This window comes from Kribbella sp. NPDC000426 (assembly GCF_040300265.1).
Classification (GTDB): Bacteria; Actinomycetota; Actinomycetes; order Propionibacteriales; family Kribbellaceae; genus Kribbella.
This window is the reverse complement of the sequence record NZ_JBEPDK010000004.1, coordinates 330,120-386,834: the sequence shown is the minus strand read 5'-3', so window position 1 is coordinate 386,834 and position 56,715 is coordinate 330,120. Positions and strand designations below refer to the sequence as shown.

Below are 56,715 nucleotides of genomic sequence, written 5' to 3'. Positions count from 1 at the left end.
CCACCCGGCGCGGCATCACCTTCAACAGCGCCCGCGTCAGGACGTACCCGACCAGGACCGTGATCAGCCCCATCAGCGTGATGTTCGTGCCCAGCGCGGTCAGACCGCCGTCGGCGAACAGCAACCCCTGCACGAGCAGCACCGTCGCCATCACCAGGACAGCGGTCCACGGCCCGACCAGCGCGGCGGCGAGCGCACCGCCCAGCAGGTGACCGCTCGTGCCGGCGCCGACCGGGAAGTTCACCATCTGCACCGCGAACACGAACGCCGCGGTCAGACCGGCCAGCGCCGGACCGGTCTCACGAAGCTCCCGGTTCGCCCGCTGCAGGCTGAAACCGACCGCCCCGGCCGCGATCAGGCCGGTGGCGACGGACGTGGGCGCGTTGAAGAAGCCATCAGGAACATGCACACGCACATTCTTGATCCAGTTGCGACTGATTCGCAACAAGCAGGGTCCTACAAAGCTTTGAGTGCTTCCCCGATCGCACGGTGGAAGGTCGGGTACGCGAAGATCATCTGTCGCAGCGAGCGAACGGGTACGGCGGCGTGTACGGCGACCGCGAGCGCGCTGAGCACCTCACCGCCGGTCGGCCCCGCGCTGGTCGCGCCGACCAGGACCCCGCGGTCGGCGTCCATCACGACCTTGATGAACCCTTCGTTGCCGGCCTTGTGGATCCAGCCGCGCGTCGACGCCGGGATCGGGGTCGATCCGGTCCGCACGTCGAGCCCCGCGTCCCGGGCCTGCTGCTCGGTCATCCCGACCGCGCCGATCTCCGGGTCGGTGAACGTCACCCGCGGCATCGCGTGGTAGCTCGCGGTCGGCGCGTCCGGCTCCTGCAGGATGTCGCGAACCGCGATGTCGGCCTGGTACATGGCGTTGTGGGTGAACACGCCGACGCCGGTGACGTCGCCGATCGCCCACACCTTGTCACCGGCCCGGACGTGCTCGTCGACCTCGATCCGGCGGGCCTTCGGGTCGAGACCGACTGTCTCCAGCCCGAGGCCGGCCGTCGCGATCCGGCGGCCTGTTGCCACCAGCAACTTCTCGCCGGTGGCCGACGCCCCGTTCTCGAGCGTGACTGTGAACGCGTCCCCGGCGTACGCGACCTGCTTGGCGTGCGCGCCGAGCGTGAACGTCACGCCGTCGCGCTGCAGCGCCTCGCGCGCCAGCACCCCGGACTCCGGCTCCTCCATCGCCAGCACCTCGTCGGCGCCCTCGATCACGGTCACGTTCACCCCGAAGCGGGCGAACACCTGGGCCAGTTCCATCCCGATCGCGCCGCCGCCGAGGACCAGCAGCGACGCCGGCAGTTCCTCGACCTCGATCGCCTCGCGGTTCGTCCAGTACGGCGTACCGGCGAGGCCGTCGATCGGCGGGACCGACGGGATCGTGCCGGTCGCGATCACGATGCCGCGGGTCGCCTCGAACTCGCGGTCGCCGGCCCGGACCGTGGCCGGTCCGGTGATCGTCGCGCGGTCCTTGATCACGGTGGCGCCCTTGTTCACCAGCCGGTCGACCGCGACCTGGTCGTTCCAGGTGTCGGTGGCCTCCTCGCGGATGCGCTTGGCCACCGGGGTCCAGTCCGGTTGCACGGTCGCCGTACCGGCCATGCCGTCGACGCGCCGGGTCTCGGCGACCAGGTTCGCCGCGCGGATCATCATCTTGCTCGGGATGCACCCGTAGTACGGGCACTCGCCGCCCACCAGCCGCGACTCGATACCGACCACCCGCAGGCCGGCCTGCGCCAATCGCCCGGCCGTCTCCTCGCCGCCGACCCCGAGCCCCACCACGACGACATCAACCTGTTCACCCATGCGGACAATCTTGCAGAGCGACCGGACCCGGCCAAGTCTTCCCCCGGCGCGTCATCACCGCGTAAGCGGCAGTTCACCGCCGGGCACTAGCGTCCTGTCCTCGTCGAAGTGAGGACAAGGTTGTTCGATTTCTCTGGTTTCGGCAGCATCAACATCGAGACCGTCATCGCCCTCGTCACGCTGATCGGTACCGCGATCGTGTGGCTGCTCGACCGGTACGTGTGGCGCCGTAAGCGGCTGGTCTACCGGGTCCAGGTGGACGCGCAGATCGGCGTACACCCCCGGCAGAACCGCGCCAAGGAAATGGTCGACATCGAGGTCGTCCACCAGGGCAAGACGGTCCACGACCCGAGCATCGTGCTGCTGCGGGTGGACAACACCGGCACCGACATCGAGGCCAAGGACATGCAGGGCGCGGTGAAGTTCACATTCCCCGGCCGCAAGATCGTCCGGATGAAGGTCGTCGAGTCACATCCGCCGGACATCGGCGAGCTGCTCGAGGCCGGGATGAAACCGTCCGAGTACGTCGACACCGACGCGGTCACGGTCCCGAAGCTGGCGATCAACCGCGGCGACCACTTCAAGTTCCTGCTCGTGCTGTCGGGCAAGGGCAAGGACGTCACGCACTCCGGGTACCTGGCCGGCGGGGCCAACGGCGGCGTCTACCACGAGCCCCGCCCGCGCGGCCCGGGCAGGCGGACGTTGATCTTCGGCGCGACGACGCTGGTGCTGGTCGGCGCCCTGGTCGCGTTCTTCCTCGTCGACGTACTGCAGCCGCCGCGGAACTGCGCGTCGGGCGAGCTGCGGGTGATCGGGTCCACGGCGGTCGAGCCGACCATGACCGAGCTGCGCAGCGCGTACGTCGCGGAGTGCTCCAACGCGGACATCACAATCGCCGCCAACGGCAGTCGCAGCGGTGTCAGCGACCTGAGCGCGCTCGGTGCCAAGGACGGGAGCGCGGCGAGCAAGGTGATCGCGATGTCCGACGGGCCGGCGGTGGACGCGCCCGGCCTGAGCGGCGAGGCGGTCGCGGTCGTCGTGTTCGCGGTCGTCGTCAACCGGGCCGCGGACGTGAGCGGCCTGACCACGGCCCAGTTGCGCGACATCTACAACGGCAAGGTCACCAACTGGTCGCAGGTCGGCGGCCGCAACCTGCCGATCCGGATGGTCAGCCGCGTCGGGCCGGCGTCCGGCTCCCGGCTGGTGTTCCGCGAGAAGGTGCTCGGCGGCGACCAGGAGCTCGGCATCACATCGGACGACTGCCGGCGCGACGACGACGCCGCGACCACGACGTACCACCGGTGCGAGGTCGGTACGACGGAGGAGCTGCTGACCCGGGTGAACGAGATCGACGGCGCGATCGGGTACGCCGAACTCGGTAGCGCCCGCAAGTACCCGCAGCTCACGCCGGTGACGATCGACGGCGTCGTACCGGACACCTCCAAGGTGGCCGACCGCTCGTACAAGTTCTGGGAGGTCGAGCACGCCTACACCTACAAGGCGCCGGCCGCGAAGTCGCTGACGGCCGCGTTCCTCGACTACCTGCGCTCGACGCAGGCGCGTCCGGTGCTCGATCGAGGCGACCTGGTCCCGTGCAGCGACCTCCCTGCGGGGTTCTGTGGATAATGCCAGCGGGCCCGGGCGATTCGGCAGATAATTTCAGCCATGTACGTTATCGCGCACCTCAGTGACCCCCATCTCGACGGCTCCGAAGCGGCGCGGTCGCGACTGCAGAAGCTGACGTCGTACCTGCGCGAGTTCCGACGGCCGGTCGACGTCGTGCTGGTCAGCGGTGACCTCGCTGATCACGGGCTCGAGTCGGAGTACGCCGAGCTGGCCGCGGAGCTGAAGCTGGACGTGCCCGTTCTGATGCTGCCGGGCAACCACGACGTCAGCGCGCCTTTGCGGGTCGGCCTTGCGGACTTCGTCGAGTCTGCCGGCGACGGGCATCCCGTGCACCAGCTGCGCGACGTCGGCGGCGCGCGGTTCGTCCTGCTCGACACGTCGGTGCCGGGTGAGGACCACGGGCTGCTATCGGCGGAGTCGCTCGCCTGGCTCGACGGCGTACTGGCCGAGCCCGTCGACGGGCCGTTGTTCGTCGCCTTCCACCACCCGCCGTTCCCGCTGAACCACCCGGTCCTCGACCAGTGGCTGCTCCGCTCGGGTCCCGAGCTCGAGGCGGTCCTCCGGGGCAAGCCGATCACCGCGATCCTTGCCGGGCACGTGCACAACGGTCTCGCGACTACGTTCGCCGGGCTGCCGTTCCTGGTCGCGCCGGGCGTCCGCTCCACGCCGCCGCTCCCCTTCGAGCCGCCGGCGCCTGGCGGCGGTCTCGTCGACAACACGACGGCGCACCCCGGTCTGGCGCTCCACATCTACAACCCGGGTGCCCCGCTCCAGACCCTCTTCCGCCACCCGGCCTGACCAGTACTGTGCTGACATGTACGTGATCGCGCACCTCAGTGACCCGCATCTCGACGGCTCGGACGAGGCGCGATCACGGCTGCGGCTGGTCGCGTCGTACGTCCGTGCGTCGTCGGTCGACGTCGTGCTGGTCAGCGGGGATCTGGCCGATCACGGACTCGAGGCGGAGTACGCCGACCTGGCCCGCGAGCTGGCTTTCGACGTACCGGTGCTGGTCCTTCCGGGCAACCACGATGTCAGCGCGCCGCTCCGGGCCGGGCTCGCATCGCTGGTCGACTCACCCGGGGAGGGGCACCCGATCCATCAGGTGCGCGAGGTCGGGGGTGTCCGCTTCGTGCTGGTCGACAGCACGGTTCCGGGTGCGGGCCACGGTCTGTTGTCGAAGGACTCGCTGGTCTGGCTGGACGGCGTACTGCGGGAGCCGTTCGACGGACCCGTGTTCGTCGCGATGCATCATCCGCCGCTCGCGCTGCATCACCCGGTCATGGACCAATGGATGCTCGAAGAGCAGGACGCGCTGGCCGAGGTCCTGACCGGCAAGCCGATCACAGCGATCCTGACCGGCCACGTGCACAACGCGATCGTCACGTCGTTCGCCGGCCACACTGTCCGCGGCGCGCCCGGCATCCGCTCCACCGTGCCCCTGCCCTTCGAGCCGTCCACCGGCCAGGCCACCGTCGTCGACCCCACCGCCCACCCCGGGCTGGCCTTCCACGCACACACACCGGGTGAGCCGCTCCAGACGATCTACAGGTACCCGCGATGACCCCCAACGAACCAGCGGGTGAGCCCGCTGCCGCATCGGGCGCTGCGGCCGGATTCGCGGTCTATCCGATTGCCCGCGTCGAGTCGAGCCTGCGGGATCGATCCGACGCTCCACGTCAGGGCGACGAGGGCGCGCCGGAAGCGTGGATCGTCTTCGACGCGTCGGTCCGGGACGCGCTCGCTGATGTGAAGGCCGGCGACGAGGTCATCCTCATCACCTGGTTCGACCGCGCCGACCGCGCCGTACAGAAGGTCCACCCGCGCAGCGACACCACCCGCCCGCCGACCGGTGTCTTCAGCACCCGCTCCCCCGACCGCCCCAACCCCCTCGGCCTCCACCGCGTGACCGTCCTTGCCGTCGACGACCTCCGCCTCCACGTCAACAACCTCGAAGCCCTCAACGGCACCCCGATCGTCGACGTCAAACCCGTGCTGGGCGGAATCGACGAACGCTGAGAGTTACCGAGCCGTCCTGGTCCCGGGATCCGCAACAGGGCTGAGTGGGTAGGCGACGCCGGTCTCCCGCTCGGACAGCTCCCAGAGACGTGCTTGGGCGTCCGTGTCGTAGGACCGCTCGCTGGATCGGACCTGAATCGGATGCCCTGTCCACTCGTTGCGCCCCTCGGGTCCGAAGTACTCACCACCGATCGCGGCCGGATCCACGGCGGCACGGAGCGTGGCCAGGGCGGCCGTCGACGAATCCTGCAACAGCCACGAGGTGAGCAGCCGCAGCCGGGGCTTTGTCACGATCCGGATGTGGAGCTGGTCGCCGCCGAATGCGGTACGAGCGTTGCCGGGATGGGCGGCTACGGCGATCGTCGAGGCTCCGTCTGCCGTAAGACGCCGCTGGAGTTCATACGTGAAGAGCAGATTGGCCAGTTTGGACTGGAAGTACGCCTGGTGCGAGCGGTACCCGTTGGCGAAATGGGGGTCGTCGAAGTTCATCACGCCACTCCTGTGACCGACGCTGCTGACCGTCACCACTCGCGACCCGGGGGTCTCCAGCAGTCGTTCCAGCATCAGGCCGGTGAATGCGAACGCGCCGAGGTGGTTGGTCGCCAAGGTCCTCTCGAACCCGTCCTCGGTGAGTTCGTAGCGGCGAATCAACGCCCCGGCGTTGTTGATCAGCAGGTCCAAACGGCGATGGTCCCGCTTGAGCTGATCGGCGGCCCGGCGGACCGAGGCCTGCGAGGACAGATCCAGCTCCAATGTGTGCAGCGACACCGCCGGAGTTTCCGCAAGGATCCGCTCCCCGGTCTCGCCGGCCTTCCGGAGGTCGCGGCAGGCCAGCACGACCTCCGCGTTGCGGCGGGCGAAGACCCGTGCCGTTTCGAACCCGAGTCCCGAGTTCGCGCCGGTGACGACAACGGTACGACCGCTCTGGTCGGGGACTTCCTGCTCGGTCCAGCGGGTCGCCATCGCGTCCTCCAGGTTCTGCGGGATAATCGGGACGACTGTCCCGGATACGACTAAACGGGATGCCAGTCCCGCTTGTCAAGAGAGGTGCCGCCGTGACCCGACCCCAGCGACCGATGCGGGCCGACGCCCAGCGCAATCGTGCGCACGTACTCCGCACCGCGGCCGACGCGTTTGCCGTCGAGGGACTCTCCGTGCCGGTGCACGAGATCGCGAAGCGCGCGGGAGTCGGCACCGGCACGGTCAGTCGGCATTTCCCGACCAAGGAGGCCCTGTACGCCGCGGTCCTCCTCGACCGGATGGGCGAGCTCAGCGGCTACGCGGACACTCTCGCCGCCGAGCACGATCCCGGTACGGCATTCTTCGCCCTCTTCACACGCCTGATCCAGGAAGGCGCCACACATCGGGGTCTGGCCGAGGCGTTGGCGGGCAGCGGATTCGACATCGAGGCCGCGGCATCGGCGGCCGGCTGCAATGTCTCCGACCGGCTGCGCAGGCTCCTGACCGAGGCGCAGGCCGCAGGCGCGGTCGATCCAGCTGTCACTTTCGCCGACCTCAAGGCCCTCACGGCCGGGTGCCTTGCATACGACGGCCCCGACCCCGATCGGGTCATCGAAGTCATCTGCCGCGGCCTCCGCCCGGTATCCGGTTGATCGATCGCGCTACCACCAAATGCCGGTTGACTGGTAGCTGCCGATCTCTTACATTCTCTTCTCATAGGGGATGTTCACGACGATGACGCTGTAGAGCTACCGCCATCGCCCAAGACGACGGTGAATCCGATCGAGGGGGCAGCGTGCGAGAACAGTTCGGAAGCAAGTCGGCGATCATCACGCTCATCGCCCTCACCCTGGCGGTCTTCAGCTATGTGACGACCGAGTCACTGCCGATCGGCCTGCTCCCCCTGGTCGCAGCTGACCTCGGGACCACCGAGTCGGCGGTCGGGCTCCTCGTCACCGGGTACGGCCTGATCATCGTGGCGGTGTCTCTGCCACTCACCAGGCTGACGCGCAGACTGCCTCGCCGGCGGTTGCTGTGCATCCTGCTCGCCGTTTTCGTCGTCGCGACCTGCCTGTCGGCGGCGGCCTGGAACTACTGGCTGCTCATGGGCGCCAGGATGGTGACGGCGCTGAGCCAGGCGCTGTTCTGGTGTGTTGTCACGCCGGCCGCCGCCGGTTTGTTCCGGGCCGAGGTGCGTGGCCGGGCCGTGTCGATCCTGTACGCCGGGGTCTCCGTTGCCGCGCTGGCCGGCATCCCGGGCGGCACGTGGCTCGGGCAGCAGACCAACTGGCGGATGGCGTTCGTCCTACTCACCGGGCCAGGCGTACTCGCACTGATTGCGGTCGCGGCCCTGCTGCCCAACACACCCGCCGGGCAAAGTGCAGCGGACCGAGGCGTCGCGCCCGACCGCAGCCGATACCTGTCCATCGTGGCCACCACAGCCATCGCGGTCACCGGCGGCTTCACCGCCTTCACCTACATCAGCCCGTTCCTGACCGGCTTCAGCGGCTTCGCCGCGTCGTCGCTCGGTCCACTCCTACTGGTACGCGGCATCGCGGGCCTGGCCGCCGTAGTCGTAGTCGGCTTCCTGGTAGACCGCTATGGCTGGCTCACGATGACGGCGCTCATCGGCCTGCAGGTCGTTGCGCTCGCCGGACAGTACGCGCTCGGCGCCTCGCAGGTCGCGGCCGTCATCACGATCGCCCTGTCCGGCTTCACGCTGGCCGGCCTGCCCGCCGTCCTCGGATCACGGGTGCTCCGGCACGCTCCGGGCGCGTCGGACATGGCGAGCGCCGGCACCTCCACCGCGTTCAACACCGGCATCACTGCTGGGGCGTTGTTCGGCAGCCTGCTGCTGGCCGGTCCGGGCGTACGGAGCACAGCACTCGCCGGGGCGCTGCTCAGCCTGCTCGCGTTGGCCGTGGTGCTGGCCGAACCGTTCGTCTCCAGCCAGCGGCAGGTCGCGGCGAGCGTCCGGCAACCAGCCCACTGCAACCTCCGTCAGCCAGTTAGGTGGTAGCTTGAGTCGCATGCAGCCCGATCTGTCCGAGCTGCCGCTTGTCGGTGGACACCCGGCGCTCGATCTGGTCAACACGCTCGAACGCGGAGTACCGCTCGGCGGCGAGCCGCCGTACGACTACCTGACCGACACGTCGGCGCTGCTGCGCTGGACTGTCAGGGTGGGGCTGATCAGCGACGCGGAGGCCACGCGAGTCGGCCGGGCTTGGCGTGCGGACACCGCCACCGCACAGGCCGGGCTGGCCGCCGTACGGGACATTCGGGAGGAACTGCACCCCGCGCTGCTCGCGACGATCCCGCCGGAGCGGGGCAACGCGAACAGCCCCGGCCGGGCCGAATCGATCGCTGCCGGCGCCGCCCTGGTCGAACTCCATGGACGATGGTCGGCGGCGACCGCCCGAGCGGCGCTCGTACTCGACAAAGGCGAACCGCCGAAGGTGCGGCTCGCCTACGGCACGGTGCCGGCGATGCTGATACCCGACCGGATGGCCGAGGCGACAGTCGACGTACTTCTGACAGCCGACCTGACCCGGGTACGGCGATGTCCTGTGGACGAAGGCGGTTGCGGTTGGCTGTTCCTCGACCAGAGCCGCAACGGTTCCCGCCGCTGGTGCCGCATGGCCGATTGCGGTTCCACGGCCAAGGCCCGGCGACTCACCGAGCGCCGCCGCGCTGACCGCCGTAAGGGACCAGCAGCGGGGTCGGGTGGACAATCGCCTCAGCGGGGACAGTCCTAGCGGAAGGACGGCGAGATGAGTACTGAAGAGGTGGCGCCGGAGAGTCAGGGCGTCTCGGTGCAGGACCTGGCCACGGTTGAGCTGGGGCCGGAGCTTCCCGGGATGGAGGGACGCCGCCTCCGGATGCGCATGGTCACGATCGCCCCAGGAGGCGTCTTCGGCCCGCTCCACGACCACGTGGGCCGACCGGGAACCGTCTACGTCCTCGAGGGCACCATCACCGACCACCGCAACGGAACCACGACCGACTACGGCCCAGGCCTCGGCTGGCCCGAGGACCGCAACACCCTCCACTGGCTCGAGAACAGAGGCACCGTCCCCGCGGTGGAGATCTCCGTCGACATAGTCAGCGAATAGAAACAGGCGTCGGCGGGAGCACCCGCCGACGCCCGATCTGCTTGATCAGAAGTTGATCATGTGGCCTTCGAGGCCGTGGAAGACCTCTTGGAGGGCCTCGCTGAGGGTTGGGTGGGCGTGGACGTTGCGGGCCAGTTCCTTGGTGGTGAGGTCCCACTTCTGGGCCAGGGTCAGCTCGGGCAGGAGCTCGGTGACCTCGGGGCCGATCAGGTGGGCGCCGAGCAGTTCGCCGTACTTCGCGTCGCTGATCACCTTGACGAAACCGGTCGGGTCGCCGAGGCCGTGGGCCTTGCCGTTCGCGGTGAACGGGAACTTGGCGACCTTGACGTCGAAGCCCTCCAGCCGGGCTTCTTCCTCGGTCCACCCGAAGCTGGCGATCTGCGGCTGGCAGAACGTCGCCCGCGGGATCATCTTGTAGTCGAGCTCCATCGTCTCGTGCCCGGCGATGGTCTCGGCCGCGATCACGCCCATCGCCTCGGCCGCGTGGGCCAGCATCAGCTTCGCGGTCACGTCGCCGATCGCGAAGATGTTCGGCACGTTGGTCCGGCAGAAGCCGTCGATGCCGATCGCGCCGCGCTCGGTCAGCTGGACGCCGATCTTGTCCAGGCCGTAGCCGTCGACCCGCGGCTGGAACCCGATCGCCTGCAGGACCTTGTCGGCCTCGAGCGTCTGCTGCGCGCCGTCCTTACCGGTGACGGTGACCTTGACCTTGTCCCCGGAGTCGTCGATCGAGTCGACCCGGGTGCCGGTCAGGATGTCGACGCCGAGCTTCTTGTACGCCTTGGCCAGCTCCTTGGACACCTCGATGTCCTCGAGCGGGACGACCCGGTCGAGGAACTCGACGATCGTCACCTTCACGCCGTAGTTCGCCAGCACGTAGGCGAACTCGACGCCGATCGCGCCGGCGCCGGCGATCACGATCGAGCCCGGCAGCTCCTCGGTGAGGATCTGCTCCTCGTACGTCACCACGCGCTCGCTCAGCTGGGTGCCCGGCAGCAGCTTGGTGGTCGCACCGGTGGCCAGGATGCAGTTGTCGAACGTGACCGTCTCCGACGAGCCGTCGTTCAGCGTCACGTCGAGGGTGTTGGCGTCGGTGAACGAGCCCCAGCCGTCGAACTCGGTGATGTTGTTCTTCTTCATCAGGAAGTGGACGCCCTTGACCCGGCCGTCCGCGACCTTGCGGCTGCGCTGCACCGCGGTCGGGAAGTCGAAGGTGACCTCGCCGCTGATACCGAAGGTCTTCGCCTCCGTCCGGAAGATGTGCGAGAGCTCGGCGTTCCGCAGCAGCGCCTTGGACGGGATACAGCCGACGTTCAGGCAGACACCGCCCCAGTACTTCTTCTCGATGATGGCGGTCTTGAGGCCGAGCTGGGCTGCGCGGATCGCCGCAACGTACCCACCCGGACCAGCGCCGAGGACAACAACGTCAAAGTGCGAGGCCATGGAGTGAACTTTAATAGGTCACCCCAGCACGGTCCGTGTCCCGGGTACTCTAGGGGTGCGCGTGAGGCTGCACGGGGAACATTCGTCATGGGGGACCGATGGATCTGGGGAGACGTCGGGGGCTGCGATTCGCGGCTTTCGGGACACTGCTGGCGGTGGTCGCACTGCCGGCGTACGCCGATGACCCGACACCTCCGCCGCCCGCCTCCGTGACCGATGTCAACCGGTCCCTGGAGCAGCTCCAGGCCGAGGCCGCCGCCGTCCAGGCCGACTTCGCCAAGGCGACGATCGCCTATACGAAGGCCCTCAAGGACGCCCAGACCGCCGAGGCGGCCGCGAAGAAGGCGGAAGCCAGCGCCACTGTTTCCAAGGGCAAGGCGGACGAGGAGCGCCGCCAGCTCGGCCTGCTGACCGCCCAGGCGTACCAGTTGGGCATCCCGACCGTGATGGGCACGGAGTCGATGCTCTGGTCGCTCGCGCCGGTCGCGGAGAACCTCCAGGAGATCGCCGATCGGCAGACCGCGATCACCCAGCTCGGCAGCACCCAGGTCGCGCAGTACCGGACGGCCATGGAAGCCGAGTCCGAGTCGAACCGGCTGAAGGCGGAAGCAACCACCAAACGGCAGGCCGCGAACGACGCTGCCGCCAAAGCTCAGGACCTCAGCAAGCAGGTGCAGCAGAAGGCAGCAGACGCCTCAGCCGCTATGGCTGACCAGACTGCCGACCTCGATGTGGCCTCCGCGCTCTCCAAGCAGCTGCAGCTGGTCCGTAACGCGCAGGCGCTCGCGCGCTGGCAGACGTACCTGACCGAGCTGACGTCCGCCAAGATCACTCCCCCGGCAGCCGCCGCACTCAAGAACCCCGCCAAGCTCCCCGCGGGCCTCGCGCCGCTGACCCGCCGTGGCACTCCGGTCCCGGGTGTCGCCTCCGCGGCGGTCGCCGGGCGCACCGTACGGGTGATGTCCGCCGAGACCATCCGCGCGGTCAACCAGGCCTTCAGCCTCGTCGGCAAGCCGTACGGCGTGGCCGCGACCGGCCCGGACAAGTACGGATGTCTCGGCGCGGCCCGGGCCGCCTGGCAGCCGTACACCACCCTCCCGAACCTGGTCGGCAAGGTGTACCCCGACTACCAGGCCGTGCCCAACGCCCAGATCCAGCCGGGCGACCTGCTCGTGATGGGCAGCAAGTCCCTCGGGCTCGTCCACATCGGCGTCGCGCTCGACAACGGCGAGATGATCGCCGCCGACGAGGCCAAGGGCGCGGTCGTCGTCACCACCGTCCCCGACAATCTGTACGCCGCTCTCCGTCCGACCCTCGGTGCGCCGGCCAAGCCTCAGGTCGCCCCGGTCGGCGGGTCCGACGCCTACGCGTTCCGCTGCGGCAACACCGCCACGTCGTACAACGTCGGCTCCGGCGCCTGGACCTGGCCGCTGCCGGACGGCACCTACGAGATCGGTACGCCGTTCGGCCAGTCCGGGTCGATGTGGTCCACCGGACTCCACACCGGCCAGGACTTCCCCGCCCCGATCGGTACGACGGTCCGCGCCGTCACCTCCGGTGTGGTCCGGGTCGAGCACCCCGCCTGGGCCGGCAACCTGGTCCGCATCGACCACGGCAACGGGCTCGAGACGCTGTATGCGCACCTGAGCCGGATCGACGTGTCCGACGGGCAGCAGGTGACGGCAGGACAGCAGATCGGCGCCGTCGGCGACGAAGGGAACGCCACCGGCCCGCACCTGCACTTCGAGGTCCGGCTCGGCGGCGATCCGGTCAACCCGATGCCGTTCCTGGCAACCGGTTCGGCCAGCACCGGCTGGGGTGGCTACAGCAACGGCATGATCCCGGCCAGCAAGCTGTGCGGGATCGGCGGCGGGCACATGCTCCGCTGCGACGCCGCCGCGGCGTACCTGCAACTGTCCGGTGCCTACCGCGCGCAGTTCGGCAAGTCACTGTGCATCACCGACTCCTACCGCTCGTACGCCTCCCAGGTGGACCTGTACGCGCGCAAGCCGTCGCTGGCCGCCCTCCCCGGCACCTCCAACCACGGCTGGGGTGTGGCCGTCGACCTCTGCGGCGGGATCGACAAGTACAGCACCGCCCAGTACCAATGGATGAAGGCGCACGCCCCGACGTACGGCTGGATCCACCCGGCCTGGGCCGAGCAGGGCGGCAACCGCGAGGAACCGTGGCACTGGGAGTTCGGCAACCCGGCCAGTTCGTAGCTGCCCGGTAGGCTGAGGTTGTGGCCGAGCATGAGAGTCCCGACCGCACCGATCACAACATCACGTTGGATGCTGCGGACGACCGATGGGAGTGGCGGCGGAGGATTCGCGAGAATCCGCGCAAGCTGCTGTTCTACCGGATCGGCGTAGGCGTCCTCGGCGGCCTGCTGATCATCGCCGCACCGCTGACCGGCTGGCTGCCGGGGCCGGGCGGGATTCCGCTCTTCATCGCCGGTCTCGCCGTACTGGCCAGCGAGTTCGAGTGGGCCCAGCGGCTGCTGTACCGGGTCAAGGACTGGGTGAAGGCACTCACCGCCTGGACCGGCAAGCAGCCCGCCTGGCTGAAGGCGCTCGGGACGCTCGCGCTGTTCGTCTGCGTGCTCGTTGCGATCTGGCTCTACATGGCCGTGCTCGGTGTCCCGGGCTGGCTGCCCGACTCGTGGGAGTCATTCCTGTACAAGCTTCCCCTGCTTCCCTGAGTAATCAGGTAGCTCGATCAGCTCGCTCATCTTCTGGGCCATCTTGATCATCTGGTTGTTGAAGAACGGGATGTCGAGGATCCGGTTCCGCGCGGTCAGCCCGAACCGGGTGGCCGGCGCCATGAACGACCCCGCGCGGCTGCCGTCCTGGGTGGTCGAGACGGACTTCCGCAGCCGCGCCTCGTAGCGGCCGAACGCAGCACGGAAGTCGTCGCCGGCCTCGGCCAGCTCCCCCGCCAGCACGTAGGCGCCGACGACCGCCGTCCCCGTCCCGAGGGCTCCGAAGGTCGCGCCGTACCCCGCGTCGCCGAGCAGCACGATCCGGTCGGTGGACCAGCGATCCACGCTCACCCGGCTGATCGAGTCGAAGTACAACTCCGTTGCCGCCGGCAACCCCTTCAGCAGCTCCGGCACGTGCCAGCCCAGACCGGTGTACCCCGCGCGCAGGATCGCCTTCTGCTGGTCGAGATCGCGCCGGTCGTAGGTCAGCTCCTTCGACTTGAACACGAACAGCGTCTGCGCCAGCCCCGGATCGCGACGATCCGCGCCGACGCTCGCCAGCTTTCCCGGCACGTTGTACATCAACGTGTCCCCGCTGATCCCCAGCGTGTTCGGCACCTCCCAGCCGCCGACGTAGTAGTTCAGGTGCCGCTCGACCACCCGCTCCTTCGGCCACGCCAGCCGCCGTACGACGGAGTGCATGCCGTCCGCCCCGATCACCAGGTCGTACGTGTCCTCGATGCCGCTCTCGAAGCGCACATCCACACCGGCCGCGTGCTCCTGCAGACTCGCGATCGAATCCCCGAAGCGGTACGTCGCCTGCGCCCGGCTGTGCTCGTACAGCACCCGCGACAGGTCTGCCCGCAGTACCTCCAGCTCCCCGCCGGCGAACTCGGCCGGCAGCCGCATGAGCTGACGGCCGGATGCGTCCACGAACCGCATCGCGTTGCCACCGGTCTGCAGCGAGCGCAGATCCGACAGCACGCCCATCCGCTCCAAGACCGTTGTGAATACCTCGCCGCGGAAGTCCACGGCGTACCCGCCCTGCCGCAGCGCCGGGGCGATCTCGACCACCGTCACGTCGTGCCCCGCCCGCCCGAGCCAGAGCGCCACCGACGGCCCCGCCACGCTCGCACCCGATACCAGAACCTTCATCGTGAACCTCCTGAACTGAAATTGTGTCTGCCGGACACAGTAAAGTGTATGGTAGACACAGTTCAAGTCGGTTTCAGTTCGAGAGGGATCGAAGGATGTCTGAGCTGCTCTGGAGCAAGCCCTCGCCGCCGAGCCGCGGCCCGAAGCCGGCGGTGACGCTGGCCGGGATCGCCGAGGCGGGCATCCGGATCGCCGACGCGGAGGGCCTCGACGCGGTCTCGATGCAGCGGATCGCCGGCGAGCTGCCGGTGACGAAGATGGCGCTCTACCGGTACGTCCCCGGCAAGACCGAGCTGATCGCGGTAATGAGCGACCTGGCCATGGGTCCCCCGCCGGACCGCCCCGACCTACCGTGGCGCGAGGCGCTCTACACCTGGACCATGGACCTGTACGACGGCTTCATGCGGCACCCGTGGCTGTTGCTGTCGACCGTCGGCCGCCGCCTGCTCGGCCCGAACGAGCTCACCTGGATGGAGCGCGGCATCGGGGCGCTGACCGGTACTGGCCTGACCGGGGGCGAGCAGATGGACTCGATCCTGGTGATCACCAGCCACGTCCGCAACATCGCCCAGCAGTCGACGACGTTCCCCGGTCACACCACCGGTCTCACCGAGGAAGACATGCAGGAGACGCTGACTCAGATCCTCACCACCGAGGCCGAGCGCTTCCCGCACCTGACCATGGCCATGCGTACGGCGGCCGGCAGCGAGAACCAGGGGCTGGAGTTCGGTCTGCAGCGGATCCTGGACGGTCTCGAGCTCCTGATCAGCGGTAGGAAAGTGCCGACTTCACCGCATTGAAACGTTGCCGATAGGCCGACGCGGACAACCCGTAGTGCGACTTGAAGCGACGGGCGAAGTAGTTCTGGTCCGGCCAGCCGACCGATTCCCCGATCCGGCTGATCGGCAGGTCGGTGTGCAGCAGCCGGTCGGCCGCGAGCTCGACGCGGTGACGCGACAGGTACGCCATCGGCGGCAGGCCGGTCACCGACTTGAACAATCGGACCAGATACCCCGGCGCGAGGTGCAGCTCGCCGGCCAGATCCGTCAACGTCCAGTGCCTCGCCGGATCTGCCTCCATCAACCGCATCGCATCCAGTACGGCGGGGTGGGTGTGCTCGCTCCGGTCGTCACGGTCCGTCACAGTCCGGGCGACGCAGCTCAAGTACAACGACAGCCAGCCGATGATCTGGCCGCGGTTGCGACTGAGCGGCTGGTCCCGCAGCCGGCGCAGTCCGTCGAGGTGCCCGACGGCCTCTTGCACGGTCTCCGGATCGAGGTGTGTGGAGAGCATTCCGCGGCGCTGCGCGGAGAACGGCCCGGTCCACAACAGGTAACCCAGTAAGGGATCCTCGCGCGCCCAGGCCAGTTCGCGGCGGACCAGATCGGCCGAGAAACAACAGTTGTAGACCTCGAGCGCGTCGCAGTCGACGTACTCGTGCCAGACGCCCGGGCGGAGCAGGATCGCGTCGCCGGGCCGGAGTTGCTGCCGGCCGGCGAGGCTGTGGTGGACGCCCTCACCGCCCGTGACGAGCAGCAGTTCGAAGAAGCTGTGCGTGTGCAGCGGATGGGACTTTTCGTGCACGTGCGGACCGGCGTGCACCACCGTCCCTTCGACGAAGTGCAGCACCGTTCCACGGGTCCTCACGGGCTCGTCGGTCATGGTTCACGATACGAGCCAAGGTGCAGATCGTGCTAGACCGAGTGCACTTCGGGCTACTCGCGGACGACTGCCGGGCACAGGATCGGGGAACAGGCGAAACGTCCCGCCGACAATCAACCGAAGAAGCACCCCGCTCTGTCAGCGCACCCAATGAATCGTTTCACTCGCGACTTGGAGCCTCATGTCGAACCTCGCCGCACCCACCGCCCTTCGCTTCGAGCATCGACCCGCTTCCCCGGGATCCGGCACCGCCGTCGGGATCGGTACCGCGACGCCCCGGATCTCCTGGCAGGTCCCGGCCGCGGACGCCGGCTACGCGCAGACGGCGTACGAGCTCGAGATCAGCACCGGTACGACCCAAGCGTTCACGGTGCAGTCGCCCGACCAGGTCCTGGTTCCGTGGCCGGCTGAACCACTCGGCTCGCGCGAGTCCGCGCAGGTCCGGGTCCGCGTCCGCGGTAACGACGACTGGAGTGAGTGGAGTGAGCCGGCGACCGTCGAGGCCGGTCTGCTCTCCGCCGACGACTGGACCGCGCGGTTCGTCAGCCCGCGGGAGAACCCGCACGGCTCCCCCGCTCCCCTGATCGCGGGTGCCACGAACCTTCCGGAAGGCATCGTCAAGGCCCGCCTGTACGCGACGGCGTACGGGATCTACATCCCCGAGCTCAACGGGCAGCGTGTCGGCACCGAGGAGCTCGCGCCCGGCTGGACGGCGTACCAGTACCGCCTGCGCTACCAGACGTACGACGTGACCGAGCTTGTCCGACCTGGTGAGAACAAGCTCGAGTTCCTCGTCGGCAACGCGTGGTACCGCGGCCGGATCGGCTTCATGCACCAGAAGCAGCTGTACGGCGAGCGGCTCGCCGTCCTCGCGCAGCTCGAGGTGACCACCGAGGACGGCCAGGTCCACACCTTCGCCAGCGACGGCTCCTGGACCTCCCGCGAGAGCAACGTGCTCGCCGACGACCTGTACGACGGCCAGACCACCGACCTCCGCAAGCAGCCCGGCGAGCCGACGCCGGTCGACGTACTTGACGCGGACCTGAACCTGCTCGTCGCTCCCGACGGCCCGCCGGTGCGGATCACCGACGTCCTGCCCGCGCTCGAGATCACTACCTCGCCGTCCGGCAAGACGCTCGTCGACTTCGGGCAGAACCTGGTGGGTCGCATCCGGCTCAAGGTCCGCGGCGGCGCCGAGGGCGACGAGATCGTCGTACGCCACGCAGAGGTCCTCGAGAACGGCGAGCTCGGCGTCCGGCCGCTCCGCACCGCCAAGGCCACCGACGTCTACTACCTGGCCGGACCCGACGAGGTCGTGCTCGACTCCCCGCTCACCTTCCACGGCTTCCGGTACGCCGAAGTCACGGGCGTGGACGCGCTCGCGAAGGAGGACCTCGAGGCGATCGTCGTCGGCACCGACCTGCAGCGGACCGGCTGGTTCGACTCGTCCAACGAGTTGCTCAACCAGTTCCACCAGAACGTCGTCTGGGGCATGCGCGGCAACTTCGTCGACGTACCCACCGACTGCCCGCAGCGCGACGAGCGCCTCGGGTGGACCGGCGACATCCAGGTCTTCTCCCCCAGCGCAAGCTTCCTGTTCGACACCGCCGGCTTCCTGACGAACTGGCTCGCCGACCTGGCGGCCGAACAGCAGAAGGACGGCTCGGTGCCGTACGTCGTGCCGGACGTGCTGCGGCACGAAGGTCCGGCCACGGCCGCATGGGGTGACGCGGCAACGATCGTGCCCTGGGTGATCTACGAGCGCAGCGGCGACGCCGGACTCCTCGCTCGGCAGCTGCCCAGCATGCGGGCGTGGGTCGACAAGATGGCCGACCTGGCCGGCAGCGACCTGCTCTGGTCCGGCGGGTTCCAGTTCGGTGACTGGCTGGACCCGACCGCTCCGCCGGAGAACGCGTTCGCCGCGAAGGCGGACCCGGACGTCGTCGCGACCGCGCACCTGGCCCGCTCGGCAGAGGTGGTCGGGAAGACGGCGGAGATCCTCGGCCACGCCGACCTGGCCCAGGAATACACCGACCTGGCCGCCCGCGTACGGCACGCGTTCGCGACCGAGTACGCGACCGACGGCGGCCGGGTATTGAGCGACGCGGCAACTACTTACGCGCTGGCACTGCAGTGGGCGTTGCTGCCGACCGAGACCCAGCGGCAGCGCGCCGGCGAGCGCCTCGCCGACCTGGTGCGGACGGCGGGCTTCCGGATCAGTACCGGATTCGTCGGTACGCCGCTGATGGCCGACGCACTGGCCGATTCCGGACATCCTGACCTCGCCTACCGCCTTCTGCTACAGACAGGCTGCCCCTCTTGGCTGTACGCAGTGACGATGGGAGCCACGACGGTCTGGGAGCGCTGGGACAGCATGCTGCCCGACGGCAGCATCAACCCCGGTGAGATGACGTCGTTCAACCACTACGCCCTCGGTGCGGTCGCCGACTGGATGCACCGGCGGGTCGCGGGCCTGGCGGCGGCCGAGCCCGGGTACCGCACGATCGACGTACGGCCGCTCTTCACCGAGCAGCTCACGAACGCATCCGCCAAGCACCTCACGCCGTACGGCGAGGCGTCGGTCGCGTGGACCCGCGCCGACGGGCAGGTCACGCTGTCGGTGACCGTTCCGGTCGGGTCCCACGCCAAGGTCGACGTACCGGGGCAGGGTCTCGTCGAGGTCGGACACGGTACGCACGAGTGGACCGCCGCCGACCCGTACGCCGAACTGCCCGCGCTCGCCGCGGATGCGACGATCCGGCAACTGATGGACCACGAGCCGACCTGGTCCGCACTCGCGACCGCGGCCGCCGAGACCGGGATCGTCACCGACGACGCCCAACTCGCCGCCCGCCTCGGGCGGTACCTCGACCAGCCGGCCGCCGGCCTGGTCGAGGCGATCAGCCCACGTGGCTTCACCCCGAGCGCCGAGGCCCTCCAGGCCAAACTCGACGCCCTGCTCAACAACTGATCCCAGTCACCCGACCGCCCCGCTGCTTTGAACAACATCCTTTTGGAGGTCACGATGAAGTTCCGCCCAGGAACTAGTGGACTGGCGCTTCTCGCCGTCGGTTCGCTGGTGCTCACCGCGTGCAGCGCGGGCAGTCTCGGATCCAGTAGTGACTCGGGCAGCAAGGGCTCGGTCGAGATCACGTACCTGATCGGCAACCAGGACCAGGACGTCAAAGAGGCGAACCAGCTGATCAAGGACTTCACCGCGAAGAACCCTGGTATCACGATCAAGACCGAGACCCGCCCGGCCGGCACCGAGGGCGACAACATCGTCAAGACCCGGCTGTCCACCGGCGACATGCCCGACGTCTTCGGCTACAACACCGGGTCGCTGTTCCAGGCGATCGCGCCGCAGAAGAACCTGGTCTCGATCAGCGACCAGCCGTACATCGGCAACCTCGACGACAACTTCAAGAAGACCGTGACCGCCGACGGCCAGGTGTACGGCGTACCCGTCGGCGGGTTCATGGGCGGCGCCGTGCTCTACAGCATCCCGGTCTACCAGAAGCTCGGCCTGAAGGTGCCGAAGACCTGGGCCGAGTTCATGGCCAACAACGCCAAGATCAAGGCCCAGGACCCCGGTGTCGCCCCGGTGATCCAGACGTACGGCGAGACCTGGACGTCGCAGCTGTTCGTCCTCGGCGACTTCCACAACGTCTCCGCCGTCGACCCGTCGTTCGCCGACGACTACACCGCGAACAAGGCGAAGTACGCGACCAACCCGGCCGCGCTGAAGGGCTTCGAGCACACCGAGGCCGTCCACGACGCCGGGTACGAGAACAAGGACTTCGCCTCGGCCAAGTTGCCGGACGGGTTGAAGATGCTTGCCACCGGCAAGGGTGCGCACTACCCGAACCTGTCCGGCGTGGTCGCGAACATGGTCGCCACCTATCCGGACGCGGCCAAGACCGTCGGCCTGTTCGCGTTGCCTGGTGACGACGCGAGCAAGAACGGCCTGACACTGTGGACGCCGGGCGGGCTGTACATCCCGAAGACCACGACCGGCGACAAACTGGACGCGGCGAAGAAGTTCCTCGCCTTCGTCGCCAGCCCGGACGGCTGCGCCTCGCAGACCGCTGCCGGCGCGCCGACCGGGCCGTACGCCGTCAAGGGCTGCACGCTCGGCGACGACGTACCGCAGGCGATCAAGGACATGCAGCCGTACCTCGACAAGCCGGGGTCGTCCAGCCTGGCGCTGGAGTTCCTCTCGCCGGTCAAGGGCCCGTCGCTCGAGCAGATCACCGTCGAGGTGGGCTCGGGGATCCGCAAGGCGAAGGACGGCGCCGCGCGGTACGACGAGGACGTGAAGAAGCAGGCGCAACAACTCGGTCTGGCAGGTTGGTGAGGTCCGTGACTGTGTCGATCACACAGGAGCGCACCAAGACCGCCCCGGTCACCTCGACGACCGGGGCCAAGGTCTACCGTCCGTACTCGAACTGGTTCTACCTGCCGACCGCCGTCATCTACGGCGTGCTGTTCCTGGTCCCGACGTTCGCCTCGCTCTACTTCAGCCTGACCCGGTGGAGCCTGTTCGAGTCGAAGTTCATCGGGCTGGACAACTTCAAGCTGTTCTTCCAGGAGCCGGCGCTGGTCAAGGGCTTCACCAACACGCTCATCTACGCCGTCATCACGTCCGGGTCGAAGGTGGTGCTCGGGCTGCTGCTCGCGGTGCTGCTGACGTCGCAGATCGTTGCCCGCGGCTACCTCCGGTCGGTGGTGTTCTTCCCGGTGCTGGTCTCCACGATCGGCGTCGGGCTGACCTTCACCGTGCTGATGAACCCGGAGAAAGGCCTGATCAACGAGTCGCTCGGGCTGCTCGGGATCAACGGTCCCGGCTGGCTGACCGATCCGAAGTGGGCGCTGCTCTCGGTGGCCGCCGTCGATGTGTGGAAGGGCGTCGGTCTCGCGACGCTCATCTACATCGCGGGGATCGTCTCGATCCCGCGTGAGTACATCGAGGCCGCCCGGGTCGACGGCGCGACGTCGTGGCAGCAGTTCTGGCGGATCGTCCTGCCGCTGTCCCGGCCGGCCACCGTGACCGTCATCATCTTGTCGCTGATCGGCGGGCTGCGGTCCTTCGACCTGATCTGGGCGATGACCCGCGGCGGCCCGGGGTTCACCTCGGACGTCATCGCATCGGTGATCTACAAGCAGTACCAGGCCGGGTTCTACGGCCTGTCAACCGCGGGCAACGTGGTGCTGTTCATCACCGTCACCGCGATCATCCTGCCGTTGTCGTGGTTCCTGAACCGCAAGGAGGTGGACCTGTGAGCACGGCCGAACTCGTCAACCACCGCCCGGCGCGGAAGTGGATCCTCAGCACGGTTGCCATCGTGGTCTCGCTCGTGGTGTTCGTCATCCCGTTCGCGTTCATCGTGCTGACCGCGGTGAAGGACCGGACCCAGTCGGCCGACCTCAGCTTCTCCTGGCCGCACCAGTTCCGGTTCGTGCAGAACTTCATCGAGGTGGTCGAGGCCCGCGACTACATGCTGGTGATCGCGTTCATCAACAGCACGATCCTGACCGTGGCCAGCGTCACCGGGATGGTGGTGCTCGCGGCCATGGCCGGGTTCGTGCTGCAGCGGCGGAAGAGCCGCTGGAACGGGTTCATCAACTTCCTGGTGCTGGCCGGCCTGATCATCCCGCCGGCCGTCGTACCGACGATCTGGGTGCTGCAGAAGATCGGGCTGTTCAAGACGATGCCGGGGCTGATCCTGATCGAGATCGCCTACGGGTTGTCGTTCTGCATCCTGTTGTTCCGCGCGTTCGTCGCGACGATCCCGCGGGAGCTGGACGAGGCGGCGATCATCGACGGCGCCGGCCCGTTGCGGCTGTTCTTCCAGGTCGTGTTCCCGCTGCTGAGATCGGTGATCGTGACCGTCGTGGTGGTGCAGTCGGTCAACGTGTTCAACGACTTCGTGAACCCGTTGTACTTCCTGCCCGGTGACCAGAACGCGACGGTGCAGCTGACCTTGTACAACTTCTCCAGTCAGTTCACCACGCAGTACAACCTGCTGTTCATGGACATCCTGCTGATCACGATCCCGCCGCTGATCATGTTCTTGTTCTTCAACCGCCAGATCGTGGCCGGCCTGACCTCCGGGGCGATCAAGGGGTAACCGGTTTGCGGACGATGTGCGCCGCCTGCGCCTTGTCCTTCTCGCCGGGCATCGCCGCGCGCGTCAGGGTCGCCACCTCGGCGAACCCGGCGCCGGCGAGCAGCCCGGCGACGTCCGCGGTGTCGTAGCTGTAGACCTCGAGGTCGAGGTCGTGACCGTAGGCATTGCTCAGATGCCGTCTGCCGCCACCCACCTTGAAGCCGTGCACCAGGTGGCCGCCGGGCCGCAGCACGCGGTACAGCTCGGCGAACACCGCCGGCAGGTCCTCGCGTGGAGTGTGAACAAGCGAGTACCACGCGAGTGCCCCGGCGAGCTCGCCGTCCTTCAGATCGAGGTCGAACAGCGAGCCGACCTCGAACCGCAGATCCGGATACTCGCGGCGGGCGACCTCGATCATTCCCGGCGTCAGATCGATCCCGAACACGTCCAGCCCACGCCCGGCGAGGTACGTCGTGATCCGCCCGGTCCCGCATCCGAGATCACCGACCGGCCCGCCGTCGACCAACCGGGCGAAGTAGTCGAGCGCACCCTGCTCGAACGGATCGGCGTGGTGGTAGTCCCGCAGGATCGCGTGGTAGTCGGCGGCGGCAGTGTTGTATGACCGCTGGATGTCGTTCACGCGAGGACTCTAGGGAGCCCCTCCGACAGTTTCTGGTAGTCCGCGAGCGAGTTGTAGGCATGCGCCGACAACCGGATGAACTTGCGGTCCTCGAAGCCGGTGAACGTGATCTCGGCCTTCAGTTCGCGCGAGATCCGCATCTTCAGCGCGTCGCCGCCGGACAGGTCGACCGACGACGGCAGCTCGACCAGGCGCATCGTCGTCGGCGGGTGCACGACCTCCGCGATCCCCGTGCCGAGCGACTTCGCCAGGATCCGCGCGCCCTCCTCGACCAGCGTGGTCAGCTGCGGACGCCGGGTCGGCCAGTCCAGGTCGGCCAGCACCCGCAGCGACTCAGGCGCCGCGATCCACGGCACGTAGTCGTAGGTGCCCTGCATGTCGAAGCGCTCCGGCATCCGCTCGTCGTACTCCGACCAGGACACGATCAGCGGCATCGTTGCCGTGCGCCACCGTTCCGCGACCACCAGCCCGGCGGTCGCCCGCGGCGCTGCCGGCCACTTGTGGAAGTTGCCGGTCCAGAAGTCGGCGCCCGCGGCCGCCGGGGCGTCGATCAGCGCCGGGGCGTGCGCGCCGTCCACCACGATCGGTACGCCGTGCGCGTGGGCCGCCTGGACCAAGGCGTCGACCGGGAGCACCTTCGCCGTACCGGAGGTGATCTGGTCGACGATCAGCACGGAGGCGTTGTCGAGATGCTCGGCGATCAGCGAGACCACGGTCGCGTCGTCGGCCTCGAGCGGGATGTGGACGATGACGATCTCGGCCTGATGAGCCTTGGCCGCGCGCTCGGCGGCGTACCGGACGGCGCCGTACGTGTGGTCGGTCAGGACGATCCGGCTACCGGCCGGGATCGGCAGCGTGGCGAGCGCGACGGTGACGCCGGCGCTCGCGTTCGGGACCAGGGCGAACCCGGCGGGATCGGTTTCCAGGAACGCGGCCAGCGCGAGGCGGCTCGCGGTCAGCCGGTCGGCGACCGTCCGGAACCAGACCATCGGGTTCGCGTCCATCTCGGTACGCAACGCGGCCATCAGGTCCTGGGTCCGGCGCGGGACAGCGCCGTACGAGCCGTGGTTGAGGTGGAGGACGCCTGGGTCGAGGGTCCACAGGTCGGGGCGGGGGGTGAATACCGTCACCACCCAAACGGTACATACTTCCAGTCGTGTACCCCTACCTCGACCACGACGGCCCGATCGCGATGGCTCATCGAGGCGGCGCGAAACACCCCGACAACATCGGCTACGAGAACTCGCTGCACGCGTTCCAGAACGCCGTCGATCTCGGGTACACCTACCTCGAGACCGACCTGCACGCGACCAGCGACGGCGTCGTGATCGCGTTCCACGACGACAAGCTCGACCGGGTCACCGACCGGACCGGCGTGATCGCGGAGCTGCCCTGGTCCGAGGTCAGCAAGGCGAAGATCAACGGTCACGAACCGATCCCCCGGCTGGACGAGCTGCTCGAGCACTTCCCGGACATCCGGTTCAACCTCGACATCAAGGCGGAGGGCGGGCTCGAGCCGGCCGCGGCGGTGCTGCAGGCCGCGAACGCGGTCGAGCGGGTCTGCGTCTCGTCGTTCTCCCAGTCCCGGGTACGCCGGATCCGCAAGCTGCTCGGTCCGCGGCTGTGCACCGGGTACGGCGAGTTCGAGATCGTGCTGATCCGGTTCCTGCCGTTCGCGCTGCCGTCGGCCGGCGCCTGCCTGCAGATCCCGCAGTCGTACGGGCCGCTGCGGGTTCTCACGCCGGGGTTGATCAAACGAGCGCATGCCAGGGGCAAGCAAGTGCACGTCTGGACCGTCGATGATCCCGCCGAGATGCGGCGGATGCTCGACGCCGGAGTCGACGGCCTGATCACCGACCGGACCGATCTGCTCAAGGAGGTCCTGGTCGAACGGGGCCAATGGCACTGAGTGTTATCCGGAGTGTTATCCGCAGTGTTATCCGAGGGTGGCCCGGATCGTCCCGCGAACCTGACACACTTCCGCGCATGGGACTTCTCTCCGCCCCGGCCGCGGTGGACAAGCGTGAGTACTGGGGGTTCAGCCTCTACGACTGGGCGAACTCCGGCTATGTCACCACGGTCGGCACCGTCCTGTTCGCGCCGTACCTGACCTCGGTCGCCGAGCAGGCGGCCTGCGGGTACTCCGGGACGACGGACCACCCGTGCCGCACGAACCTCGACGTACTCGGTCTCGGCATCTCCCCCGGATCGCTGGCGTTCTACGTCGTGACCGTGGCGACGCTGGTGTCGGCGCTGTTCCTGCCGGTGGTGGGCGCGATCGCGGACCGGATGGCCCGCAAGAAGCTGCTGATGTGCGCGTTCGCCTGGGCCGGGGCGCTGGCGGCCTGCTGCATGGTGTTCGTCGGCGGCGGCCGCTGGGCGCTCGGTGCGTTGCTGCTGTTCATCGGCAACCTGTGCCTGGGCTCGTCGCTGGTCGTGTACGACTCGATCCTGATCGACATCGCCCCGCCGGACCAGCGTGACGCGGTCTCGTCCCGCGCCTGGGCCTTCGGGTACGCCGGCGGGTTCATCCTGCTGCTGGTCAACCTGGCTGTCGTCACAGCGCACGACGCGCTCGGGATGAGCCAGGGCACCGCCGTACGACTCAGTCTGCTCAGCGCGGGCCTGTGGTGGGGGTTGTTCACGTTCTTCCCGTTCCTGCGGCTACGGGACCGTCCGCCGGCGAGCGTCGTACCGGTCCGCAGCGGGAACCTGGTGCGGCAGAGCTTCGGCCAGCTGGCGGCGACGCTGAAGCACCTGCGCAGCTACCCGATGACGATGCTGTTCCTGATCGCGTACCTGTTCTTCAACGACGGCATCCAGACGGTCATCTCGGTGTCCTCGACGTACGGCGAGAAGCAGCTCGGGTTCGAGACGCAGGTGCTGATCGCGACGATCCTGATGGTGCAGTTCGTGGCGTTCTTCGGCGCGATCGTGTTCGGGCGGGTCGCCGCCCGGTACGGCGCTCATCGCACGATCACCGGCGGGCTGGTGATCTGGATGCTGATCGTGATCGCCGGGTTCCTGTTGCCGGCGCACCAGATCGTGCCGTTCCTGGCGATGGGTGCGGCGATCGGCATCGTGCTGGGCGGGACGCAGGCGCTGTCCCGGTCCGCGTTCAGCCAGCTGATCCCGAAGGGCCGCGAGGCGGAGTACTTCTCGCTCTACCAGGCCGGCGAGCGCGGTACGTCGTGGCTGGGCACGCTGGTGTTCGGCCTGGTCCACCAGATCACCGGGTCCTACCGCCCGGCGATCGTGGCGCTCGGGCTGTTCTTCGTGATCGGGCTGGTGCTGCTGGTCCGCGTCGACATGCGCCGCGGCATCACCGAGGCGGGCAACGCCCAGCCAAGCATCGTCTGACGGCGGATCCGCACCACTCACCAACCTCGCCAGTTCCCGGCCGCACCGGCTCGGCTGCCCGTCGGGGCCGGCCGCGGCGAGGGCTTACTGAGTGCTGCAGGTCCGCACCTACCCAGGGACCACTGAGGCGACCAAGGCTCGCACTTGGTGTGTGGTCGGCCGGACGCCGGTGCGGTCGGCGAACAGCAGGTGGGCGGAGCCGATCAAGGTGAGGCCGAGGGAGCCCAGGTCCGCGTCGGCGGGGATCCGGCCGAGGGTCTGCTCCGCGCCCAGGTAGTCGAGGATGATGTGCCCGGCGTCGGTCAGGATCGGTACGCCGGTCGGCACGGCCTCCCGCAGCCGGGCCCGCAGGCCGTCCCGCGAGATCGTCAGACTGACGATCGCCACCGCGACCGAGCCGAACAGGTCGGTCAGCATCGTCGTCAGGTTATCGACGACGGTCCCCTGTCCGACGGCGTTCCGCAGTACCACGGCCTGGTCGTCGAGGCGGCGGATCCGGTCCAGGACGAGCTCGGCGAGGAAGCCGTCGAAGTCGGTGAAGTGCTTGTGCAGCACCCCCTTCGCACACCCCGCCTCAGCCGTCACCGCACGGCTGGTCAGCGCCTCGGGCCCCTCCCGCAACAACACCCGCTCCGCCGCGTCGAACAACTGCTCCCGCGCATCCCGCATCGCGACACCGGTCGGCACAAATCACTCCCTTGACACAAATGGGCACCCGCCCACTACCGTGGGCACATGCCCACTCTACCGCCAGAACCATCCCAGGAGCAGTCGCAGAAGCCGTCGCAGAAGCAGCCTCAGAAGCAGCCGCTGGCGCAGCCGCAGGCGCAGAAGCTGGCGCAGCCGCAGGAGCAGCCGCAGGCGCAGGAGCTGGCGCAGGAGCTGGCGCAGCCGCAGGAGCAGGAGCAGCCGCAGCCGCAGGAGCAGGAGCTGGCGCAGAACCAGCCGCAGGAGCAGCCGCTGGCCCAGGAGCTGGCGCAGGCGCAGGACCAGCCGCGGGAGCAGGACCAGGCGCGGGAGCAGGCGCAGAACCAGGCGCGGGCGGCTGACGCCGCTGCCGTGAGCGGGAGGCTCGGCGGGCCCGATGCGCACGGTGGGAGTGACCGGCCCGGGGCGTCTGGGGGCGGCGACCCGCATCGGCGGCGGGAGATGGCTGAGTCATTTGGCGCTGATCCCGGGCTGTACGACCGAGCTCGGCCCCGGTACCCGGACTCCTTGATTGACGCGGTTGTTGCGTCGGCGCCTGGGGTTGCGGTGCTGGATGTCGGGTGTGGGACCGGGATCGCCGCGCGGCAGTTTCAGGCGGCCGGTTGTCGGGTGCTCGGTGTCGAGGTGGACGAGCGGATGGCCGCGTTCGCCCGCAGCACCGGCGTCGAGGTCGAGGTGTCCGCGTTCGAGACCTGGGATCCGGCCGGCCGGACCTTCGACGCGCTCGTTGCCGGCATGACCTGGCACTGGATCGACCCGGCCGCCGGCGCCGCGAAGGCAGCTGCGGTGCTCAAGCCGGGCGGCCGGTTCGCGGTCTTCTGGTACGTGCTGCAGCCGCCGCCCGACCTGGGCGCCGCGTTCGCCGCCGTACACCGCGAGGTTCTCCCCGACAGCCCGGTCGACTCACGGGTCGCCGCCTCGCCGCTCGGGGCGTACGAGCACTTCCTCGACCGTGCCGCCGACAGCCTCACCACGACGGGCGCCTTCACCGACCTCGAGCGTCCGACGTACCCGTGGAGCCGCTCATACACCCGCGACGAGTGGCTAGACCAACTCCGTACGAGCGGCATCGCCAAACCCCTCGCCGACCTAGGCAAGCTCGACGAGATGCTCGAGCGAACCGGAGCCGCCATCGACGCCGCCGGGGGCAGCTTCACCCTCGACTCCACCGCCGTAGCCCTCACCGCCACCCGCGCATAAACGTGCGCCCGGCCGGGGTGCTGGCCGGGCGCACGGCTTGCGGGGGATCCTCAGCGCGAGGAAGGCGTCGAGCTCGGGTTGCGGAAGCCGCCGCCGAAGCCGCCGAGGGAGCCTTGGCGGACCGAGTTCGCGGTGATGGTGCCGTTCGCGGACTGGCCGGTGACGACGACCTGCTCGCCGGCCTTCAGGTCGGCGGCGGTGCCCTTCGAGGTGATCTCGTACGTCGTGTCGCCGTTGAGCTTCACGGTGACGTTGCCGGTCTGCGTCTTCACGACCAGCTCCGAGCTGTTGGCCGAGACGACCGTACCGATCGTGCCGCCGCCGCCCGGGAACTGCCGCTGGCCCTGACCGTTCTGACCACCGCCTCCCCCGCCGTTCTGCCCGCGGAAGCCGCCGTACCCGCCGGCACCACGCCCGGCTTGCGGCTGGTTGGACGAGCTGTTCGACGCGAACGCCGCATGCAGCCCGGCGCCACCGGCGAGCCCGACCGCGAGCACGACGACCCCGGCCAGGATCGCCGTCGCCAGCGGCAGCGCGAGAGTCTTCTTCGGCTTGAGTGCCGCGTCGACCTCCTCGTCGGACCCGATCTGGGCGAACTCATCGGGCGTCTGGTTACTCATCAAACATGCCTCTCACTCGTGACGTAGTGCGTCGATGGGACGGAGTCCGGCGGCTCGGTGCGCCGGCATGCTGCCGAAGAACAGGCCGACCGCCGCGGACACGCCGAGCGCGAGTCCGATCGACGACGGCACCAGCGCCGGCTGCACACCGGCCAACTGGAAGCGGGTGACGATCAATGCGACCCCGACGCCGACCGCGCCGCCGAGCAGGCTGAGCAGGGTCGCCTCGATCAGGAACTGCCCGAGGATCGTCCGCCGGCGGGCGCCGAGGGCCTTCCGGATCCCGATCTCCCGGGTCCGCTCGGTGACCGTGACCAGCATGATGTTCGTGACGCCGATCCCGCCGACGACCAGGCTGATCGCGGCGACCGTCGCCAGCAGCGCGGTGAACGTCGCGGCGGTATCCTGACTTGTCTGCAGGATCTGCGCGGAGTTCGTGATCCGGAACGGCGACGTCTGGTCCGCCGGCACCTGGTGGCGAGCGGTCAGCAGCTGCGTGACCTCGGCCTGTGCGGTGTCGACCCGATCGGTGGCCTTGGCCTGTACGACGATCTGGTTGAGCGCGCCGTACCCGGCCTGCGTCGCACGGAGCGTGCTGATCGGCACGATCGCCGTCGCGTTCGGGTCGTTGAACCCGGTGCTGTCCTTGCTGGCCAGCACGCCGCGGACGACGAAGTCCACGGCGCCGAGCTTGATCGTCTGGCCGACGGCGCTCGCCGGCCGGGTGAACAGCTCGGTCGCGGTCGTCTGCCCGAGCAGGATGACCCGCTGCGAGGTGTCGACGTCCTCCTGGGTGAAGGACGCCCCGATCCCGACCGGTGTGTTCGTGGCCGGCATGTACGCCGGAGTCGTGCCGATCACCTGGTTGACCGTGTAGCTGGTGTCGCCGTTGGTCGCCGTACTGCCGCTGCTGGTCATCACCGGGGCGACCGAGGACACGTCCGGCGCGAGCCGGGTGTCAGCCAGCGCGGCCGCATCGGCAAGGGTCAGGCTGTACTGCTGGGACGCCGGTCCCGCCTGGCCGCGCTGGAAGCCGCCACCGCCGCCGGTCGTGGAGACCGTCAGCAGGTTGGTGCCCATCGCCTCCAGCCGGGCCTGCACGGCCTTGCCCGACCCGTTGCCGACAGCAACCAGGACGATGACCGCGCCGACCCCGATCGACACGCCGAGGACGGTCAGCAGGGATCTGAGTTTGTTCGCCGTGAGGCCGCGGAGCGCGGCGCCCATCAGGTCGCGGGGTGACATCAGCGCGTCACCTCGTCGGAGACGATCCGGCCGTCGGCGACCTGCACCAGTCGCCGGGCCCGGGCGGCCACGTCGTGCTCGTGGGTGATCACGATGATCGTCCGGCCGTCGTCGTGCAGGCCGTCGAACATGCCCAGCACCTCTTCGGTCGAGTGCGCGTCCAGGTTTCCGGTCGGCTCGTCGGCGAGCAGGATCCGCGGGCCGGTGGCGAGCGCCCGGGCAATCGCGACCCGCTGCTGCTGACCGCCGGACAGCTGGTTCGGCCGGTGGCCGGTGCGGTCCGCGAGACCCACAAGCTCCAGCGCGCGGTTGGCCCGGCGTCGGCGCTCGGCCCTGCGCAGGTGGGCGTAGGTCAGCGGCAGTTCGACGTTCGCGAGCGCGCTGGTCCGCGGGATCAGGTTGAACGACTGGAAGATGAACCCGATCTTGCGGCCGCGGACGAGCGCCTGCTGGTCCTCGCTCAGCCGGGCGACGTTGCTGCCGTCCAGCCAGTACTCGCCGCGCGACGGTACGTCGAGGCAGCCGAGGATGTTCATCAACGTGGACTTGCCGGATCCGGACGAGCCCATCACCGCGACGTACTCGCCCGCGTCGACCCGCAGCGACACACCCCGAAGGGCATGTACCGCGGTCTCGCCGTGGCCGTACGTCTTGGTGACGTCCCGGATGTCGATCAGGGCGTCAGCGGCCACGGAAGCCACCGCCACCGGCCCCGCCAGCACCGCCGCCACCACCACCGAAGCCGGCCGGGAACTGCCCGGTGCCTACGCCCTGCCCCTGCCGGCCCTGGCCGTTCTGGGCGCCGGTGTTGCCGATGGCGCCCTGCAGCAACTCGATCTGGTCGCCCTCGTTCAGCCCGGACGTGATCTGGGTGAAGCTGTCACCCCGTACGCCGATCTTGACCTCCCGCGTCCCGCTGCCGTCGGCCATCGTCACCGTGTACGTCGTACCGCTGGTCGCGATCGCCGTGCTCGGGACGTAGAGGGCGTTGGCGGCCTTGGCGGTCTGGACCGTGACGTTCGCGGTCTGGCCGATCCGGGCGTTCGCGGGGAGCTTGGCGAGGCTGAAGGTGGCCGAGTACGAGACGACGCCGTTGGTCGTGGTCGGGGTCGGCGAGACCGATGCCAGCGACGCGGTGAGCGTCGTACCGGGCTCGGCGTTCAGGGTCACGGTCGCGGACTGGCCGGCCTTGATCTTGATCGCGTCCGCCTCGGCGAACGCGGCGATGACCTGCAGAGCCTTGAGGTCGGCCATGTCGACGAAGCCGGTGCCGGACGTCGACGACGTGGTCGAGCTTGACCCTGTACCTGAGGTTGAGCCTTGCCCACCGCTGCCGCCGCTCCCCGATGCACTGCCTGAACCCGAGCTCGACCCGCCGGTGACCGAGCCGACCGCGCCGTTGATCGCGGTGATCGTGCCGGCGATCGGCGCCTTCAGCGTGGTCGCGTCGACCGCGGCCTGGGCGGCCTCGACGTTCTGGTCGGCCTGCTCCTTGTCCGCCTTGGCCTTGGCCAGGCTCGCCTCGGCGTTGCTCACGGCAACTTGCGGGCTCTGACCCTGACCTTGAGCTTGAGACTGGGACTGCTGCTGTTGCTGTTGACCGTTCGTCGCGGTCGGCGTCGGCGACGGTGAGGCGGAAGCCTCCTCGGCCGCCTCGAGCGCGTCCTGCGCGTCGCTCAGGGTCTCGTCGGCCGCGCTGACCGAGTTCTCGGCGGCGATCTGGTTCTGCTGGGCGATCACGAGCTGGCGGTTGGCGTCCGACGGGTCGATCTTCGCGATCGCGGCGCCTTTGGCCACGACCTGACCGACCTTCACCAGGACCTGTGTGACGGTGCCGGAGGTCTCGAACTGCGGGGATGCCGTCTGGGAGCTCTGCAGGGTGCCACTGGAGCTGACGCTGGCGGTCACCTCACCGCGCTGGACCGCCACCGTCGGCCGGGTCGCGCTGGCGGCCGGCGGATCCTTCTTGAAGAACAGGAAGTAGGCGGTGACGGCGATGACGAGCACGATGGCGACCAGCGCCACGTTCACGAAACTGAGGCCACGGATCTTGTGGCGGGGTAGCACCATGGATGCAGACGTTAAGGACAGATGCTGAGGAGGAGATCCTCGATTCCTGGCAACAGGCTGTGAACCGGATATCGATTTGGTGCGTCGTACGTCGGGCGGTTCGCGACACACCGTGATCTGTGAACACCCGGCGACAGCCCGTCACGTCGGCACAATCACGGGCCGTCAGGTGCGTACATACGGCTCGGACATGCCAAAATGGGAATGATCCGGGCCGGCCGACCGTTGGCACGGATGACGATCTCGGAGGTTTGACATGTCTAATCGCGTACTGCGTGGTTCGGGGCTGGGTGGGGTCAGCTTCGAGGATGACCGTGGTGTTGAGTTCGCTCCCCGCCAGATGATCACGTACGACTGCCCCCGCGGCCACGTGGTCGAGGTCACCATGGCGCACGACGCCGAGGTGCCCGCGGTCTGGGAGTGCCCCCACTGCGGCAGCGAGGCTGCCCGGTCCACCGGCGAGAAGCCGGAGCCGAAGCAGGAGAAGCCGGCCCGTACGCACTGGGACATGCTGCGCGAGCGCCGGAGCATCTCGGAACTCGAGGAGCTGCTGGCCGAGCGGGTCGAGTTGCTCCGCAAGGGCGAGATCGGCCCCGCGCACCTGCACCGGACCAAGCGCACGGCCTGACCCCATGTGAGAACCCTCACCGCAACGGCGCGGTGAGGGTTTCTTTCTGCCTCGATTTGCCTAAAGCCTTTAGGTAATTCCATAATGAGTTATGGCACGAGCAGGATTGACCGGCGAGCGGCTGGCTCACGCGGGCGCCGAGCTGGCCGACGAGGTCGGCTTCGACCAGGTCACCGTGTCCGCGCTCGCGCGTCAGTTCGGCGTACAGGTCGCGAGTCTGTACTCGCATGTCCGGAGCTCCGCCGACCTCAAAGCGCGCATCGCCACCGTCGCCCTGACCGAGCTGGCCGACCAGGCCGCCACCGCCGTGGCGGGCCGGGCCGGTCGCGATGCGCTGGCCGCCCTGGCGGACGTCTACCGCAACTACGCCCACAAGCACCCGGGCCGCTACACCGCGACCCGCTTCGTGCCCGGCAGCCCAACTCCTGAACACGTCGACAGCGGGCGCCGGCACTCGGAGCTCACCCGGGCCGTCCTTCGCGGATACGACCTCGGCGAGCCCGCCCAGACCGACGCAGTACGCCTGCTCGGCAGCACCATCCACGGCTACATCCAACTCGAGTCGGCCGGCACGTTCGGCTTTACCGAGCCAAGCTCCGACGACAGTTGGCCGCGCATCATCGACGCACTGGACACCCTCCTTCGCAGCTGGAGCTGACCTTGATCACCACCCCCGTCACCACGGACCTGCTCCGCGGTGGATACGAGCTCGAACCCACCGGCCGCGGCCTGATGCCCCACCGGTTGCCCGCCTGGGCGCGCACGCAGTACAACGACGCCCAGATGTCGATGGTCGAGACCCAGCCCTCCGGCGTCCGGCTGGTCTTCCGTACGTCGGCGACCGTCATCGAGCTCGACACACTGCCGACCAAGCGCGACTACACCGGCGCTCCCCCGCGGCCCGACGGCGTGTACGACGTACTCGTCGACGGCCGGCTCCATACGCAGCTCACGGCCGCCGGCGGTGACGTGATCACGATCGACCTGACGACCGGCACCGCCGAGACCCGTCCGGGCCAGCCGCAGACGCTGACTGTCAGCGGTCTGCCGGCCGCGGCGAAGACCGTCGAGATCTGGCTGCCGCACGACGAGACCACCGAACTCGTTGCCCTGCGCACCGATGCCCCGGTCGAGCCGGTCCCGGCCGCGGGTCGCGTCTGGCTGCACCACGGCAGCTCGATCAGCCACGGCTCGAACGCGACCCACCCGACCGGCACCTGGCCGGCCCTCGCCGCGGCCCAGGCCGGGGTGGAGCTGGTCAACCTGGGCTTCGGCGGCAGCGCGTTCCTGCAGCCGTTCATCGCCCGGACGATCCGCGACACGCCCGCCGACCTGATCAGCGTCAAGCTCGGCATCAACATCGTGAACACCGACGGCCTCCGGCTCCGGTCGTTCACACCGGCCGTCCACGGCTTCCTCGACACCATCCGCGACGGGCACCCCGACACGCCGCTCCTGGTCGTCTCCCCCATCCTCTGCCCGATCCACGAGGACACGCCCGGCCCCACCGGTTGGGACCTGTCGGCGCTCGCCACCGGTGAACTGCGCTTCGTTGCCACCGGCAACCCCAAGGAGATCCCGGCCGGCAAGCTGACGCTGTCGGTCATCCGCGCCGAGCTCGCCCGCATCGTCGCCCAGCGCGCCGCCTCCGACCCCAACCTTCACTACCTCGACGGGCGGACGCTGTACGGCGAGGCCGACAACGCCGCGCACCCGTTGGCCGACGACCTCCACCCGGGCGCCGAGACCCACGAGTCGATGGCCGCGCGGTTCACCGAGCACGTGTTCAAGGACATGTTCAGCGACGTGTTCAGGGGCTGACCGTGGCGATCGCCTGCACGGCACGGACTCGGCCGTCGATCAGGGCCTCGGTCAGATGCTTCACCCGCTCGCGGAAGGTCGGGACGAAGGCGTGCAGGCCGAGCGGGCTCGGTGGTTGAGACTGGATCATCCGCATCATCGCGCCGACCTGGTCGGTGAGATCCGCCCAGTGGGTGACGGTGAAGCCTGCTGCCTCGATCTCGTTCCGTACGACGCTCGGCGGGACGAGGAAGCTGTGCTCCGGGCTGTCCGCCCACGGCAGCGGGTAGTCGAGCTCGCCGCCGTCCCCGGCCATGATGTCCCAGAGCGCGAGCCGGCCGCCGTCCCGCAGTACCCGTCCGGCCTCTTGGTAGAGCCGGTCCTTGCGTGCCACGTTCATCTGCACGTGCTGGCTGAACACGACGTCGACGGACGCATCGTCCAGCGGCAGCGAGGTCACATCTCCCTGCCGTACGACGATCTTGTCGTCGAGGCCAACGAGCCGGTTGAGCCAGTCCGCGGTCTCGCAGTACTCGTCGGACAGGTCCACGGCGGTCACCGCGCACCCGAAGCGGTCGGCGAGGTACCGCGCCGTACCGCCGATCCCCGACCCGTCGTCGAGCACCTCGCTCTCCGCGGTCAACTCGAGCAGATCCACGAGCTGCACCGTCGCAAGCCGGCCACCGGTGTGGTAGTCCTCCACCAGCGCCAGGTCCGCCGGCTTCAGCCCGTCCAAGTCCTTGCCAGCAGCAACAAGAGCCTGCTCGATCCCGTCGCGTACCTTGCCGGTCACATATTGCGCCGGAACAGTTGAGTCGTTCATACCATTGCCTCCCTGAGTGATCGCTGCGGCAACAGAGCCCGCAGGACGAACGCGACGGTTGTCGCGATCACCCCACCGGCCAGCACCGGCCAGAAGTTTTCGAAGTACAGCCGCGACGCCAGGTGCTCGGTGCCTTCGGCAACCAGCCGGAGCAGCAGAACGTTGCCGGCGAAGACGAGTGCGAGGGCAAGCGGCCATTTGAGGCCGCTCGCCACCGCATAGGTGTTGAACAGGCCGAAGACCAGTCCGACGAGCACCACTGTCAAGAGCAGTTGCAGGCCCGAGCCCTGGAACTCGAGGACCGGTCGTGCGGCCAGTGACGCGAGGTAGATCCCGATGCCGTTGACAACGATCTTGATCGTGGTTCGCATGTCAGGGCGCTTCCTCGACGCCGTGCCGGGCGGCGAAGCGGGTGATTGCCTCGGCGAGGAGGGCCGGCCGTTCGCTGGTGGTGAGGTGGCCGCCGGGGAAGGTGATGATCTCGGCTTCGGGGACGCGTTCGCGGGTCGCGTCGACCTGGCGGTGTTCGTACGGGTCTTCGACGCTTCCGCCGATGGCGATGGGCACCGAGCCTTTCAGCTCGCGGGCGATCGCGGCGAGGTCCCAGCGGCCGGAGTTGCGGCGATGCTCCTTCACGAAGCCCGCGCCCTCGTGCAGGAACCTCGCGCCATCACGCCGTACCAGCGCCGACCACACCTCGGCCATCTCAGCCTCGCTCGGCTCGTTGCCGGCGGAGTACAGACGCGCCTGCTTGAAGCCCTGCGCGAGCACGACCGGCGACTTCTGCGAGCCCTTGGCGATGAACGCCCCGAGCGGCGACCGCAGCAACGGCGTACCCCGCAACGGGTGCGAGTGAGCGTCGGCGTACAGGCCGCCGTTGATCATGAACACCGCAGTAATCACAGGCCCGCCCGGCCGTTCCAGTTGCCGGCGCAACAACTCGAGCAACGCCAGCGAGGTGTAGTCGAACGTGACCACGACGGTACGTCGCACGTCGTGGTGCCGCCACCAGGCCCCGATCAGATCGGCGCGCTCGACGGTCGAGTACGGATAGCCCTTCGGCTTGTCGGAGTCGCCTTGCCCCACCGGTTCGACGTACAAGCGCGGACCGAGACCGGCCGGCAGGAGCCGATCGACCTGCGCCCAGCCGTACGAGCCTTCGGGGAATCCGGGCAGCATCGTCAGCCACACCGCGTCCGGACTCACCGCCCCGGTCGTCCGGCCGAAGACCTTCACCAGGCCGCTCCCCCGCTCCCCCTCCGCATCGGTCAGCAGGCGAGCGGACGCCGCGTCGTACCAGCGACGCTCACCTCCGCCGAACCACTCGTCCGCCGTCAGCAATGCCTGCTTCTTCCGCCCCACTTCCGTCGCTGTCTTCCCATCCATCGGATGCCTCCCAGGTTTTGTGGACACTGTCCACATTACATGTTTTGTGGACAGTGTCCACATTGGTACTCTGATCGGGTGAACCCGGCCGACCCAGCAGCAGCCGCCCCGCCCCGGCGACGGCGCCCCCGCGGCGACGTGCGCGCCGGTCTGGTCGCGGCCGGGGTCGAGCTGGCTCGCGCCGGCGGGCCCGACGCCGTCGTACTGCGGGAGGCGACCCGCGCGGTCGGCGTCGTACCGAACGCTGCCTACCGGCATTTCGCGGACCGCGACGAGCTGCTGGCCGAGGTCTGCGCCGCCGCCATGCTCGAGCTGGCCGACCGGATGACGGCCGAGATCGCCCGCGTTCGCGGCAAACGCGGCAACCCCGCGGCCGCCCAGCGACGCCTCGGCGCGATCGGCACCGCCTACATGCGCTTTGCGCACGACGAGCCGGGCCTGTTCGCGGCGGCGTACGCGCTCCCGCAGCAGCACGCGTACGGAGTCGCGGGAGAGGCTGACCGTACGCCGCTGAGCCTGTTGCGCGCCGCCCTGGACGAGCTGGTCGAAGCCGGCGTCCTGACGCCAGAGCGCCGCGAGGGCATCGAGTACCCGATCTGGGCCACGGTCCACGGGACAGCGACCCTCACGACCCACGGGCCGCTGCGCGACCTCAGCGAGTCGCAGCTTCGTCAGGTCGAGGCGCTGACCCTGGCGTTCATCGGCAACAGCCTCACGCAGTAGCCGGCTGGTTGGCCGCTGTTTGGTCGGCCGCGGTCGTGAGGCCCGGCTGCAGGCGTCGTACGACTTCCAGGTGGTCGGCGGTCCAGAGCATGCGGATCGCGGTCGGCGTTGCACGCCCGTCTGCGTCGTACAGGTCGCGCTGAACCGCCTCCAGCAGGCGGTGCTTCGTCTCGTGGTCGTACGCCAGCGGCTCGGGGAGCCGGCCTTCTACGTCGATGGCCGCGGCGAGCGTCGTGTACCAGTCGAGCAGGCGGTCCGCCAACGCGAGCAGGGCCGATTGAGCGGCAGCGCGGTCGTCAGAGGGCGGCTGGCCGTCGGCGCTCCGCTCCCACAACTCCAGTACGGCGTCCGCGGCCAGGCGCACCGCGACGACTCCGGTGACGAGTGCTGTCATCTCGCTGAGCGGGATCGGCTTCGGGCCGCGTTCGGCGAGGTACGTGCGGAAGGCGTCGTCGAGTCGACGGGCCGCTGCGGCGGCTCGGCGGCTGTCTTGTGGGGTGGTGGGGCGGGATCCCGGTACGCAGCAGGAGACGGCATAGCTGACGGCGCCGACGAGGTAGTTCACACTGTCGACGTACGCCTCCGACAGGGCTTTGCCGACGGCCGCGGAGGCTCCTCGAGGCCAGAACAAGAGTCCGACGAGGACGCTGACGGCGCAGCCGAGTGCGATGTCCTCGATGCGGAACAGGATCAGCGACCAGCCCTCAGGGGCGGCGATGTTGAACAGGATCACCAGCGTCACGGTGAAGGCTGCCTGCCCCGCCGCGAACGAGACCGCGGCCGGGACGATGCCGGCGAACAGGACCGCGAGCGGCAGCAGGATCCACAACGCGATCCGGTTCTCGCCGATCAGGGCCAGGAGGCCTGCACCGAGGACGGACCCGACGACTGTGCCGCCGATCGCGCGGTAGGCGTTCTGGCCGGTGTTGAGCGCGTTCGAGCGGAGGACGGACAGTGCTCCGAGGATGACCCAGAAGCCGTGCGCGACGCCGGTGAAGTTGGCGACGCCGACCGCGATCGCGAGGCCGACGGCGCCGCGGATGCTGTTGTGCAGCCAGACCGAGTGCGGTTCGAGGTGCGCGGCGGCGCGTTCGGCGGCGCTGGCGAACGGCGCGGTCAGCGACTTCGGCTCGCGGCCGAGCAGCCGGTCGGTCCAGCCGCGCTGGTCCGCGACGCGAGCGGTCTCGACATTCTGCCCGACCAGCAGGACGCCGAACGCGATCTCCTGGGCTCGGAATGAGACGTTGAGGGCGCCGAAGAAGCTGGCCATGCCCTCGTTCTGTGCGGCCGGGAGGCGAGTGACCGCGCCCTTCTCGAGGGCGGTGACGGCGTCGCGGAGCTCAGCTATCGCCGCGGTCAGTTTGTCGGGTGCGAGGGACGGGTTTTCCAGTAGCTCGGCGCTGAGGTCGAGCACGGTCGCCGCGGCGAAGTGGACCGCTGACGAGTCCGGGTCGTCGGCGGCTCCGCGGGCCGCGACCGGGCCGGACTCGTTCAGGATCGTGGTCAGCCAGGTGAGCTCGTCGACGAGGCGGACGAGCGCTCTGGAGCCGGTGGAGAGGCCGGTTGGTCGGTAGGGCGTCGCGGTGAACGTACGGCGGAGCTCGTGGATGAGGGCGGTCGTCTGTTCGGTCCGCATCGTGCAGACCTCGACGGTGTCGCTGGCCTCCGCACGCAATTGCATAGCGACTGCCCGACATACGCGCGCCGCCGGCAGACCGAGCGGGTCGGCAGCGGGGCGCGGCCACAGAAGCAGTACGGCGAGGACACTGGCCAACCCTGCGATCGCGACCCCGGCTAGGCGGTCCGGCAGCATCGAGACCGGCGTCGGTGTCGCCACCGACAGGATGAACGCCAGGAGCATCGAAGTACTCGCGCCGGCCAGCACGGAGCTGACCACACCGGCGAACAGTACGGCGAAGGCGACGACGACCGTGCCGACGATCGCGGACCAGACGGACTGGCCGGCCAACGTACCGAGCGACACGAGCACAAGCCACGCAATCGCCAGCTGAACCTGGGCCCGCAACCGCTGAATCGTGCTTCCTGTGAAGTCGACCAGCAACAACATCGCAAACGCCCCGAACGCCGCAAACGTCGCAACAACAGGCGCCCGCAAAACCTCCGCGCAAACCGCAAACAACGCAGGCATAACCAACGCCGTCCGCCCCGCCCGCCGAGTAGCAGCCAACCCGGAGTCCCGCCCCCGCAACCACCCCACCAGCCGCCCGGTCCAAGTCACCCCGCCAGTGTGCGCCAAGGGACCGCCAGGGTCACGCCACGACCCACATCCGCGCGATGACGGTCCCCGGTATGCTCACATGCGTAGCACTGTGCCGTCGCGGATTCGAAGGAGGCATGCCGTGAGCGCTGACATGGTTGCTCCGGCGTGGATGCACGCACAGATCACTGCCGAGCAGTACGACACGTGGTCCCCCGAGCAGTGTGCTGGTATCGAGATCGTGGACGGGATGGTCCTTGTGACCCCGAGCGCCTCCAAGCGTCACAATCGACTCGCGCGCATCCTCGCGAACGCGCTGGACCTTGCCGCGGGTCCGGACTGGAATGCCGACACGGATTTCGACGTCCGATTGCAGAACGTGCCGCTGACGAATCGCCGGCCGGACGTGGTGGTCTACCGGGCAGACACGATCGACGTCTCCCCCACCCGGCCCGAGCATGTGCTCCTCATCGTCGAGGTCGTCTCGCCAGGCTCGGAGACGACCGACAGGGTCGTGAAGGTAGACCAGTACGCGAAGGCCGGGATCGCGTTCTACTGGCGAGTCGAGCAAGCGGCCACCGGGGTCCCTCTCGTCTACACCTACGTGCTGGACCCGGCCACCCAGGCCTACCGGGACGCGGAGGTCTTCACCGGAAACGTGAAGGCCACCGCACCCTTCCCGGTCACGGTGGATCTCAGCACGCTCTGACCGAGTGGTCTGACGCAATCAGGCTGCACACCCGCGGCGCGGGGCGTGCAACCCGTCGACCGGTCGTGGAAGCGTCGCCGGTGTCGCGCCGGCTGCTCACCACCCTGCACGTAGCGGAACGCGTTGACCACGATCACCGGCCACGCTGGATCCCAACTGCGTGCCGCGGCGGCCCAGGGCACTCGACCCGCGGGCGGCAGCCCGCAAACAGCGCGGGCGGGGGCTACTGCTTTTCCGGGTCTATTACTTCGCCCTGGATCACGTCGTCGGACGACGACGGGCGCGGTGGGGCTGAGCCTTGGCCGGGGATGAAGCCGGTTAGGCCGGTGGGGCCTAGTTGGGTGGTGAGGCGGCGGGTGAAGAACGATGTCATGGCTCGGCGGGCCAGGGGGCGGGTGAACGGGAGGACGAAGAAGAAGCCGAAGATGTCGGTGACGAAGCCGGGGGTCAGCAGCAGGGTGCCGCCGACCAGGACCAGGGCGGCGTCGGAGAGTTCGCGGCCGGGCATCTTGCCGGTCTGGAAAGCGGACTGGAGTGCGTTCCAGGCGCGGCGGCCCTCGCGTTTGATGATCCAGGCCCCGAGGGCGCTCTCGACCAGCAGCAGGGCGACGGTCGGCCAGCCGCCGATCACCTGGCCGATCTGGATGATCACGTAGATCTCCAGGATCGGCACGACCAGCAGCGCGAGCGCGATGAACCAAGGCATGTCTCAACCCTCCGAGCGATTCACCCCAGTGTTACAGGTCAGGCCGGGACCTTCTCGCGAGTCCGGGTGGAATCAGGGGCGGGTGGGGGTTCCGGGTCGTCGCCGCGCCGGCGCCGGGCGATCAGCGCCAGCACCAGGCCGACCAGCCCGAGCCCGGTGAGGATCCACTCGGGCCAGCTGCCCAGCGTCGTCGCGAGGGTGTGCCCGTCGCGCACCGGCACGGTAGCAACGTACACGTCGGAGACGAACTGCCCGGACTTGTGCTCGACCGTCCCGTCCGGGCGGATCACGCCGGAGATGCCGCTGGTGGACGCGATCAGTACGGTCCGGCCGGTCTCGATCGCGCGCATCCGGGTGATCGCGAACTGCTGCTCGGGCTGACCGGTCCCGCCGTACGTCGCGTTGTTGGTCTGCACGATCAGGACCTGCGCTCCGCCCTTCACCACGTCCTGGATCACGTTGTCGTACGCGAGCTCGAAGCAGATGACATCGCCGTACGTGACCCCGTTGATCGGCATCACCCCGGGACCGACGCCGGGCACGGTCTGCGCGCCGATCATCTCCAGCCGCTTGATGTACGGCAGCAGCTGGTTGCGGAACGGGATGTACTCACCGAACGGCACCGGGTGCCGCTTCGCATACCGCTGCCCCGGCCCGGTGACCGGATCCCACACGATGCCGGTGGTCTGCCGCTCGTTCGGCCCAGGTCCCTCGGTGACGGCACCGACGAGGATCGGTACGCCGACCGCGTGCACCGCCTCTTCGATGTCGGCCCGGGTCTCGTCGTCCTTGTACGGGTCGATGTCGGTCGAGTTCTCCGGCCAGATCACGAGGTCCGGCTTCATCTCGGTGCCGGCCTGGACCCGCTTCTCCAGGTCGAGCGTCGCGTTCATGTGGTTCTTGGTGACGGTACGAGCGCGGCCGAGGAACTCCAGCCCCTTGCCGGGGACGTTGCCCTGCACCATCGCGGCCTTCACAGTCTTCCCGTCACCCGCGATCGACAGGTGGATCAGCGAGCTGCCGAACACGATCGCCAGACCGGCGACGAGCGCCACGGCCCGCAGGCGCAACCCGCTCGCCCGGCGGAGTACGGCGTACACGAGGACGCCGACGAACGCGACGACGAAGCTCAGCCCCGGGATGCCGACGTACGCCGCCAGCTTGCCCAGCGACGCGTCCGAGAAGGCCCACGCGAGCCGTCCCCAGGGGAACCCGCCGAACGGCACCGACGCGGTCGCGAACTCGGTCGCGACCCACAGCGCCGGGATCCACAGCATCCACAGCTTCAGCTTGAGCACCTGGGTCGCGAACAACCCGAAGACGGCATAGAACAGCCCCTCGAGCACGGCGAGGGCGATCGCGGCGTCGCCGCCGATCACACTCAGCCACGGGACCAGGACCGCGTAGTAGGTGATGCCGAAACCGGCGCCGACGAGGAAGCCGGCCTTCATCGATATCCCGTCGAGGGCGGCGAGCAGCAGCGGTACGGCGACGATCGTCAGCCAGGGGTGGTCATGCGGTTCGAACGCGAACCCGAGCAGCGCGCCGGCGGCGACGGCCAGCACCACCCGGGGCAGGAGCCTCCCCAGAGCCTTCAACCGGTCCACGCGGTAACCCCTTGTCCTCACTCACCGGCGGGCGCCGGTCGCACGACGGTACAACGTCCCGGACACGCAAATGTATCCGGTCAGTAGCCATCCGGCGGCCATAGCGGAAAGTGAAGGGGTCGTCACGTTCCGGGAGGTGAATAGAGGAAAGAGGCCCAGCGTGCCTTCGGACCAACCGTCGATGCGCTGGCTGCGAACCGTCCGGCTGTTGTCTACTGGCCGCCGAGCCTCTTCCACCTCTGCCCCGCGGGGGGCTAACCACCGGCAATCTCAGCCCCCGTCGACTCAAGCCTGGCTCTGACCTGGTCAGCGTCGCGGGATCATCGGTGGCCGAACTTCTTGTGACCGTTGAACAAACGGGATATGACGACTCCCAAAACGATGCTCGCTGGCGGCGACGGTGTCAACCTCTCCCCCGGCTCCTTGAGCCCGTTGTAACACTATCGCCTGCCCCACAAGGGAAAACGAGGATCCCTCATCTGGGTCACGTTACAGAGCGGTATCAGCACTCCACGTGATCGTTACCCAGGGCAACCAATCGTCACCCAACCGGTACGACGACCGTTCCCTTTGCGCGCGTGATCACAAGCGGCTCGGCCAGCACCTCGGCCGCCGACTCCGACTTGTCGGGGCGGCCGCGGCAGACGACGTACGCGCTGAACTCGAGGTCGCGGCTGCGGTTCCCGACCCGGGTGATCGTTGCCTTCACCTCCACAACGTCACCGGCCCGCAGCGGCTGCAGGAACTGCACGTCGGAGTACGACGCGAACAGCCCCTCGTCGCCGTCGGCCTGGATGCAGACCTCGGTCGCGACGTCGCCGAACAGCGCCAGCACGTACGCGCCGTCGACCAGGTTCCCGGCGTAGTGGGCGTGGCTGTAGGGGACGTACCGCCGATGCGTGGCGGTCAGCCCGATGGTTGCCTTGGACACCTAAGCGCTCCTCTTCGCCGGAACCTTCGCCGGGACCTTCTTCGTCACCAGGGCATCGACCAGGTAGCTGGCCACCTCGCCCGGCGTCGTACCGCGGCCGAACACCCGGTCGACGCCGAGCTCACCCGCCATCTGCTCGGTGAAACGGGGGCCTCCGGCAACCAATACGGGCCGGGCGTCCTCGGCGTACGCCTCCCGGAAGGCGGCCGACATCTCCTTGGTGTTGAGCACGTGCGCCTCGCGCTGGGTCACCACCTGGGAGACGAGGATCGCGTCGGCCTTGTCGGCCTTCGCCCGGCGGACCAGCTCGGGTACGGCGACCTGGGCGCCGAGGTTCACGACCTTCAGCTCGCGGTAGTACTCCAGGCCCTTCTCGCCGGCGAACCCCTTGATGTTGAGGATCGCGTCGATACCGACCGTGTGCGCGTCGGTGCCGATGCAGGCGCCGACCACGGTCAGCCGGCGGCGCAGGCCCTTGCGGATCGCGAGGTTGACCTCCTTCGGCGACAGCAGCGGGTAGTCGCGCTCGATCACCTCGACCTTGGAGGTGTCGACCAGGTGGTTCACCGGCCCGTAGACGACGAAGAACGTGAAGTCGTCGCCGATCGGCTTGGAGTGCACGACCAGCGCCGGATCCATGCCCATCTTGTTCGCGAGCTGGACCGCGGCGCCCTCGGCCCGCTTGTCGTGCGGGACCGGCAGCGTGAACGACAGCTGCACCATGCCGTCACCGGTCGTGTCGCCGTAAGGCCGGATGATGCTCACTGGACGCCCTCCTCGAGCAGCTCGATGGCCGGGTTGTAGTACTCCGGCGACTTCCGGGCGACACCGTCCAGCCCGCGACCGGCGTCCTGGGGACGCTTCATCAACCCGAAGGTGCCGTCGCCGATCGCGTTCAGCAGACCGTCGTCGACGATCTCCTCCAGCAGCTCCACCGACTCCCCCAGCACCTGCCGCGCGCGCTGGGCGATGAACCCGTTCGGCTCCGGCCGGAAGTCCTCGTGAAGGTTGCCTGCGGCACCCAACACGTAGCGGACGTTCTGCAGCGCCAGGTCGCGGTCGGAGATCCACGGCGTCACGACCGCCTCGGTCATCATCCCGACCAGCAGGATGCCCTGGCCGGTCATCGCGCCGACCAGGTTGAAGAACCCGTCCAGCAGGTACCCGCGGAACACGTCGCCGGTCATGTGCCGGGTCGGCGGCATCCACTTCAGCGGCGCGTTCGGGAACAGCTGCCGGGCCAGCATCGCGTGCGCCAGCTCCATCCGGAACGAGTCCGGCAGGTCCGGGTTGATCTCGAACGCGTGCCCGAGCCCGAGCTGCCAGTCCTCGAGACCGGCCTCCTTGGCGAAATACTCGTTCAGGAGCTGCGAGACCGTCACCGTGTGCGCGGCCTCGACGGCGTCGGCCGTGGTCAGGTAGTTGTCCTCGCCGGTGTTGATGATGATCCCGGCCCGGGCGTGGATCTGCCGGCTGAAGCGCTGGTCGACGAAGGTCCGGATCGGGTTGATGTCGCGGAAGAGGATCCCGTACATCGAGTCGTTCAGCATCATGTCGAGCCGCTCGAGCCCGGCCAGCGTCGCGATCTCCGGCATGCACAGGCCCGACGCATAGTTCGTCAGCCGCACGTACCGCCCCAACTCGCGAGAGGACTCGTCCAGCGCCGCACGCATCAGGCGGAAGTTCTCCTGCGTCGCGTACGTGCCGGCGAAGCCTTCGCGGGTCGCGCCCTCCGGGACGTAGTCGAGCAGCGACTGCCCGGTCGACCGGATCACCGCGATGATGTCGGCACCCTCCCGCGCGGCCGCCTGCGCCTGCGGGATGTCCTCGTAGATGTCGCCGGTGGCGACGATCAGGTAGATCCACGGCCGCTGCTTCGGGTCACCGTGCCGCTTGACCAGCCGGTCCCGCTCCCGCCGCCGGCCGTCGATCCGCTTCATCCCGGCAGCCGCCGCCTTGCGGGCAGCCGATCGCGCTCTCGCCAGGTCGCGTCCCTCAGGCATCCGGAACGTCACCGAACCCGACGCCGCCTTCTGCGCGAGCACGGCCAGGTCCTCGGCCTCACCGCGAATCAGCGCGTCCCAGACCGGCAGCGCGAGCCCGTGCTCGAGCCCGACGTCGGCGCGGACCGTGTCGGCTAGCCGGTTCACCCACGGGATGCCCTCGGTGTCCGCACCGGTCAGCCCGGCAAGCCGCAGTACCGCTCGCTCGACCGACACCGTGGTGTGCTGCCGGGCCAGGTTGACGATCGGCTTCCCGGCCTTGCGGGCCAGACTGCGCGCCTTCCGGACGGTGACCGGATCCAGGTCGAGCTTCTTCGGCATCACAATCCCTCGGCTTCATAGATGACACGACCACCGACGACCGTCCGTACGCAGGCCGGCGTCGCTTCACTCAGATCAGGCAGCACCGGTACGCCGGCCCGCGGGTCCGTGGACCAAGCAGCGACCCGCTCGTCCGGCGTCTGTACGACCAGGGCGGCGTCGGTCTGCCAGATCGCGTACGTCGCCGCCGAGCCCGGCGCGAGCACACCGGCGTCGTCGATCCCCGCCGCCCGCCAGCCGCCACGGGTGTGCGCCTGGAACGCCGCCCGGACCGTGATCCGCTCCGGCTTCTCGTGGTGGAACGCGGCCGCGCGAACGGCCTCCCAGCCCCCGAGCTCGGTCACCGGCGCGTCCGATCCGAACGCGAGTACGACGCCTGCGCGGGCCAGCGAGCCGAACGGGTTCATGCCCTGCCAGCGGTCACCGACGCGCTCGGCGTACATGCCGTCCGGGCCGCCCCACAGGCCGTCGAACATCGGCTGCACGCTGGCCACGACGCCGCAGCGGGCCAGGACGGCGATCGTTGCCTCGTCCACCATTTCGACGTGCTCGAGCCGGTGCCGGGCTGCGACGAGGGCCTGGATGCCGACCTTCTCGGCGGCGAGTTCGAAGCCGCGGGCGATGTTGTCGAGCGCCTGGTCGCCGATGCAGTGGAAGCCGGCCTGGACGTTCCGCTCGGTGCACGCGATCACGTGCTCGGCGATCTGCTCCGCGGTCAGGTAGGCGTGACCGCGGTGATCCGCGCGATCGGCGTACGGCGTCCGCAGCGCCGCTGTCCGCGAGCCGAGCGCGCCATCCGCGTTCAGGTCGCCTGCGAGACCGGCCAGTCCGTAGGTGCCGATGTGCTCGAAGACGCCGGGCTCGCCCCAGTAGAGCGTTGCGGACAGGCCAAGCTCCTCGGCCACTTCGCGGACGATCGGCAGCTCCCACAAGGGGCCGATATGCGGCGCGGCCATCTCGTGGAAGGCGCCGATCCCCTTGCTCGCCATGTGCTGCAACGCAGCACGGATCTCCTGCCGGCGCTGCTCCGGCCCGACCAGCTCGCTCAACGCGTCCCGCACGGCGTGGTGCGCGTCGCGCTCGACGCGACCGCTCGCGTCGTAGCCGTCGAGGCCGCCGGTCCCTTCGATGTCGGCGCCGCGCGCCGACGAGAGCAGGGCCGACGAGATCACTCCGGAATGGCCGTCGACGCGAGACAGGTAGACCCGCCGGCCGCCGGCGGCGCGATCGAGCTCCTCAGCGGTCGGCGGACGGCCCTCCGGCCACTTGGTCTCGTCCCAACCTGCGCCGTCGATCACAGCGTCCTCGGGGAGCTCGCCTGCGAACGCCGCCAGGCGGTCCAGCGCCTCGGTCAACGACGTCGTACCGGCCAGATCGAGACCGGTCAGCACGGCTCCGGTGCCTGCCGTGTGGACGTGGGCGTCGACGAACGCCGGCGTGACCAGCTTGCCATCGAGGTCGATCACCTCGTCGGCACCATCGGCGTACGAACTCGCGCCGGTGTCGTCGCCCAGCCACGTCACAACTCCGTCGTCGAAGGCGATCGCGGTGGCGTGGGGGTCGGCGGGCGAATAGACGGAGCCGTTCGTCAGAAGTGTGCGCACGAACTAATCCTCCGCCAGCCTGCTCTCGAACAGGCCACGGACACCCGGCTCGGACCGCAACAGCTCCAACGCGAAGTCCGCATGCCCGGGCACGTACCCGTTGCCGACCAGCATCGTCACGTCCGCCGCCAGCCCTTCCGCGCCGAGCGCCGCGGCCGAGAACGACGTCGCCATCGAGAAGAAGATCACCGTGCCCCCGGCGGCGGTCGACAGTACGGCGCCGTGCTCACAGCCGGGTACGTCGACGCAGACGACGGTGATGTCCGCGGGTCCCCCGGCCTCGGCGACGGCGTTCGCGAGCGCGACCGGGTCGCGGGCGTCGGCCAGCGCGACGACATCGGCGATCCCGGCCTCGGTCAGCTTGTCCTGCTCGGCCTGGAACGGCACGATCCCGATCGTCCGCGCGGCGCCGGCCGAGCGCGCCGCGGCCAGCGACAGCGACCCGGACTTACCGGCGCCGCCAATTACTGACACGACAGGCTTTATGCCTTTGTCGACATACGAACGGGCCACGCGAGCGGTCAGCGCGGGTGCGCCGCAGACGTCCATCACGGCCAGCGAGAGCTCGGGCTTCAGGTCGTCGGGCAGCTTCGCGACGATCGACCGCGCGAACAGGATCGCGTGCCCCTGGGCCGGGACCTGCTCGCTGTTGCCGTCCCAGTCCTTCAGCTCGTCGGTGATCTGCAGCGGAGTTAGTGTCAGTGAAACTAGTGTCGCGACGCGGTCGCCGGGTTTGACGCCCAGCGGCGAATCCGGCCCGGCCTCGTCGACCACGCCGACGAGCATGCCGCCGGAGCCGGTGACCGGGTTCTGCATCTTGCCGCGGGTCTTCACGATGTCCAGGACTGCCCGGCGGATCGCCGTACCGTCGCCGCCGTGGGCCTCGGCCAGCTGGCGGTACGACGCGGCGTCGAGGTTGAGCCGCTCGACCGCGATGCGGACCTCGTCGGGCCAGATCCCGGGACGTGCGTCGAGTTTCTCCGCCGCCTGCGGCAACACGCCCGACGGCGCGAGTACACGATGCAGTCCTACCGGGCTCGACGACACAGGTCCTCCTCGTAGCGGTCAGGCAAAATACTACTCAGATCACGCCTTGACGAGAATTCTTGCGGCGTACTGTTGGATCTGAGGGAAGTTCTATCGCTATCCTCACATGAGACCGCAACACCACCGAAGTCCTGCGGAGGGACCCGTGACCGACCTGATCACCCCGGAGCTGGCTCGTTCGGAGCCCGGTGACGGCCAGCCGTACGCGTACCGGCGGGCCGAGCTGGTGGAGCCGGACTGGACCCGGCTGCCCGGCTGGAAGGACGTCACGGCCGAGGAATGGCGCTCGGTGCAGTGGCAGCGGTCGCACTGCGTGAAGAACGTGAAGCAGCTGCGCGACGTGATGGGCGACCTGCTCGAGGACCGGTTCTACGACGACCTCACCCGGGACCAGGCCGAGCGCGCGACGATGTCGATGCTGCTGCCGCCGCAGATGCTCAACACGATTGTGCCGTCCGGTGCTGTCAACAATTCAGGCGACTACACCGAGGCCTTCTACGCGGACCCGGTCCGCCGCTACATGCTGCCGGTGTTCAGTGACCGTCGTTCCGACTGGCCGTCGCACCCGCACGCAACCCGGGACTCGTTGCACGAGCACGAGATGTGGGCCACGGAGGGGTTGACCCACAGGTACCCGACCAAGGTCCTTGCGGAGATCCTGCCGACGTGCCCGCAGTACTGCGGGCACTGCACCCGCATGGACCTGGTCGGGAACTCGACGCCGGTCATCGACAAGCTCAAGTTCGTCGCCAAGCCGCAGACCCGGCTCGACGACATGCTCGACTACCTGCGCCGTACGCCGGGTGTCCGCGACGTCGTCGTCTCCGGCGGCGATGTGGCGAACATGCCATGGCCGCGGCTCGAGTCGTTCTTGATGAGCCTTCTGGAGATCGAGAACATCCGCGACATCCGGCTCGCGACCAAGGCGCTGATGGGGATGCCGCAGCACTGGCTCTCGTCCGACGTCCTGGCCGGCGTCGAACGCGTCGCGTCGGTGGCGCGCAACCGCGGCGTGATGATCGCGATGCACACGCATGTGAACGCGGCTCAGTCCGTGACGCCGCTGGTCGCCGAGGCCTCGAAGGCGATGCTAGAGGCCGGTTTGCGCGACGTCCGCAACCAGGGCGTGCTGATGCGCGGCGTCAACGACTCGGTGCACCAGCTGCTCGACCTGTGCTTCGCCCTGCTCGACGGCGCGAACATCACGCCGTACTACTTCTACATGTGCGACATGATCCCGTTCTCCGAGCACTGGCGGGTGTCGGTCCGCGACGCGCAGCACCTGCAGCACGGCATCCTCGGGTACCTGCCCGGCTTCGCGACTCCGCGCATCGTCTGCGACGTCCCGTACGTCGGCAAGCGGTGGGTGCACCAGCTCTCGGAGTACGACGAGGTCCGCGGCATCTCGTACTGGAAGAAGAACTACCGCACCGGCATCGAGCAGCAGGACCCCGAGGCGCTGAACCGCACCTACGAGTACTACGACCCGATCGACACGCTCCCCGCCGAGGGCCAGGCCTGGTGGACCCAGCACGCCGGCACCACCCTCGCCGAAGCCGAACAACGAGCGGCCGCGTCCCGCGCCGCCGCCGAGGCCCAGAAGTCCCTGGACCTCTCCTAATCCCGTCTTCGGTGCCACCAATGCAGGGGGTGGCACCGGAGGCGTCACCCCGTTGTCCGGCCCGGGGACCCGCGGTGCGCCGCTCGAGCGCTAGCATCACGGGTCGTTTGTCGGGCGGTCTGTCTGGGGCAGGCCGCGATCTCGGGAGTTCTTGTGCGGGTGATCCGCAGGATTGTCGGCGTGCTGCTGGCTTTGGTCGGGTTGATCGTCGCGGTGGTCGGCGGGGTGGCGGCGTTCTGGTTGGTCGGGCCGGATGACACGGTCCATTCCGGGGATCAGCATCTGGCGAGCAAGGGGCTGGCGATCGCGAGTACGCCGGATCTGCTGGATCGGCACGGGCCGGTGCTGCACGTCGACGTACGGTCGGCGAAGGGGCAGCCGGTGTTCGTCGGAGTGGCGCGGGACTTCGACGTCAGCAGTTACCTGAAGGGCACGGCGCACACGAAGCTCGTGCAGATCCAGTACCCGATCTCGCTGACGACCCAGGACGAGAAGGGTACGGCGGGACCGCTGGCGGCGCCCGACACGCTCGACTGGTGGGTTACCAAGGCGAACGGCGCCGGCACCCAGTCCATCGCCTGGCCGATCGAGGACGGCCCGTACGACGTGGTGATCATGAACGCCGACGGGAAGACCGCGCCCGACGCCCAGGTCAACCTCGGCATCGAGATCCCCAAGGCGTTCGTCACCGCGCTGGGCATCTTCATCGCCGGCGTCGTTCTGCTTGCCCTCGGCATCCTCCTGGTCCTGCTCCGCCGCCGACCCGCCAAGCCCGGGCCCACGGGCGGCTCCTACGGGCAGCAGCAGTACGAACCAGCCGTCCACCTGCCACCGCAGTACGGCGCGCCGGGTCCGCAGCAACCGCAGTACCCACAGCCCCAGTACCCGCAACCGCAGCAGCCGCCGGTACGGCGTTCGGCTGGGCGGCGGCTGGTGGTTGGTGGGCTGGCGCTCGGACTGCTGAGCGGGTGTTCCGCGATCCCTGAGCAGGACACGGTCACGACGCTGACCCGGCCGGCGATCACCGACGACGCGGCCGCAGCGGTGATCAAGCACTACAACGCCGTCAACAACAAGGCGAACAGCACCCGCGACGACAAGCTGATCGCGACGGTTGAAGGCGGCAACCTCGTCCGCGAGAGCCAGGCCGGGTACACGATCGACACCTACGCCAAGGCGAAGCCGATCGGCGCGTTCACCTACACCAACCCGGTCATCGGCGCGCCGCAGATCAGCGGCTACCCGATCAGCTTCGTCAGCACCTCCGGGATCTCCGACAACAAGGAGTACCGCCACGTCGGCGTCTGGGAGCGCGCCACCGCCGGCAGTCCCTGGATGCTCACCTTCGCCGCCGGCGTGAAGACCACGGTCAAGCTCCCCGATCTGACCGGCCTGCGCCGAGCGACCAAGGCGGACGACAACCGGCTCGCGGCCGCCCCTCAGGCCGCCGCGACCAGCCTCGCGACGTACCTGACCGGCGGAGCCAAGTCCCCGCGCGCGGCCGCGTTCCAGCCGAACGCCGACATCACCCGTCTGCTCGCCGGCATCATGAGCAACCGCGCCGAGAAGGCGAAGCAGCGCGGATCCACCCGGAGCATCACCGACACCTTCACGGCGCCGCCGCAGTCCCCCGCGTTCGTCACCAAGTCGGGCACGGCGGTGGTCTTCGTCTCGCTAACCCACGAGTACACGCTGATGCCCGGCGTCAACTGGCAGTTCTGGTGGTCGGGCATGCCCGAGAACGCGTTCAGCCCGGCGACGGCGAAGTACCAGAGCGGCCTCACCTCGACGACGATCCACGATGCGGTCCTGCTGATCCCGCCGAAGGGCAAGGGCAAGATCCAGGTCGCGTCGTTCGAGAGCCAGCTGATCGAGGCCGGAGGCTACTGAGGGACCGCCATTTCGGTCAGCTCGGGAAAGGACTTGATCGTGGGTCCGGGCCAGTGCGGAGCCGAGTTGGCATGCTCGAGCGTGCGGATCGCGCGCATACCCAGGGAGGCGGCGGCCGGCAGTTCGTTGTCGTTGCCGTCGCCAACGAAGATGCACTCGGTCGGATCCACGCCGAGCGCATTGCACGCCGTCAGGTAGATAGCCGGCTCGGGCTTGGCGGCGCCGACCTCCGCGGAGAAGGCGGTCGCGTCGAAGTACGGCGCCAGCGGGCTGCTCGGCCACTGCAGCTGCGTCTCGGCGGTGATGTTGCTTACCAGCCCGATCCGCCAGCCCGCCGCCTTGAACGCGGCCAACGTGCTCAACGTCGTCGCCGGAGCTGCACCGAGCAGGCGCTGGGCGAGCGCACGGCGGAGACTCGTTGCCTCCTCGACCTGTTCGTCCGTCGGGTTACCTCCGCAGCGTTCCGCGATCACCCGGAGCGTGTTCGGCAGATCGCCGTATGCCCCGATGAAGCGCTCGTACGACGCCGCGTCGAACGCCTGCTGGAAGGCCAGCGCGTCGACGCCGAGCGCTGCGCCCATCCGGGCGTTGACCAGGTCCCGTTCGGCGTCTCCGCCCGGAACCAGCGTGCTGAACAGATCGCTGAGCAGGGCCTTCACAGGGCGGGCGGCCGGCGCTCGTACGGCGTGCTCAGCACGATCGTCGTCGTGGTGGACACGTTGGCCCGGGCCCGGATCACGGCCAGCAGGTTCTCCAGCGCGGCCGGCGAGGCGACCCGGACGACCAGGATGTAGCTGGAGTCGCCCGCGACCGAGTAGCAGGACTCGATCTCCGGCACCTCTCGGAGCCGCTCGGGCGAGTCGTCCGGCTGGGACGGGTCGATCGGCCGGATCGAGATCAGCGCCGTCAGCGGCAGATCGAGCGCGGTGTGGTCGACGGTGGCGGCGTACCCCTGGATGATGCCGCGCTGCTCGAGCCGCTTCACCCGCTGGTGCACGGCCGACGTGGACAGGCCGGTCGCCTTGCCCAGGTCGGTGAAGCTCATCCTGCCGTCGGTCGCGAGCAGCCCGACGATCTTTCGGTCCAGGTCCTCCATCCTGGAGACCCTACTGCCGGGACCGCCGGGCATGAAAGCATCTCTCCATGGCTGAGACACCCCAGCGCTTGATGCTGCTCGACACCGCGTCGCTGTACTTCCGTGCGTTCTTCGGCGTGCCGGACACGATGAAGGCCGCCGACGGTACGCCGACCAACGCGATCCGCGGGCTGCTCGACTTCATCGCGCGCCTCGCCGAGAACCACCGGCCGACCCACCTGGTCGCCTGCTGGGACGACAACTGGCGTCCGTCCTGGCGGGTGGCGCTGATTCCGTCGTACAAGGCGCAGCGGGTCGAGTTCGTGACGCCGAAGGGCGAGCAGGTCGAGGACGTGCCGGACCGGCTCGAGGTCCAGGTGCCCTACATCCGCGCCTGCCTCGAGGCGATCGGCATCGCCGTCGTCGGCGCGCCGGACCACGAGGCGGACGACGTGATCGGCACGCTGTCCCACCAGGCCACGATGCCCGTCGACGTGGTGACCGGCGACCGCGACCTGTTCCAGCTGATCGACGACAGCCGCGGCATCCGGATCGTCTATACGGCGGCACGCGGTGTCGGGCGGGCGGACGTGTACGACGAGAAGGCACTGCTGGCGAAGTACGAGATCCCGGCCCAGCGGTACGCCGACTTCGCGACGCTGCGCGGGGACGCGTCGGACGGGCTGCCCGGCGTGAAGGGCATCGGCGAGAAGACGGCCGCCGCGCTCGTCACGGCGTACGGCGATCTGGACGCGATCCGCGCGGCCGCGGCCGACCCGAGCACGCCGATGGCGCCTGGGGTGAAGAAGAAGATCCTGGCGGACAGCGACTATCTGGACGTCGCGCCGAAGGTGGTCGCGGTCGCGAAGGACGCGCCGGTCGGGACGTACGACGCGCGGATTCCGCACGAGATCAAAGATCCGGAGCGGTGGCTCGATCTCGTCGAGCTGCTCGAGCTCGGCGGCAGCGCGCAACGGGTGATGACCGCCCTCGACCTGGGACCGAAGGCGTGAGCCGCACGCGGGAGCTGGCCGAGGGGTTCCGGGACGAGATCGTCGCGCTTCGGCGGGCGCTGCATCAGGTGCCGGAGTACGACCTCGACCTGCCGAAGTCGCAGCAGTTGATCCTGGACGCGCTGGCCGGCCTGCCGTTGGAGATCACGCTCGGCAAGGAGCTGTCCTCGGTGACCGCCGTACTGCGGGGCGGCGCCGGGCCTGGGCCGGTCGTGCTCCTGCGTGGGGATATGGATGCGCTGCCGGTGACCGAGCGGACCGACGTCCCCTACGTCTCCCAGCATCCCGGGATGATGCACGCGTGTGGTCATGACCTGCATGTCGCGGGGCTGGTCGGGGCCGCGAAGGTGCTGTCCGCGCTTCAGGCGGAGCTGCCGGGTGACGTGGTGTTCATGTTCCAGCCCGGCGAGGAGACCTCTGGCGGGGCGCCGATCATGATCCGCGAAGGGGTTCTCGACGCGGCCGGCCGGCGGGCGGATGCGGCGTACGGGCTGCATGTCGGGTCGGCGTCGCAGCCGCTGGGGATGTGGAGCAGCAAGCCGGGGTCGTTCATGGCTGCGGCGGATCAGCTGCATGTGCGGGTGATCGGCTCGGGGACGCACGGGTCGACGCCGTACCGCGGGAAGGACCCGATCCCGGTGCTGTGCGAGATCGTCGGGGCGCTGCAGACGATGATCACGCGGCAGTTCGACGTGTTCGACCCGGTCGTGCTCACGGTCGGGCGGATCGCGGGTGGGACGAAGGAGAACATCATCCCGGACGACGCGCTGTTCGACGCGACGGTCCGGACGTTCTCCGCCGAGACCCGCGCGAAAGTGCAACTAGTGTCAACGCAACTAGTCGAGTCGATGGCCGCGGCGCACGGGTTGAAGGCCGAGGTCGAGTACACGATCGGCTACCCGGTGACGGTCAACAACACCGCGGAGTTCGAGTTCGCCCGCGACACGATCGTCGACCTCTTCGGCGCCGACCGCTTCCGCGAACGCGCCAACCCGCGCTGCGGCGCCGAGGACTTCTCCTACGTCCTCGAGGAGATCCCCGGCGTCTACCTCAATCTCAGCGCCTGCCGCTCCACCGACCCGGACGCCGCCCCCGACAACCACTCCCCCTTGGCCGACTTCGACGACGCGATCCTCCCCGACGGCGCCGCCCTCCTCGCCGAACTCGCAATCCGCCGGATGGCACGTTAGAGCGAGACAGGAGGTTGGTTGGGGAGCGAGAGCGGCCCCCAGGCGATGGCGGCTGGGTCCTTGAATCTCGCACCGGCGAGGCTGGCGCTCAGCCGCTCGGCGGAGCGCGACTGAGGCCGGAATGCCAGCACTTCAAATGTCGTTCGGCGGGCCGAGAAGTCTGCGCTATCGAAGGTCGGCGACGCGCCTTCGATACGGAGAAAGCCTATCGAGACAGCATCGCCCGAAAACACCGCGTTATCGAATGATGCGCGCCGAGAAGCTTTTAGAATCAATCCATCGAACGACGTCGCCTGTGCCCTGAACTTCGTTTCATGGAAGAACACCTTTTCGGAATTGACGACCACGTGATTGAACGAAGCTCGGCTGCCATCAAAAATCGCCTGAGCGAACGACACATACTCGCCTTTGAAAACAGAGCGGTTGAACGAGGTTCGACAATGGAACTCGGTCTCACTAAACGATGTGCGTACCGAGAAGGTCGCATTGAAAGACACATATTCGCAGGCAAACCTGGTCCGGTCAAATGAAATCCGACGACTGACAGAAAAGGTCGCGCGATCGAACGACGCATTTCCAGCCTCGCACGAGAACACAGCGTCATCGAAGACGACCACCTCCGCCATGAACTTGGAGTCATCGAAAGATGTCCGTCTACTGGCGAAGTCGACGCTGCCGAATGTCACGCGATCACCGTCGAACGTCGCTTCGCCAAACGAAATCTCTTCGCCCGCGAACGTCGAACGATCAAAGCACGTACGCCGTTCGAAGCTGGCACTCTCGAATGAGATGCGCCCGTTGAACACCGAGCCCAGAAACGATGTCTCCTGGGCCGCGAATACTGCACCCTTGAAGGATGTGTCACCGTCGAACCGAACTCCCACGAAAGATGTTCGGTCACCGCCAAAAGTGGCGGCTTCGAATGAAGCGTCGAACAAGACAGCGCGCTCAAAATCGAGATTCAGGTCGCTCC

The 56,715-nt window shown here is 68.7% G+C and carries 54 protein-coding genes (2 of these 54 running past the window's edge); 27 read left to right on the top strand and 27 right to left on the bottom strand.

Features of this window, described 5'->3' with window-relative positions; genetic code table 11:
• Positions 1-409: the 5' end (the start) of an energy-coupling factor ABC transporter permease gene (locus ABT313_RS21020; RefSeq protein WP_350856166.1), read on the bottom strand. 611 nt of this gene lie to the left of the window's left edge; the window shows 409 of its 1,020 coding nt (coding positions 1-409); the start codon lies at positions 407-409; the stop codon falls past the left edge of the window.
• Positions 410-456: 47 nt separating this feature from the next.
• On the bottom strand, positions 457-1,815 hold the full coding sequence (locus ABT313_RS21015; protein WP_350856163.1) for a dihydrolipoyl dehydrogenase family protein: 1,359 nt from the start codon (positions 1,813-1,815) through the stop codon (positions 457-459).
• 120 nt (positions 1,816-1,935) lie between these two features.
• Here ABT313_RS21015 and ABT313_RS21010 point away from each other — a divergent pair, with 120 nt between their 5' ends.
• The 4 genes from ABT313_RS21010 to tsaA are packed head-to-tail and all read left to right on the top strand — an operon-like array spanning position 1,936 to position 5,460.
• Positions 1,936-3,441 carry a PstS family phosphate ABC transporter substrate-binding protein gene (locus ABT313_RS21010; RefSeq protein WP_350856160.1) on the top strand — a complete coding sequence of 502 codons (1,506 nt, stop codon included), beginning with the start codon at positions 1,936-1,938 and terminating at the stop codon, positions 3,439-3,441.
• 39 nt (positions 3,442-3,480) lie between these two features.
• The gene (locus ABT313_RS21005) at positions 3,481-4,239 is read left to right on the top strand and encodes a metallophosphoesterase (RefSeq protein WP_350856157.1); all 759 of its coding nucleotides are present in this window, start codon (positions 3,481-3,483) and stop codon (positions 4,237-4,239) included.
• 16 nt (positions 4,240-4,255) lie between these two features.
• Positions 4,256-5,005 (top strand): metallophosphoesterase, encoded by a 750-nt coding sequence (locus ABT313_RS21000; protein WP_350856154.1) that lies wholly within the window; start codon positions 4,256-4,258, stop codon positions 5,003-5,005.
• Entirely contained in the window at positions 5,002-5,460 is a 459-nt protein-coding gene (tsaA, locus tag ABT313_RS20995) for a tRNA (N6-threonylcarbamoyladenosine(37)-N6)-methyltransferase TrmO (protein WP_350856151.1), read from the top strand. The genes ABT313_RS21000 and tsaA overlap by 4 nt, the downstream gene beginning before the upstream one ends.
• Before the next feature lie 3 nt (positions 5,461-5,463).
• On the opposite strand, the gene ABT313_RS20990 is transcribed toward tsaA, so the two are convergent.
• Positions 5,464-6,423, bottom strand: a complete 960-nt coding sequence (locus tag ABT313_RS20990) for an oxidoreductase (protein ID WP_350856148.1) — start codon at positions 6,421-6,423, stop codon at positions 5,464-5,466.
• A gap of 92 nt (positions 6,424-6,515) precedes the next feature.
• Here ABT313_RS20990 and ABT313_RS20985 point away from each other — a divergent pair, with 92 nt between their 5' ends.
• From ABT313_RS20985 to ABT313_RS20970, 4 genes are all read left to right on the top strand, one after another.
• A complete protein-coding gene (locus ABT313_RS20985) occupies positions 6,516-7,073 on the top strand; it encodes a TetR/AcrR family transcriptional regulator (RefSeq protein ID WP_350856145.1) in 558 nt (185 codons plus the stop codon).
• 143 nt (positions 7,074-7,216) lie between these two features.
• The gene (locus ABT313_RS20980; RefSeq protein ID WP_350856143.1) at positions 7,217-8,440 is read left to right on the top strand and encodes an MFS transporter; all 1,224 of its coding nucleotides are present in this window, start codon (positions 7,217-7,219) and stop codon (positions 8,438-8,440) included.
• 10 nt (positions 8,441-8,450) lie between these two features.
• On the top strand, positions 8,451-9,176 hold the full coding sequence (locus ABT313_RS20975) for a CGNR zinc finger domain-containing protein (protein WP_350856140.1): 726 nt from the start codon (positions 8,451-8,453) through the stop codon (positions 9,174-9,176).
• Between the two features lie 15 nt (positions 9,177-9,191).
• Positions 9,192-9,533, top strand: a complete 342-nt coding sequence (locus ABT313_RS20970; RefSeq protein WP_350856137.1) for a cupin domain-containing protein — start codon at positions 9,192-9,194, stop codon at positions 9,531-9,533.
• 45 nt (positions 9,534-9,578) lie between these two features.
• On the opposite strand, the gene lpdA is transcribed toward ABT313_RS20970, so the two are convergent.
• Positions 9,579-10,976: a dihydrolipoyl dehydrogenase gene (gene lpdA / locus ABT313_RS20965; RefSeq protein WP_350856134.1), complete on the bottom strand. Its 1,398-nt coding sequence runs from the start codon at positions 10,974-10,976 to the stop codon at positions 9,579-9,581.
• Positions 10,977-11,131: 155 nt separating this feature from the next.
• Between lpdA and ABT313_RS20960 the strand changes: the two genes are divergently transcribed.
• Positions 11,132-13,198, top strand: a complete 2,067-nt coding sequence (locus ABT313_RS20960) for a peptidoglycan DD-metalloendopeptidase family protein (RefSeq protein WP_350856131.1) — start codon at positions 11,132-11,134, stop codon at positions 13,196-13,198.
• 20 nt (positions 13,199-13,218) lie between these two features.
• Positions 13,219-13,677 carry a PGPGW domain-containing protein gene (locus ABT313_RS20955; RefSeq protein WP_350856128.1) on the top strand — a complete coding sequence of 153 codons (459 nt, stop codon included), beginning with the start codon at positions 13,219-13,221 and terminating at the stop codon, positions 13,675-13,677.
• Here the strand turns inward: ABT313_RS20955 and ABT313_RS20950 are convergent.
• A complete protein-coding gene (locus ABT313_RS20950; RefSeq protein ID WP_350856125.1) occupies positions 13,645-14,832 on the bottom strand; it encodes an FAD-dependent monooxygenase in 1,188 nt (395 codons plus the stop codon). The two genes, ABT313_RS20955 and ABT313_RS20950, sit on opposite strands and share 33 nt — an antisense overlap.
• A 95-nt stretch (positions 14,833-14,927) precedes the next feature.
• Here ABT313_RS20950 and ABT313_RS20945 point away from each other — a divergent pair, with 95 nt between their 5' ends.
• A complete protein-coding gene (locus tag ABT313_RS20945; protein WP_350856122.1) occupies positions 14,928-15,632 on the top strand; it encodes a TetR/AcrR family transcriptional regulator in 705 nt (234 codons plus the stop codon).
• Here ABT313_RS20945 and ABT313_RS20940 read toward each other — a convergent pair.
• Positions 15,598-16,494 (bottom strand): AraC family transcriptional regulator, encoded by an 897-nt coding sequence (locus ABT313_RS20940; protein WP_350856119.1) that lies wholly within the window; start codon positions 16,492-16,494, stop codon positions 15,598-15,600. The genes ABT313_RS20945 and ABT313_RS20940 overlap by 35 nt on opposite strands.
• 181 nt (positions 16,495-16,675) lie before the next feature.
• Between ABT313_RS20940 and ABT313_RS20935 the strand changes: the two genes are divergently transcribed.
• Genes ABT313_RS20935 through ABT313_RS20920 form a run of 4 tightly spaced genes read left to right on the top strand, consistent with a single transcriptional unit; the run spans position 16,676 to position 22,625 of the window.
• Complete coding sequence (locus ABT313_RS20935; RefSeq protein WP_350856116.1) at positions 16,676-19,465, top strand: alpha-L-rhamnosidase; 2,790 nt, start codon at positions 16,676-16,678, stop codon at positions 19,463-19,465.
• 54 nt (positions 19,466-19,519) lie between these two features.
• A complete protein-coding gene (locus tag ABT313_RS20930; protein ID WP_350856113.1) occupies positions 19,520-20,851 on the top strand; it encodes an ABC transporter substrate-binding protein in 1,332 nt (443 codons plus the stop codon).
• A 5-nt stretch (positions 20,852-20,856) separates the two neighbouring features.
• A complete protein-coding gene (locus ABT313_RS20925; protein ID WP_350856110.1) occupies positions 20,857-21,777 on the top strand; it encodes a carbohydrate ABC transporter permease in 921 nt (306 codons plus the stop codon).
• Positions 21,774-22,625, top strand: a complete 852-nt coding sequence (locus ABT313_RS20920; protein ID WP_350856107.1) for a carbohydrate ABC transporter permease — start codon at positions 21,774-21,776, stop codon at positions 22,623-22,625. The genes ABT313_RS20925 and ABT313_RS20920 overlap by 4 nt, the downstream gene beginning before the upstream one ends.
• Here the strand turns inward: ABT313_RS20920 and ABT313_RS20915 are convergent.
• Together ABT313_RS20915 and ABT313_RS20910 are read right to left on the bottom strand one after the other, a co-directional pair.
• A complete protein-coding gene (locus ABT313_RS20915; protein ID WP_350856104.1) occupies positions 22,615-23,244 on the bottom strand; it encodes a class I SAM-dependent methyltransferase in 630 nt (209 codons plus the stop codon). The two genes, ABT313_RS20920 and ABT313_RS20915, sit on opposite strands and share 11 nt — an antisense overlap.
• Positions 23,241-24,374: an aminotransferase class V-fold PLP-dependent enzyme gene (locus ABT313_RS20910; protein ID WP_350856101.1), complete on the bottom strand. Its 1,134-nt coding sequence runs from the start codon at positions 24,372-24,374 to the stop codon at positions 23,241-23,243. Before ABT313_RS20910 ends, ABT313_RS20915 begins: the two co-directional genes overlap by 4 nt.
• Before the next feature lie 26 nt (positions 24,375-24,400).
• Between ABT313_RS20910 and ABT313_RS20905 the strand changes: the two genes are divergently transcribed.
• Both ABT313_RS20905 and ABT313_RS20900 read left to right on the top strand, forming a co-directional pair.
• On the top strand, positions 24,401-25,153 hold the full coding sequence (locus ABT313_RS20905) for a glycerophosphodiester phosphodiesterase family protein (RefSeq protein WP_350856098.1): 753 nt from the start codon (positions 24,401-24,403) through the stop codon (positions 25,151-25,153).
• 77 nt (positions 25,154-25,230) lie between these two features.
• Positions 25,231-26,604 carry an MFS transporter gene (locus ABT313_RS20900; RefSeq protein WP_350856095.1) on the top strand — a complete coding sequence of 458 codons (1,374 nt, stop codon included), beginning with the start codon at positions 25,231-25,233 and terminating at the stop codon, positions 26,602-26,604.
• A gap of 108 nt (positions 26,605-26,712) precedes the next feature.
• Here the strand turns inward: ABT313_RS20900 and ABT313_RS20895 are convergent, their stop codons facing one another.
• The gene (locus ABT313_RS20895; RefSeq protein WP_350856093.1) at positions 26,713-27,291 is read right to left on the bottom strand and encodes a TetR/AcrR family transcriptional regulator; all 579 of its coding nucleotides are present in this window, start codon (positions 27,289-27,291) and stop codon (positions 26,713-26,715) included.
• Positions 27,292-27,339: 48 nt separating this feature from the next.
• Between ABT313_RS20895 and ABT313_RS20890 the strand changes: the two genes are divergently transcribed.
• Positions 27,340-28,512, top strand: coding sequence for a class I SAM-dependent methyltransferase (locus ABT313_RS20890; protein ID WP_350856090.1), 1,173 nt, complete (start codon positions 27,340-27,342; stop codon positions 28,510-28,512).
• A gap of 50 nt (positions 28,513-28,562) precedes the next feature.
• Here ABT313_RS20890 and ABT313_RS20885 read toward each other — a convergent pair whose 3' ends face one another.
• The 4 genes from ABT313_RS20885 to ABT313_RS20870 are packed head-to-tail and all read right to left on the bottom strand — an operon-like array spanning position 28,563 to position 32,447.
• Positions 28,563-29,132: a hypothetical protein gene (locus ABT313_RS20885; protein WP_350856088.1), complete on the bottom strand. Its 570-nt coding sequence runs from the start codon at positions 29,130-29,132 to the stop codon at positions 28,563-28,565.
• 12 nt (positions 29,133-29,144) lie between these two features.
• Positions 29,145-30,377 (bottom strand): ABC transporter permease, encoded by a 1,233-nt coding sequence (locus tag ABT313_RS20880; RefSeq protein ID WP_350856085.1) that lies wholly within the window; start codon positions 30,375-30,377, stop codon positions 29,145-29,147.
• Entirely contained in the window at positions 30,377-31,069 is a 693-nt protein-coding gene (locus ABT313_RS20875) for an ABC transporter ATP-binding protein (RefSeq protein ID WP_350856082.1), read from the bottom strand. Before ABT313_RS20875 ends, ABT313_RS20880 begins: the two co-directional genes overlap by 1 nt.
• A complete protein-coding gene (locus tag ABT313_RS20870; protein WP_350856079.1) occupies positions 31,059-32,447 on the bottom strand; it encodes an efflux RND transporter periplasmic adaptor subunit in 1,389 nt (462 codons plus the stop codon). The genes ABT313_RS20875 and ABT313_RS20870 overlap by 11 nt, the downstream gene beginning before the upstream one ends.
• A 256-nt stretch (positions 32,448-32,703) precedes the next feature.
• Here ABT313_RS20870 and ABT313_RS20865 point away from each other — a divergent pair, with 256 nt between their 5' ends.
• The 3 genes from ABT313_RS20865 to ABT313_RS20855 all read left to right on the top strand — a co-directional run bounded on the left by ABT313_RS20865 (position 32,704) and on the right by ABT313_RS20855 (position 34,896).
• Entirely contained in the window at positions 32,704-33,075 is a 372-nt protein-coding gene (locus ABT313_RS20865; RefSeq protein WP_130448290.1) for an RNA polymerase-binding protein RbpA, read from the top strand.
• A 91-nt stretch (positions 33,076-33,166) separates the two neighbouring features.
• A complete protein-coding gene (locus ABT313_RS20860; protein WP_350856075.1) occupies positions 33,167-33,733 on the top strand; it encodes a TetR/AcrR family transcriptional regulator in 567 nt (188 codons plus the stop codon).
• A gap of 2 nt (positions 33,734-33,735) precedes the next feature.
• Positions 33,736-34,896 (top strand): GDSL-type esterase/lipase family protein, encoded by a 1,161-nt coding sequence (locus ABT313_RS20855; RefSeq protein ID WP_350856072.1) that lies wholly within the window; start codon positions 33,736-33,738, stop codon positions 34,894-34,896.
• On the opposite strand, the gene ABT313_RS20850 is transcribed toward ABT313_RS20855, so the two are convergent.
• The 3 genes from ABT313_RS20850 to ABT313_RS20840 are packed head-to-tail and all read right to left on the bottom strand — an operon-like array spanning position 34,886 to position 37,084.
• Positions 34,886-35,698, bottom strand: a complete 813-nt coding sequence (locus ABT313_RS20850; RefSeq protein WP_350856069.1) for a class I SAM-dependent methyltransferase — start codon at positions 35,696-35,698, stop codon at positions 34,886-34,888. The two genes, ABT313_RS20855 and ABT313_RS20850, sit on opposite strands and share 11 nt — an antisense overlap.
• Complete coding sequence (locus ABT313_RS20845) at positions 35,695-36,069, bottom strand: hypothetical protein (protein ID WP_350856067.1); 375 nt, start codon at positions 36,067-36,069, stop codon at positions 35,695-35,697. The genes ABT313_RS20850 and ABT313_RS20845 overlap by 4 nt, the downstream gene beginning before the upstream one ends.
• Position 36,070: 1 nt before the next feature.
• Positions 36,071-37,084, bottom strand: coding sequence for an alpha/beta fold hydrolase (locus ABT313_RS20840; RefSeq protein WP_350856064.1), 1,014 nt, complete (start codon positions 37,082-37,084; stop codon positions 36,071-36,073).
• Positions 37,085-37,222: 138 nt separating this feature from the next.
• Between ABT313_RS20840 and ABT313_RS20835 the strand changes: the two genes are divergently transcribed.
• Positions 37,223-37,807, top strand: coding sequence for a TetR/AcrR family transcriptional regulator (locus tag ABT313_RS20835; protein WP_502884014.1), 585 nt, complete (start codon positions 37,223-37,225; stop codon positions 37,805-37,807).
• Here ABT313_RS20835 and ABT313_RS20830 read toward each other — a convergent pair.
• Positions 37,797-39,875, bottom strand: a complete 2,079-nt coding sequence (locus ABT313_RS20830) for an FUSC family protein (RefSeq protein WP_350856058.1) — start codon at positions 39,873-39,875, stop codon at positions 37,797-37,799. The genes ABT313_RS20835 and ABT313_RS20830 overlap by 11 nt on opposite strands.
• Positions 39,876-40,167: 292 nt before the next feature.
• Between ABT313_RS20830 and ABT313_RS20825 the strand changes: the two genes are divergently transcribed.
• Positions 40,168-40,734, top strand: coding sequence for a Uma2 family endonuclease (locus tag ABT313_RS20825; RefSeq protein WP_350856055.1), 567 nt, complete (start codon positions 40,168-40,170; stop codon positions 40,732-40,734).
• A 223-nt stretch (positions 40,735-40,957) separates the two neighbouring features.
• On the opposite strand, the gene ABT313_RS20820 is transcribed toward ABT313_RS20825, so the two are convergent.
• The 7 genes from ABT313_RS20820 to kdd form a co-directional block, all read right to left on the bottom strand.
• Positions 40,958-41,440 (bottom strand): FxsA family protein, encoded by a 483-nt coding sequence (locus tag ABT313_RS20820; protein ID WP_350856052.1) that lies wholly within the window; start codon positions 41,438-41,440, stop codon positions 40,958-40,960.
• A 38-nt stretch (positions 41,441-41,478) separates the two neighbouring features.
• Positions 41,479-43,047 (bottom strand): apolipoprotein N-acyltransferase, encoded by a 1,569-nt coding sequence (gene lnt / locus ABT313_RS20815; protein WP_350856049.1) that lies wholly within the window; start codon positions 43,045-43,047, stop codon positions 41,479-41,481.
• Positions 43,048-43,588: 541 nt separating this feature from the next.
• Positions 43,589-43,978: a 3-aminobutyryl-CoA ammonia lyase gene (kal, locus tag ABT313_RS20810; protein WP_350856046.1), complete on the bottom strand. Its 390-nt coding sequence runs from the start codon at positions 43,976-43,978 to the stop codon at positions 43,589-43,591.
• Complete coding sequence (gene kamE / locus ABT313_RS20805; protein ID WP_350856044.1) at positions 43,979-44,743, bottom strand: lysine 5,6-aminomutase subunit beta; 765 nt, start codon at positions 44,741-44,743, stop codon at positions 43,979-43,981. It lies immediately after the preceding gene.
• Entirely contained in the window at positions 44,740-46,302 is a 1,563-nt protein-coding gene (gene kamD, locus ABT313_RS20800) for a lysine 5,6-aminomutase subunit alpha (protein WP_350856042.1), read from the bottom strand. The genes kamE and kamD overlap by 4 nt, the downstream gene beginning before the upstream one ends.
• On the bottom strand, positions 46,302-47,906 hold the full coding sequence (locus ABT313_RS20795; RefSeq protein ID WP_350856040.1) for an amidohydrolase: 1,605 nt from the start codon (positions 47,904-47,906) through the stop codon (positions 46,302-46,304). Before ABT313_RS20795 ends, kamD begins: the two co-directional genes overlap by 1 nt.
• Positions 47,907-47,909: 3 nt before the next feature.
• The gene (gene kdd, locus ABT313_RS20790) at positions 47,910-48,953 is read right to left on the bottom strand and encodes an L-erythro-3,5-diaminohexanoate dehydrogenase (protein ID WP_350856037.1); all 1,044 of its coding nucleotides are present in this window, start codon (positions 48,951-48,953) and stop codon (positions 47,910-47,912) included.
• Positions 48,954-49,098: 145 nt separating this feature from the next.
• On the opposite strand from kdd, the gene ABT313_RS20785 reads away from it, so the two are divergent.
• On the top strand, positions 49,099-50,574 hold the full coding sequence (locus ABT313_RS20785; RefSeq protein ID WP_350856034.1) for a KamA family radical SAM protein: 1,476 nt from the start codon (positions 49,099-49,101) through the stop codon (positions 50,572-50,574).
• Positions 50,575-50,733: 159 nt separating this feature from the next.
• Positions 50,734-52,464: a DUF8094 domain-containing protein gene (locus ABT313_RS20780; RefSeq protein WP_350856031.1), complete on the top strand. Its 1,731-nt coding sequence runs from the start codon at positions 50,734-50,736 to the stop codon at positions 52,462-52,464.
• On the opposite strand, the gene ABT313_RS20775 is transcribed toward ABT313_RS20780, so the two are convergent.
• Together ABT313_RS20775 and ABT313_RS20770 are read right to left on the bottom strand one after the other, a co-directional pair.
• On the bottom strand, positions 52,458-53,123 hold the full coding sequence (locus tag ABT313_RS20775; protein ID WP_350856029.1) for an HAD family hydrolase: 666 nt from the start codon (positions 53,121-53,123) through the stop codon (positions 52,458-52,460). The genes ABT313_RS20780 and ABT313_RS20775 overlap by 7 nt on opposite strands.
• Entirely contained in the window at positions 53,120-53,560 is a 441-nt protein-coding gene (locus ABT313_RS20770) for an Lrp/AsnC family transcriptional regulator (protein ID WP_350856027.1), read from the bottom strand. The genes ABT313_RS20775 and ABT313_RS20770 overlap by 4 nt, the downstream gene beginning before the upstream one ends.
• Before the next feature lie 71 nt (positions 53,561-53,631).
• On the opposite strand from ABT313_RS20770, the gene ABT313_RS20765 reads away from it, so the two are divergent.
• Positions 53,632-54,552 carry a 5'-3' exonuclease gene (locus tag ABT313_RS20765; RefSeq protein ID WP_350857802.1) on the top strand — a complete coding sequence of 307 codons (921 nt, stop codon included), beginning with the start codon at positions 53,632-53,634 and terminating at the stop codon, positions 54,550-54,552.
• A complete protein-coding gene (locus ABT313_RS20760) occupies positions 54,549-55,742 on the top strand; it encodes a M20 metallopeptidase family protein (RefSeq protein WP_350856024.1) in 1,194 nt (397 codons plus the stop codon). Before ABT313_RS20765 ends, ABT313_RS20760 begins: the two co-directional genes overlap by 4 nt.
• On the opposite strand, the gene ABT313_RS20755 is transcribed toward ABT313_RS20760, so the two are convergent.
• Positions 55,739-56,715, bottom strand: partial view of a hypothetical protein gene (locus ABT313_RS20755; RefSeq protein ID WP_350856021.1) — the 3' portion only. The gene runs 409 nt beyond the window's last position; 977 of the gene's 1,386 nt are visible here — the last part of the coding sequence; its start codon lies beyond the right edge, outside the window; it ends in the stop codon at positions 55,739-55,741. The two genes, ABT313_RS20760 and ABT313_RS20755, sit on opposite strands and share 4 nt — an antisense overlap.

What these genes read in the sequence shown, in the direction of transcription:
- ABT313_RS21015 (WP_350856163.1), bottom strand. Translation starts at nt 1,815, where the DNA reads ATGGGTGAACAGGTTGATGTCGTCGTGGTGGGGCTCGGGGTCGGCGGC.
- ABT313_RS21005 (WP_350856157.1), top strand. Translation starts at nt 3,481, where the DNA reads ATGTACGTTATCGCGCACCTCAGTGACCCCCATCTCGACGGCTCCGAA.
- ABT313_RS21000 (WP_350856154.1), top strand. Translation starts at nt 4,256, where the DNA reads ATGTACGTGATCGCGCACCTCAGTGACCCGCATCTCGACGGCTCGGAC.
- tsaA (WP_350856151.1), top strand. Translation starts at nt 5,002, where the DNA reads ATGACCCCCAACGAACCAGCGGGTGAGCCCGCTGCCGCATCGGGCGCT.
- ABT313_RS20990 (WP_350856148.1), bottom strand. Translation starts at nt 6,423, where the DNA reads ATGGCGACCCGCTGGACCGAGCAGGAAGTCCCCGACCAGAGCGGTCGT.
- ABT313_RS20975 (WP_350856140.1), top strand. Translation starts at nt 8,451, where the DNA reads ATGCAGCCCGATCTGTCCGAGCTGCCGCTTGTCGGTGGACACCCGGCG.
- ABT313_RS20970 (WP_350856137.1), top strand. Translation starts at nt 9,192, where the DNA reads ATGAGTACTGAAGAGGTGGCGCCGGAGAGTCAGGGCGTCTCGGTGCAG.
- lpdA (WP_350856134.1), bottom strand. Translation starts at nt 10,976, where the DNA reads ATGGCCTCGCACTTTGACGTTGTTGTCCTCGGCGCTGGTCCGGGTGGG.
- ABT313_RS20950 (WP_350856125.1), bottom strand. Translation starts at nt 14,832, where the DNA reads ATGAAGGTTCTGGTATCGGGTGCGAGCGTGGCGGGGCCGTCGGTGGCG.
- ABT313_RS20945 (WP_350856122.1), top strand. Translation starts at nt 14,928, where the DNA reads ATGTCTGAGCTGCTCTGGAGCAAGCCCTCGCCGCCGAGCCGCGGCCCG.
- ABT313_RS20940 (WP_350856119.1), bottom strand. Translation starts at nt 16,494, where the DNA reads ATGACCGACGAGCCCGTGAGGACCCGTGGAACGGTGCTGCACTTCGTC.
- ABT313_RS20935 (WP_350856116.1), top strand. Translation starts at nt 16,676, where the DNA reads ATGTCGAACCTCGCCGCACCCACCGCCCTTCGCTTCGAGCATCGACCC.
- ABT313_RS20930 (WP_350856113.1), top strand. Translation starts at nt 19,520, where the DNA reads ATGAAGTTCCGCCCAGGAACTAGTGGACTGGCGCTTCTCGCCGTCGGT.
- ABT313_RS20900 (WP_350856095.1), top strand. Translation starts at nt 25,231, where the DNA reads ATGGGACTTCTCTCCGCCCCGGCCGCGGTGGACAAGCGTGAGTACTGG.
- ABT313_RS20890 (WP_350856090.1), top strand. Translation starts at nt 27,340, where the DNA reads ATGCCCACTCTACCGCCAGAACCATCCCAGGAGCAGTCGCAGAAGCCG.
- ABT313_RS20885 (WP_350856088.1), bottom strand. Translation starts at nt 29,132, where the DNA reads ATGAGTAACCAGACGCCCGATGAGTTCGCCCAGATCGGGTCCGACGAG.
- ABT313_RS20880 (WP_350856085.1), bottom strand. Translation starts at nt 30,377, where the DNA reads ATGTCACCCCGCGACCTGATGGGCGCCGCGCTCCGCGGCCTCACGGCG.
- ABT313_RS20870 (WP_350856079.1), bottom strand. Translation starts at nt 32,447, where the DNA reads ATGGTGCTACCCCGCCACAAGATCCGTGGCCTCAGTTTCGTGAACGTG.
- ABT313_RS20865 (WP_130448290.1), top strand. Translation starts at nt 32,704, where the DNA reads ATGTCTAATCGCGTACTGCGTGGTTCGGGGCTGGGTGGGGTCAGCTTC.
- ABT313_RS20860 (WP_350856075.1), top strand. Translation starts at nt 33,167, where the DNA reads ATGGCACGAGCAGGATTGACCGGCGAGCGGCTGGCTCACGCGGGCGCC.
- ABT313_RS20850 (WP_350856069.1), bottom strand. Translation starts at nt 35,698, where the DNA reads ATGAACGACTCAACTGTTCCGGCGCAATATGTGACCGGCAAGGTACGC.
- ABT313_RS20845 (WP_350856067.1), bottom strand. Translation starts at nt 36,069, where the DNA reads ATGCGAACCACGATCAAGATCGTTGTCAACGGCATCGGGATCTACCTC.
- ABT313_RS20840 (WP_350856064.1), bottom strand. Translation starts at nt 37,084, where the DNA reads ATGGATGGGAAGACAGCGACGGAAGTGGGGCGGAAGAAGCAGGCATTG.
- ABT313_RS20830 (WP_350856058.1), bottom strand. Translation starts at nt 39,875, where the DNA reads ATGTTGTTGCTGGTCGACTTCACAGGAAGCACGATTCAGCGGTTGCGG.
- ABT313_RS20820 (WP_350856052.1), bottom strand. Translation starts at nt 41,440, where the DNA reads ATGCCTTGGTTCATCGCGCTCGCGCTGCTGGTCGTGCCGATCCTGGAG.
- kamD (WP_350856042.1), bottom strand. Translation starts at nt 46,302, where the DNA reads ATGCCGAAGAAGCTCGACCTGGATCCGGTCACCGTCCGGAAGGCGCGC.
- ABT313_RS20770 (WP_350856027.1), bottom strand. Translation starts at nt 53,560, where the DNA reads ATGGAGGACCTGGACCGAAAGATCGTCGGGCTGCTCGCGACCGACGGC.
- ABT313_RS20765 (WP_350857802.1), top strand. Translation starts at nt 53,632, where the DNA reads ATGCTGCTCGACACCGCGTCGCTGTACTTCCGTGCGTTCTTCGGCGTG.